The sequence below is a fragment of the Mesorhizobium sp. ArgA1 genome (assembly GCF_053714375.1).
Genome location: NZ_JBSKBQ010000001.1, coordinates 1 through 56,475 on the forward strand (window position 1 = coordinate 1; position 56,475 = coordinate 56,475).

At 63.0% G+C, this 56,475-nt stretch carries 50 protein-coding genes and 1 pseudogene (1 of these 51 only partly in view); 16 read left to right on the top strand and 35 right to left on the bottom strand.

Annotated features, from left to right (window positions below; all coding sequences use genetic code 11):
• Positions 1-377: 377 nt before the first annotated feature.
• Positions 378-724: pseudogene (locus ACWGTI_RS00005) on the top strand (aminotransferase class IV); the annotation flags it as partial.
• Positions 725-871: 147 nt separating this feature from the next.
• Complete coding sequence (locus ACWGTI_RS00010) at positions 872-1,714, top strand: SDR family oxidoreductase (protein ID WP_454585215.1); 843 nt, start codon at positions 872-874, stop codon at positions 1,712-1,714.
• A 121-nt stretch (positions 1,715-1,835) separates the two neighbouring features.
• On the opposite strand, the gene ACWGTI_RS00015 is transcribed toward ACWGTI_RS00010, so the two are convergent.
• A complete protein-coding gene (locus tag ACWGTI_RS00015; RefSeq protein WP_454585216.1) occupies positions 1,836-2,474 on the bottom strand; it encodes an MOSC domain-containing protein in 639 nt (212 codons plus the stop codon).
• Entirely contained in the window at positions 2,428-3,099 is a 672-nt protein-coding gene (locus ACWGTI_RS00020) for a TetR/AcrR family transcriptional regulator (RefSeq protein ID WP_454585217.1), read from the bottom strand. The genes ACWGTI_RS00015 and ACWGTI_RS00020 overlap by 47 nt, the downstream gene beginning before the upstream one ends.
• Before the next feature lie 112 nt (positions 3,100-3,211).
• On the opposite strand from ACWGTI_RS00020, the gene ACWGTI_RS00025 reads away from it, so the two are divergent.
• The 3 genes from ACWGTI_RS00025 (at position 3,212) to ACWGTI_RS00035 (ending at position 4,735) form a co-directional block, all read left to right on the top strand.
• Entirely contained in the window at positions 3,212-3,634 is a 423-nt protein-coding gene (locus ACWGTI_RS00025) for a hypothetical protein (protein ID WP_454585218.1), read from the top strand.
• Between the two features lie 32 nt (positions 3,635-3,666).
• Entirely contained in the window at positions 3,667-4,059 is a 393-nt protein-coding gene (locus tag ACWGTI_RS00030; protein ID WP_454585219.1) for a VOC family protein, read from the top strand.
• A 109-nt stretch (positions 4,060-4,168) separates the two neighbouring features.
• Entirely contained in the window at positions 4,169-4,735 is a 567-nt protein-coding gene (locus tag ACWGTI_RS00035) for a methyltransferase family protein (RefSeq protein ID WP_454585220.1), read from the top strand.
• On the opposite strand, the gene ACWGTI_RS00040 is transcribed toward ACWGTI_RS00035, so the two are convergent.
• The 5 genes from ACWGTI_RS00040 to ACWGTI_RS00060 all read right to left on the bottom strand — a co-directional run bounded on the left by ACWGTI_RS00040 (position 4,736) and on the right by ACWGTI_RS00060 (position 10,393).
• Positions 4,736-5,857: a beta-ketoacyl-ACP synthase III gene (locus ACWGTI_RS00040; RefSeq protein ID WP_454586447.1), complete on the bottom strand. Its 1,122-nt coding sequence runs from the start codon at positions 5,855-5,857 to the stop codon at positions 4,736-4,738.
• Positions 5,858-5,985: 128 nt separating this feature from the next.
• Entirely contained in the window at positions 5,986-6,756 is a 771-nt protein-coding gene (gene tam / locus ACWGTI_RS00045; protein WP_454585221.1) for a trans-aconitate 2-methyltransferase, read from the bottom strand.
• Positions 6,757-6,802: 46 nt separating this feature from the next.
• Positions 6,803-8,452: an energy-dependent translational throttle protein EttA gene (gene ettA / locus ACWGTI_RS00050; RefSeq protein WP_454585222.1), complete on the bottom strand. Its 1,650-nt coding sequence runs from the start codon at positions 8,450-8,452 to the stop codon at positions 6,803-6,805.
• Between the two features lie 251 nt (positions 8,453-8,703).
• A complete protein-coding gene (locus tag ACWGTI_RS00055) occupies positions 8,704-9,321 on the bottom strand; it encodes a hypothetical protein (RefSeq protein WP_454585223.1) in 618 nt (205 codons plus the stop codon).
• Between the two features lie 64 nt (positions 9,322-9,385).
• Complete coding sequence (locus ACWGTI_RS00060; protein ID WP_454585224.1) at positions 9,386-10,393, bottom strand: ribonuclease T2 family protein; 1,008 nt, start codon at positions 10,391-10,393, stop codon at positions 9,386-9,388.
• Positions 10,394-10,564: 171 nt separating this feature from the next.
• Here ACWGTI_RS00060 and ACWGTI_RS00065 point away from each other — a divergent pair, with 171 nt between their 5' ends.
• From ACWGTI_RS00065 to ACWGTI_RS00075, 3 genes are all read left to right on the top strand, one after another.
• Complete coding sequence (locus ACWGTI_RS00065; protein WP_454585225.1) at positions 10,565-11,497, top strand: alpha/beta fold hydrolase; 933 nt, start codon at positions 10,565-10,567, stop codon at positions 11,495-11,497.
• Positions 11,498-11,578: 81 nt separating this feature from the next.
• Positions 11,579-12,754: a CaiB/BaiF CoA transferase family protein gene (locus tag ACWGTI_RS00070; RefSeq protein ID WP_454585226.1), complete on the top strand. Its 1,176-nt coding sequence runs from the start codon at positions 11,579-11,581 to the stop codon at positions 12,752-12,754.
• A complete protein-coding gene (locus ACWGTI_RS00075) occupies positions 12,751-14,400 on the top strand; it encodes a thiamine pyrophosphate-binding protein (protein WP_454585227.1) in 1,650 nt (549 codons plus the stop codon). Before ACWGTI_RS00070 ends, ACWGTI_RS00075 begins: the two co-directional genes overlap by 4 nt.
• Before the next feature lie 44 nt (positions 14,401-14,444).
• Here the strand turns inward: ACWGTI_RS00075 and ACWGTI_RS00080 are convergent, their stop codons facing one another.
• Positions 14,445-14,882 (bottom strand): CHRD domain-containing protein, encoded by a 438-nt coding sequence (locus ACWGTI_RS00080; RefSeq protein ID WP_454585228.1) that lies wholly within the window; start codon positions 14,880-14,882, stop codon positions 14,445-14,447.
• Positions 14,883-15,047: 165 nt separating this feature from the next.
• Complete coding sequence (locus ACWGTI_RS00085; protein WP_454585229.1) at positions 15,048-16,331, bottom strand: cystathionine gamma-synthase family protein; 1,284 nt, start codon at positions 16,329-16,331, stop codon at positions 15,048-15,050.
• 123 nt (positions 16,332-16,454) lie between these two features.
• On the opposite strand from ACWGTI_RS00085, the gene ACWGTI_RS00090 reads away from it, so the two are divergent.
• A complete protein-coding gene (locus ACWGTI_RS00090) occupies positions 16,455-16,913 on the top strand; it encodes an Lrp/AsnC family transcriptional regulator (protein ID WP_454585230.1) in 459 nt (152 codons plus the stop codon).
• Positions 16,914-16,960: 47 nt separating this feature from the next.
• On the opposite strand, the gene ACWGTI_RS00095 is transcribed toward ACWGTI_RS00090, so the two are convergent.
• The 4 genes from ACWGTI_RS00095 to ACWGTI_RS00110 are packed head-to-tail and all read right to left on the bottom strand — an operon-like array spanning position 16,961 to position 20,805.
• Positions 16,961-17,932, bottom strand: a complete 972-nt coding sequence (locus ACWGTI_RS00095) for an ABC transporter substrate-binding protein (protein ID WP_454574846.1) — start codon at positions 17,930-17,932, stop codon at positions 16,961-16,963.
• Positions 17,933-17,970: 38 nt separating this feature from the next.
• Positions 17,971-19,125 carry an ABC transporter permease gene (locus ACWGTI_RS00100; protein ID WP_454585231.1) on the bottom strand — a complete coding sequence of 385 codons (1,155 nt, stop codon included), beginning with the start codon at positions 19,123-19,125 and terminating at the stop codon, positions 17,971-17,973.
• Complete coding sequence (locus ACWGTI_RS00105; protein ID WP_454585232.1) at positions 19,122-20,000, bottom strand: ABC transporter permease; 879 nt, start codon at positions 19,998-20,000, stop codon at positions 19,122-19,124. The genes ACWGTI_RS00100 and ACWGTI_RS00105 overlap by 4 nt, the downstream gene beginning before the upstream one ends.
• 13 nt (positions 20,001-20,013) lie before the next feature.
• A complete protein-coding gene (locus ACWGTI_RS00110) occupies positions 20,014-20,805 on the bottom strand; it encodes an ABC transporter ATP-binding protein (protein ID WP_454585233.1) in 792 nt (263 codons plus the stop codon).
• A 116-nt stretch (positions 20,806-20,921) separates the two neighbouring features.
• Between ACWGTI_RS00110 and ACWGTI_RS00115 the strand changes: the two genes are divergently transcribed.
• A complete protein-coding gene (locus tag ACWGTI_RS00115; RefSeq protein WP_454585234.1) occupies positions 20,922-21,326 on the top strand; it encodes a cupin domain-containing protein in 405 nt (134 codons plus the stop codon).
• A 23-nt stretch (positions 21,327-21,349) separates the two neighbouring features.
• On the opposite strand, the gene ACWGTI_RS00120 is transcribed toward ACWGTI_RS00115, so the two are convergent.
• The 6 genes from ACWGTI_RS00120 to ACWGTI_RS00145 all read right to left on the bottom strand — a co-directional run bounded on the left by ACWGTI_RS00120 (position 21,350) and on the right by ACWGTI_RS00145 (position 26,698).
• Positions 21,350-21,724: a hypothetical protein gene (locus ACWGTI_RS00120; RefSeq protein ID WP_454585235.1), complete on the bottom strand. Its 375-nt coding sequence runs from the start codon at positions 21,722-21,724 to the stop codon at positions 21,350-21,352.
• A gap of 22 nt (positions 21,725-21,746) precedes the next feature.
• Entirely contained in the window at positions 21,747-22,085 is a 339-nt protein-coding gene (locus tag ACWGTI_RS00125; protein WP_454585236.1) for a hypothetical protein, read from the bottom strand.
• Positions 22,086-22,120: 35 nt separating this feature from the next.
• On the bottom strand, positions 22,121-23,572 hold the full coding sequence (hydA, locus tag ACWGTI_RS00130) for a dihydropyrimidinase (protein WP_454585237.1): 1,452 nt from the start codon (positions 23,570-23,572) through the stop codon (positions 22,121-22,123).
• A gap of 36 nt (positions 23,573-23,608) precedes the next feature.
• The gene (locus ACWGTI_RS00135; RefSeq protein ID WP_454585238.1) at positions 23,609-24,049 is read right to left on the bottom strand and encodes a contact-dependent growth inhibition system immunity protein; all 441 of its coding nucleotides are present in this window, start codon (positions 24,047-24,049) and stop codon (positions 23,609-23,611) included.
• Positions 24,046-25,296, bottom strand: a complete 1,251-nt coding sequence (locus ACWGTI_RS00140; RefSeq protein ID WP_454585239.1) for a Zn-dependent hydrolase — start codon at positions 25,294-25,296, stop codon at positions 24,046-24,048. Before ACWGTI_RS00140 ends, ACWGTI_RS00135 begins: the two co-directional genes overlap by 4 nt.
• Before the next feature lie 73 nt (positions 25,297-25,369).
• On the bottom strand, positions 25,370-26,698 hold the full coding sequence (locus ACWGTI_RS00145) for an aminotransferase class III-fold pyridoxal phosphate-dependent enzyme (RefSeq protein WP_454585240.1): 1,329 nt from the start codon (positions 26,696-26,698) through the stop codon (positions 25,370-25,372).
• Between the two features lie 241 nt (positions 26,699-26,939).
• On the opposite strand from ACWGTI_RS00145, the gene ACWGTI_RS00150 reads away from it, so the two are divergent.
• Positions 26,940-27,581, top strand: a complete 642-nt coding sequence (locus ACWGTI_RS00150) for a TetR family transcriptional regulator C-terminal domain-containing protein (protein WP_454585241.1) — start codon at positions 26,940-26,942, stop codon at positions 27,579-27,581.
• Between the two features lie 12 nt (positions 27,582-27,593).
• Here ACWGTI_RS00150 and ACWGTI_RS00155 read toward each other — a convergent pair whose 3' ends face one another.
• Positions 27,594-28,466: a helix-turn-helix transcriptional regulator gene (locus ACWGTI_RS00155; protein ID WP_454586448.1), complete on the bottom strand. Its 873-nt coding sequence runs from the start codon at positions 28,464-28,466 to the stop codon at positions 27,594-27,596.
• Positions 28,467-28,569: 103 nt separating this feature from the next.
• Between ACWGTI_RS00155 and ACWGTI_RS00160 the strand changes: the two genes are divergently transcribed.
• Positions 28,570-29,409, top strand: a complete 840-nt coding sequence (locus ACWGTI_RS00160; RefSeq protein WP_454585242.1) for an SDR family oxidoreductase — start codon at positions 28,570-28,572, stop codon at positions 29,407-29,409.
• Positions 29,406-30,128: an SDR family oxidoreductase gene (locus ACWGTI_RS00165; RefSeq protein ID WP_454585243.1), complete on the top strand. Its 723-nt coding sequence runs from the start codon at positions 29,406-29,408 to the stop codon at positions 30,126-30,128. The genes ACWGTI_RS00160 and ACWGTI_RS00165 overlap by 4 nt, the downstream gene beginning before the upstream one ends.
• A gap of 45 nt (positions 30,129-30,173) precedes the next feature.
• Here ACWGTI_RS00165 and ACWGTI_RS00170 read toward each other — a convergent pair whose 3' ends face one another.
• The 6 genes from ACWGTI_RS00170 to ACWGTI_RS00195 all read right to left on the bottom strand — a co-directional run bounded on the left by ACWGTI_RS00170 (position 30,174) and on the right by ACWGTI_RS00195 (position 35,871).
• The gene (locus tag ACWGTI_RS00170) at positions 30,174-30,632 is read right to left on the bottom strand and encodes a carboxymuconolactone decarboxylase family protein (RefSeq protein ID WP_454585244.1); all 459 of its coding nucleotides are present in this window, start codon (positions 30,630-30,632) and stop codon (positions 30,174-30,176) included.
• Between the two features lie 45 nt (positions 30,633-30,677).
• On the bottom strand, positions 30,678-31,181 hold the full coding sequence (locus ACWGTI_RS00175) for an RrF2 family transcriptional regulator (protein WP_454585245.1): 504 nt from the start codon (positions 31,179-31,181) through the stop codon (positions 30,678-30,680).
• A gap of 313 nt (positions 31,182-31,494) precedes the next feature.
• The gene (gene preA / locus ACWGTI_RS00180) at positions 31,495-32,808 is read right to left on the bottom strand and encodes an NAD-dependent dihydropyrimidine dehydrogenase subunit PreA (protein WP_454585246.1); all 1,314 of its coding nucleotides are present in this window, start codon (positions 32,806-32,808) and stop codon (positions 31,495-31,497) included.
• Between the two features lie 12 nt (positions 32,809-32,820).
• Positions 32,821-33,663 (bottom strand): class I SAM-dependent methyltransferase, encoded by an 843-nt coding sequence (locus tag ACWGTI_RS00185; RefSeq protein ID WP_454585247.1) that lies wholly within the window; start codon positions 33,661-33,663, stop codon positions 32,821-32,823.
• A 5-nt stretch (positions 33,664-33,668) separates the two neighbouring features.
• The gene (locus ACWGTI_RS00190) at positions 33,669-35,024 is read right to left on the bottom strand and encodes an NAD(P)-dependent oxidoreductase (RefSeq protein ID WP_454585248.1); all 1,356 of its coding nucleotides are present in this window, start codon (positions 35,022-35,024) and stop codon (positions 33,669-33,671) included.
• Between the two features lie 130 nt (positions 35,025-35,154).
• On the bottom strand, positions 35,155-35,871 hold the full coding sequence (locus ACWGTI_RS00195) for a gamma-glutamylcyclotransferase (RefSeq protein ID WP_454585249.1): 717 nt from the start codon (positions 35,869-35,871) through the stop codon (positions 35,155-35,157).
• A gap of 194 nt (positions 35,872-36,065) precedes the next feature.
• Between ACWGTI_RS00195 and ACWGTI_RS00200 the strand changes: the two genes are divergently transcribed.
• Positions 36,066-36,842 carry a VOC family protein gene (locus ACWGTI_RS00200; protein ID WP_454585250.1) on the top strand — a complete coding sequence of 259 codons (777 nt, stop codon included), beginning with the start codon at positions 36,066-36,068 and terminating at the stop codon, positions 36,840-36,842.
• A 63-nt stretch (positions 36,843-36,905) separates the two neighbouring features.
• Here the strand turns inward: ACWGTI_RS00200 and ACWGTI_RS00205 are convergent, their stop codons facing one another.
• Positions 36,906-37,394, bottom strand: coding sequence for a hypothetical protein (locus ACWGTI_RS00205; RefSeq protein ID WP_454585251.1), 489 nt, complete (start codon positions 37,392-37,394; stop codon positions 36,906-36,908).
• 196 nt (positions 37,395-37,590) lie between these two features.
• Here ACWGTI_RS00205 and ACWGTI_RS00210 point away from each other — a divergent pair, with 196 nt between their 5' ends.
• On the top strand, positions 37,591-37,983 hold the full coding sequence (locus ACWGTI_RS00210) for a DoxX family protein (protein WP_454585252.1): 393 nt from the start codon (positions 37,591-37,593) through the stop codon (positions 37,981-37,983).
• Between the two features lie 25 nt (positions 37,984-38,008).
• On the opposite strand, the gene ACWGTI_RS00215 is transcribed toward ACWGTI_RS00210, so the two are convergent.
• Both ACWGTI_RS00215 and ACWGTI_RS00220 read right to left on the bottom strand, forming a co-directional pair.
• Positions 38,009-40,435, bottom strand: coding sequence for a GcvT family protein (locus ACWGTI_RS00215; RefSeq protein WP_454585253.1), 2,427 nt, complete (start codon positions 40,433-40,435; stop codon positions 38,009-38,011).
• Positions 40,436-40,492: 57 nt separating this feature from the next.
• Positions 40,493-42,031 carry a trimethylamine methyltransferase family protein gene (locus ACWGTI_RS00220; RefSeq protein WP_454585254.1) on the bottom strand — a complete coding sequence of 513 codons (1,539 nt, stop codon included), beginning with the start codon at positions 42,029-42,031 and terminating at the stop codon, positions 40,493-40,495.
• A gap of 219 nt (positions 42,032-42,250) precedes the next feature.
• Between ACWGTI_RS00220 and ACWGTI_RS00225 the strand changes: the two genes are divergently transcribed.
• The gene (locus tag ACWGTI_RS00225) at positions 42,251-42,841 is read left to right on the top strand and encodes a transglycosylase SLT domain-containing protein (protein WP_454585255.1); all 591 of its coding nucleotides are present in this window, start codon (positions 42,251-42,253) and stop codon (positions 42,839-42,841) included.
• Positions 42,842-42,854: 13 nt separating this feature from the next.
• Here the strand turns inward: ACWGTI_RS00225 and ACWGTI_RS00230 are convergent, their stop codons facing one another.
• From ACWGTI_RS00230 to ACWGTI_RS00255, 6 genes are all read right to left on the bottom strand, one after another.
• Positions 42,855-45,176: a dipeptide ABC transporter ATP-binding protein gene (locus tag ACWGTI_RS00230; protein ID WP_454585256.1), complete on the bottom strand. Its 2,322-nt coding sequence runs from the start codon at positions 45,174-45,176 to the stop codon at positions 42,855-42,857.
• A 97-nt stretch (positions 45,177-45,273) separates the two neighbouring features.
• Positions 45,274-46,431: an ABC transporter permease gene (locus tag ACWGTI_RS00235; protein WP_454585257.1), complete on the bottom strand. Its 1,158-nt coding sequence runs from the start codon at positions 46,429-46,431 to the stop codon at positions 45,274-45,276.
• A 12-nt stretch (positions 46,432-46,443) separates the two neighbouring features.
• Entirely contained in the window at positions 46,444-47,478 is a 1,035-nt protein-coding gene (locus ACWGTI_RS00240) for an ABC transporter permease (protein ID WP_454585258.1), read from the bottom strand.
• Positions 47,479-47,703: 225 nt separating this feature from the next.
• A complete protein-coding gene (locus ACWGTI_RS00245; protein WP_454585259.1) occupies positions 47,704-49,362 on the bottom strand; it encodes an ABC transporter substrate-binding protein in 1,659 nt (552 codons plus the stop codon).
• A gap of 255 nt (positions 49,363-49,617) precedes the next feature.
• A complete protein-coding gene (locus tag ACWGTI_RS00250; RefSeq protein WP_454585260.1) occupies positions 49,618-55,665 on the bottom strand; it encodes a translocation/assembly module TamB domain-containing protein in 6,048 nt (2,015 codons plus the stop codon).
• 2 nt (positions 55,666-55,667) lie between these two features.
• On the bottom strand, positions 55,668-56,475 hold the final stretch of the coding sequence (locus ACWGTI_RS00255) for an autotransporter assembly complex protein TamA (protein WP_454585261.1). 1,121 nt of this gene lie beyond the right edge of the window; 808 of the gene's 1,929 nt are visible here — the last part of the coding sequence; the start codon falls outside the window, past its right edge; it ends in the stop codon at positions 55,668-55,670.

Here is a 56,475-nt window from a genome sequence, read left to right on the forward strand (position 1 = left end):
GTTCCGTCGTTCGCGATGAAGTGGCGGACCCTCACCCACCCCCAACCATATCTTCTCTATGCAATTGCGGTGCCAAAATAACTGACCCCATTTGGGTCACCAAAGGCCGCCGGTCGAAGAAGCCTGCCGCTCCATTCACGGCAGCGGCAGGCGCAGTTGGCCCGGGGCGTTGGAGACCCGGCGCAGAACCAACCTTTAGAGTCCGCTGTTGTTCCAGCCTGTTCCGCGCTTCAGACCTTTGCGCCATGGTTAACGACCTTTGGCTGGCCGCTCTGTAAGTCGCATCACAGTGCCTCGGGATTCGACAGTCCGCCTACAGATACAGCACTATTACAGCCCGTGTGGGGATAAGGGGAGATTACAAAATGTCATTTCCAGACGGCAATGTCGCCGAAGGCCCCGGCTTCAACGTGTTCTGCGTCAAGGCTGGCCAACTGTCGACGCCGGCCATCGGCGTTCTGCCCGGCATCACCCGGCGAACCGTGTTCGATCTTTGCGCCGAAGCCGGCCTTGCCGCCGCCCCGGCTGATGTCAGCGTCGCCGCGCTGAAGGGAGCCGATGAAGTCTTCATCACCTCCACAGCCGGCGGCATCATGCCGGTGACGGTGATCGACGGCGCTCCTGTCGCCGACGGTAAGATAGGCGCGATCACCAGTCGGCTGATGGCGCGCTACGGCAAAAGCATGACGACCCGGCCTGGGCGATCCCGGTGCGCTATCCCTGACCAACCGAGCCTGTTGCTTAACCGGCAGCCTCAAAAAGAATCTCCCTCGCCTCTGGAAAATCGCGGGATGCACCGTATATGGCACAAACGGAGAAGCCTCCGTTTCCATCCCCAATTCACGGCCCGCATGGGCAAGGATTCAACATCATGACATCAAAGGTTTGGTTCATCACCGGATCGTCGAAGGGTTTTGGCCGCGTCTGGGCCGAGGCAGCGCTCGCTCGTGGCGACCGTGTCGCCGCGACCGCGCGTGACGCCGGCACCCTCGCCGATCTCGTCGCCGAATATGGCGACAACATCGCCGCAATAAAGCTCGACGTCACCGACAAGAAGGCCGTCAATGCAGCAATCGCCGAGGCGCACAAGCGTTTTGGCCGGCTCGACGTCGTCATCAACAATGCCGGCTATGGCCATTTCGGCGCCATCGAGGAAGTCAGTGAACAGGAAGCCCGCGACCAGATCGAGACCAATGTCTTCGGCGCGCTCTGGGTCACCCAGGCCGCGTTGCCGATCATGCGGTCGCAGCGCTCGGGCCACATAATCCAGATCTCGTCGATCGGCGGCGTCAACGCTTTTGCCTCGCTCGGCCTCTACCACGCCTCGAAATGGGCGCTCGAAGCCTTCAGCCAGTCGCTTAGCCTGGAAGTTGCCGAGTTCGGCATCCACGTCACGCTGGTCGAGCCGGGCGGCTTCTCCACCGACTGGTCCGGCGCCTCGGCCAAGGTCTCCAAGCCGATCGAGGCCTACGCACCTGCCCGTGCCGCAATGGCCGAGCGCCGAAGCCGCGCCGTGGCCGGTGACCCCGAGGCCACCGGACCGGCGATGCTCGAAATCGTCGATGCCGCGGAGCCGCCGCTGCGCGTGTTCTTCGGCGACGGCGGCCTGCCAATGATCAAGCAGGAATACGCCAACCGCATCGCGCTTTGGGAAAAGTGGGACCACGTTTCGGTCGAAGCGCAGGGCGCGAAGAAGAACCGCAAGGCAGCTTGAACGCGTCTAGCGCAATTCCAGGAAAAGTGTGTAACGGTTTTCCGTCCGGAATTGCGCAAAACCAAAGAATTTAGATCGGGCTGCGTCGCCTTGGCGGCGCAGCTCCTGCCCTCAGCGATACTTAGGCCCGATAAATCCACTGCTCGGGCACGCGCACCGAAATCTCGTCCCCTGTAGTAATACATCCCGGTTTCTCGACCCAGGCAACCAGGCCGCGCAGCCGCTTCGCCGCCTTGGGGAAGGCCAGCGCGCCGGCCTCGCGATCGGCCATCCCGGCATTTTCGGCAATCGAACGTCCGGCAAGGCGGCACGGTCCGTTCTGCGCATCGACCTTGATCGTCACCCCATCCCTGAAGAACAACAGCGTGCCTGACGGCAGCATCGACAGATGCGGCACGCCTTCCATCAGCAGATTGGCGCCGATCCATTCCGGCTTGATTTCGGCGAGGCCCATCCGTTCGGCGACGATGGCGAGTTCGTCCGCCGCCACGATCGATATCTGCCTTTCGTTGCGCATTTCGGTGCCACGCAGATACCAGGGTTCGCGCCCGCCGGAACGGCGCGTGGCGCCGGCGTGGAAGTCGCCGTCGATACCGTCGAAACCGAGCCGCAACTCTTCCACCAGGCGCGTCTGGAAATGATCTGACGGCGCGACGTAGAGCGCCGCCACTTTGGCGGAAAGCTTCTTGGCAGGAATGATTTCGACCGGCCTCTCAGCCTCGGGGAAGAGATCCGGCGTGGCGTTCTGTCTCTGAATCATGCCCGTGGTTTTGCCTCTCGAGCGGCAAGGCCGCAAGAGCGGTCTCGGCCAAAGCGCGCAGCTCTTCCACCGAAGCGCCGTCCCGCGCCTGGATCGACATGCCGTTCATGGTGCCGGCCAGGTATTTGGCGAAACCCTCGACGGAAATTCCTTCCGGCAAGTCACCTTTTGCCTTGCCCTGCGCCAGCCGTCCCGCGATCGCCGCTTCGCTCGCCTTGCGATAGGTCTTGAGCTCATCGGCAATGGCCTGCGCCTGCGGCGAGGCTGCCAGCGCGCCGCTGACGAACAGGCAGCCGCCGGGCTTGCCTGGCCTGGAATAGGCCTCCGCCGCCCCGAGCAGCAACCGCCGGATCGCCTCCCCCGTCGAAACCGGGGCGCTCAGCGCTTCCAGCGCAAAGCCGATCTCGGTCTGGTGGTAGCGCTCAAGCGCCTTGCGGAACAAAGTCTCCTTGTCGGTGAAGGCGTTGTAGATCTGCGGCGGCGTCAGCCCCATCGCCGCGCGCAGCATGGTGAGCGACGTCGCCTCATAGCCATGCTCCCAGAACAGATGCATCGCCGCATCCAGTGCCCGGTCGGGGTCGAAGGCGCGTGGCCGACCGCCGCGCGGCTTTTCCAAATTATCCATAGCGATCGGTACGAAACCTATTGACTCAGCTTCTCCGCATAACGTAACAATCGATACGAAACATGGCAAGCAGCAACTGCAGCGCCATGCGATACCAGGAGAGGAGAGAAAAATGCCCATCACCGTGACCGCGCCGCAAGGCGTACTGACACCGGCGGGAGAGCGCGAAATCCTGCCGCGTCTCAGCGCCGCCCTCATCGAAGCCTCAGGCACCACCGGCAATGCGTTCTTCGCTGAGATTGTCGGTGGCACGGTCCACATCCTTCCGCCGCACCACATCTACGCCGGCGGCGCCAATCGACCTGTCGTCATGGTCGAGTTGAAACTGCCCAACATCGGGCTTTCGTCTGTCGATGCCCGCAAGGCCTTCATTGCCGCTGCCGCCGCTGCAGTTGCCGAGCTCTGCGTGCCCGGTCACAGGCCCGAAAACACCTGGATCAACATCGTCAACGCGCCCGACGGCGGCTGGGGTATCGGCGACAGGCAGTATACGGGTGAATCCCTCATCGCTGCCGCTACTGCGGCGGCGCAGTGATACGGCAAACGCCATCGAACACGAACGAACCGATGCGGCTCTCCCCTTCGCTGTTCTTCACCACCAATTGCGAACCGGCACTGGCCTTCTACGAACAATGCGGTCTTGGCCGGGCAACCATCCTGCTGCGCTGGGGTGGCAACAGCATGCCGGTGCGCACCGAAGCCATGCGCGGAAAGGTGCTGCACGCGCGCTTCGAAGGTCCGGGCGCGCTGTTTCACGCCTCCGACAATGATGATGCGGAGCCGATGAAAGGCTCCGCTTTAATGCTGGAGTTCGACGACCCGGCCAAAATGCGCGAGCTTTTCGACCGCATGGCCGCCGGCGGCCGGATCACCGTGCCTTTGGCGCGGCAATATTGGGGAACCAGTTTCGGCATGCTGGTCGACGCCTTTGGCGTGCAGTGGATGTTTTCCGGCCAATGAGCGCGGATCACGATCTTCTTACCTGAAAAAGGGAACCAGTTGCGCATTGCGCCGCAATGCCGCCGTGCTGCACCGGCTTCATGATGAAACAAGTCTGTGGAGATCTCCCATGCGTCCCGGGACGGCAATCACATTGCTCTGGCTGATCTGGGTCGTGTCCTGGTTTCTAGCCGCCTTCTGGTCCGACCCGGCGCAAAAGCGCGCCGGCATCCAGGCGGAGCTGCGCTATCGCGCTTTGTGGTTGCTCGGCGCGGTGCTGTTGTTCATTCCCGCGCATGGCTATGCCGGCCGGCTGAGGTTCTGGTTTCCGACCCTTGCCGAAGCGTGGATCTGCGCGGGGCTCATCGCCATTGGCCTTTTGTTCGCCTGGTGGGCGCGGCTTCATCTCGGCCGTCTCTGGTCGGCTTCGGTGACGGCCAAGGCCGAACATCGTGTCGTCGATACCGGCCCCTACGGAATGGTCCGCCATCCAATCTATACCGGACTGCTCTTGGCGATCCTGGCCACCATGGCGGCCAAAGGCACGGTCTGGGGCATCGCCGGCGCGGCCTTTCTCACCATCGGCATCGTCGTCAAGGCAAGGCTTGAGGAGCGCTTTCTGCGCGGCGAACTGGGTAGCGCCTATGACGATTATACTCGACGGGTGCCGATGCTGGTACCGTTCGCGCCAGCTTGATTACAACATCCGCAACAGCGCGCCACCAATCGAATACCCGGCGCCAAACGCGCACAGCACGCCGAAATCGCCAGGCTTCATGTCAGCGTGGTTTTCCGACAGCGCGATGATGGCGCCGGCGCCGGCGGTGTTGCCGAGCCGCTCCAGCACCATTGGCGCACGGTCGTGGTCGACCTCATGCCCGAAAGCCAGCTTCAGGATCATGGCGTTCATCCGCGCATTGGCCTGATGCAGCCAGAAGCGCCGGACGGCTTGCGGCGTCAGCCCGTGCTCGGCCAGGAACTCGACAATGAATTTGTGGCCGGCGACGGTGACTTCCTTGAACACCTTGTTGCCGACCTGTTTGATCAGATTGCCCTCGAGGTTGATCATGTAGGGATCGTCCTGGGCGGTGCGGGTGTGGTAGCCCAGATTGGTGCGGATATTGTTCGACATCTGCGTCCATGTGCGCGTGTCCAGCACCTCGAAGCGCCCCGGCCGCTTCTCGCCCTTGGCCAAACCCTCGACCACCATTGCCACGGACGCGTCGCCGAAGATGAAATGCGTCTGCCGGTCGCGGAAATTGAGATGACCGGTGATGATCTCCGGGGTAACTACCAGCACCCGCTTGTGCGCGCCCGTGCGCACCAGATTGACCGCGATGTGCAGAGCGGCGGCCGCCGACGAACAACCAAGGCCCATGTCGAAACCGGCGCCCTTGGTGCCCAGCGCCTCCTGCATTTCGATGGCGATTGCCGGATAGGGCCGCTGCTGGTGCGAGGCCGAGCAGATCACCATGTCGATGTCGGACGGCTTCAGGCCGGCATGGTCGAGCGCCTTTTTCGCCGAGGCGACGCCGAACTCGGCCTGCAGCGACAGCGCATCGTCGGGCCGCGCCGGGATGCGCGGCGCCATCCGGGTCGGATCGAGAATGCCTTCCCGCTCGATGACATGACGGGTCTGGACGCCCGAGGCGTGCACGATGAAGGCGCTGTCGGATTTCTGCAGCAGCGGCTCGCCCGAAACCTCGCGTCGCGCATTCTCAGCATCGACCCAGGCATTGAAGCTGGCGACCAGTTCTTCATTGGTGATCTTGGCTTCAGGGATTTCAACGCCGATGCCGCTGATGATGACGCGATGCATATCCAGTCCGTCCATGCGCAGGCGTTGTCGTTCTCATGTGGGCGACGAAAAGGCTTGGCGCAACACTTTTCTCACCCGGCCGGTTTACGCCGGCTTAAGCCATGGCATTGGCGGCGTTCGCCAAAGTATTAACTGGCCCGCTTGGCGACGATGAAGATGCGGGGGAAGCGCAGCAGCACCTTGCCGTTCGCGGTCTTCGGATAGGCCTGTTTTATCTTGGCGGTGTAGCTGCCGAGGAAAATCTTGCGCTCGTCCGTGTCCAGCGGATCGAGAAAGGGCTTCAACCCGGTCGACTTCACCCATTCGACGATCGCCTCGGCGTCATCAAGCGGATGATTGTAGGCCGTATGCCAGATATCCACCCGGTCGGAGAGCGGCGACAACAGATCATAGTAGAACGATGCTGGCGGCAATGGTCCGCGCGCAGCCCCCGCCATCTTGGCAGTGAACGGCATCTCGGCCGCGGTCTTGCGCATCAGCTGATGCGAGGGTTCAAGCAGATTGTCGGGCATCTGGACAGCCAGCGCGCCGCCGGGCGCGAGAAAGCCCATCAGCCGCTGGAAGACAGCCGGATGGGTGGGCAGCCACTGGAACACCGCATTGGCGAAGATGACGTTGACCGGCTCGGCCGGCTGCCATGTCGAGGCATCCGCAAGGTCGAAGTTGACGCTGGGCAGGCGCGCCCGCGCCTTTTCGATCATGTCGGGCGAAGTGTCGAAGCCACTGACCTCGGCATCCGGCCAGCGCTCGACCAGCAACTCGGTCGAGTTGCCCGGCCCGCAGCCGATGTCGACCACCCGGCGCGGGAAATCCACCGGCACCTGCGCGACGAGATCACGCGCCGGGCGCGTGCGCTCATCCTCGAACTTCAGATATTGGGCGGCGGACCAATCAGCCATTTGAGCTCCTCATATCGCTTTGAGAACCCGCCGCCCGCTGTATCCCTTACCGCGTCAGACGCTTGTGGGTCATGCGGTGAGGCGCCGCTGCTTCCGCACCCAGGCGCCGCAGCTTGTCCTTCTCATATTCCTCGAAATTGCCTTCGAACCATTCGACATGCGCGTCGCCCTCGAAGGCCAGCATGTGGGTGGCCATGCGGTCGAGGAACATGCGGTCGTGGCTGATGATGACAGCGCAGCCGGCATAGGCTTCGAGCGCGTCTTCCAGCGCGCCCAGCGTTTCGGTGTCGAGGTCGTTGGTCGGTTCGTCGAGCAGCAGCACATTGCCGCCACCCTTCAGCATCTTGGCCAAATGCACGCGGTTGCGCTGGCCGCCCGACAGATTGCCGACCTTCTGCTGCTGGTCGCCGCCACGGAAGTTGAAGGACGAGCAATAGGCGCGGCTGTTGACCTCGTGCTTGCCGAGCTTGATGATCTCAGCGCCGCCTGAAATCTCTTCCCACACCGTCTTGTTCCCATCGAGCGCGTCGCGGCTCTGGTCGACATAGCCGAGTTTGACCGTCTCGCCGATGCGCACCGTTCCCGCATCCGGCTTTTCCTGGCCGGTAAAGGTCTTGAACAGCGTCGTCTTGCCGGCGCCGTTCGGGCCGATGACGCCGACAATGCCGCCGGGCGGCAGCCTGAACGACAGGTTCTCGATCAGAAGCTCGTCGCCAAAGCCCTTGTTGAGCCCCTCGACCTCGATGACGACATTGCCGAGACGCTCGCTCGACGGGATGACGATCTGCGTGTCGGTCGGCTTGCGGTTCTGCGACTGCTCGACCAATTCCTCGTACGCTTTGATACGCGCCTTGGACTTGGTCTGGCGTGCCTTGGGCGAGGACTGGATCCACTCGCGCTCACGCCAGATCGACTTCTGGCGGGCGTCGTCCTCGCGGCCTTCCTGGATCAGGCGCTTGGCCTTGGCGTCGAGATATTTGGTGTAGTTGCCCTCGTAAGGAATGCCGCGGCCGCGATCGAGTTCGAGGATCCAGCCGGTGACATTGTCGAGGAAGTAGCGGTCGTGGGTGATGATCAGCACCGAGCCAGGATAGTCGCGAAGGTGCTTTTCCAGCCACGCCGTCGTCTCGGCGTCGAGATGGTTGGTCGGTTCGTCGAGCAGTAGAAGGTCGGGCTGGCGCAGCAGCAGCTGGCAAAGCGCGACGCGGCGGCGCTCGCCGCCCGACAGGTTGGTCACTTCGGAATCGCCTGGCGGGCACTGCAGCGCGTCCATCGCCATCTCGACCTGCTGTTCGAGATCCCACAGGTTCAACCGGTCCATCTCATCCTGGAGCTTGCCGGACTCGTCCGCCGTCTCGTCGGAATAGTTCATCATCAGTTCGTTGTAGCGCTCGATGATGGCGGTCTTCCGGGCGACGCCTTCCATGACGTTTTCCATCACGGTCTTGTTCGGGTCGAGATGCGGCTCCTGCGCGAGATAGCCGACAGTAGCACCCTCGGCCAGCCAGGCCTCGCCCTGGAACTCCTTGTCGAGCCCGGCCATGATGCGCAGGATGGTCGACTTACCCGAGCCGTTAGGCCCGAGAATGCCGATCTTGGCATCCGGATAGAATGACAGATGAACGTTATCGAGCACCTTCTTGGTGCCATAGGCCTTGGACAGGCCGGACATGTGATAGATGAACTGGCGAGCCACGCGCGCTTTCCCTGACAGTTGACCGAAAATGTCGGATTGAATGGAGGTTGGGCGCTATGTAGGCGATGCCGGGCCGAACGGCAATCGCTTTTGCCATTTCAAGCCGGGCGTACACCGCACGTTAAGTTTTCCGCCGGTCGCAGGGCGCGCTGAAATCGCCGGTTAACTCTTCAGCGTCAAAACAGGATCGATCGCAGGCCGCGCGGACACTCACACCGCGGACGCGGCATAAGCGGCTGAAGCACTGGCGCCTATTGGCTCCGCTTGCGCTGCTGCAACGCGCCGACCGCAACCGAAACGCCCATCACTGCGATCGCCAGCCATTTCAGCGTGGTGATGATCGGACCGGCATCGATATCGTACGCGATGAACAGCAGGATGCCCGGCACCAGCAGGCCGCACATGACCAGCATGATGCGGTTGACCTGCCAGGACACTTTCGCCGCCAGCGCATCGTCGCCGGCCTCGGTGACAAGGCCGGCGCGCATGTCCTTGGAGGCCATGAGCGCGCTGGACAGGCGCATTGAGATTGGCAGGCCAAGTCCGATGATGAGGAAAGCGCATGCCGCCAGCAGAGCTGAGAATTTCAGCGCGCTGGTCTCGGCCGGCACTGGAAACAAGAGGGTTGCCAGCGGCAGGAAGACACAGACGATGCCGAGCGCGGCGATGGCGATGAAGATCGCGGCATTGACCCAGGTGAACAGTTGGTAGCGGCCTGCCCCGATCGGCGCGGCGAGCACGCGCATGCGCGCCCACTCGGCATCGGTATAGGAAAAGCCCGGCCATTCCATGCGGCCGTCCTGAATTGCGATCATTCCCCTGGCCCAGAAAGCCAGCCGCGCCAGTGCGCCCGATGTCATGCCGCTCATCGCCACCCCCGCGAATGAAATGCGTCCTTATCACCGCGTCGCTGCGAGGCGACAGACGGAAATCCTACTGGAACCCGGCCGCATCGACCGAGCCCTTCGGGCAGCCGGCCTTGGTCGTCGGCGCCGAGGCGAGCATCAGATTGCCCAGCGAACTGTCGGGGCCGATCGGGCCGGTCAGGCCGAGCGTGAGCTCGCCGATCAGCCGCCTGCCGCTTGACGGATCGACCAGGCAGGACACGCGCACCCGCGCGCCGGCCCCGGCGCCGAAGGCGCTGTCGAAGGCGTTGCGGATCTGGTCCGAGGTCAGCTGCTTGCCCACATTCTTGGTGAAAAGCTCGCGCACCGGCGAGGCATTCACCGCCCGCATCAGGTTCAACGCCTCGGCAAAATACTCCTGCTGGCTCTTGCCGTAGCAGGTGCCGTGCTTGATCCACTCATGCCGTTCGAGCTTCGACGCCGTGCCCGGCATCACCTGGTCGAGCTCGGCGCGCGTGTTGGCATCGAGATCGACCGGCGGCAGGTCTGCCCAATGAGCCGGATTGTCATTGGCCTTGTCGCTCGCCGGCACCTGGCAATAGAAATTGCCGTTCGGCTGCGGCCACAGACCGTGCAAGGTGAAATGCGACGCGTCGAAACCGCCCGCCGTCTGCGCCTGGCATTCGGGCTTGCTCGACTTGGTTTCGCAGAAGGCCGGCTGCCAGCTCAGCGCAAAGACATATTCAGGCTTTCCCGAAGCCGCAGGTTTGCCCTGATCGGCTGGTGCGGCCGGCTGGGCCGACGCGCTGCCGCCGGTGACATGGCCACAGCTGATCTTGACCCAGCGACGCTCCGGATCGGCGCCGGGAACGCGGATGAGGTAATGCGTCGGCGTATCCTTGTTGCCGGCCAGGAGGTCGTAGCTCTGTCCGGCCGTTGTCGAAACATTGCCCGGGTTCTTGCCGCTCTTGATCGCCTGCGTTGCCGGACATGCGGCATCGGCTACGAAGGAGCCGCTCATCTTCACGTCGGCTCGCGCCATGCCCGCGCCGGCCAGCGCAACAAACACCGCAGCCACTATTGCCGATATCCGCATTCCAGCACTCCTAGCGTGTCATAGCGCAAGCTAGAAACGTGCGACATGTCAGAATTACGATTTCTTTCGCCGGCCGCAAAAAACAATGTCCACAAGGTGCGGCTTGGCGCTTCCCGACCTCCCCTTGACGTCGCTCCCGCCGTCGCCCAACAGTCGCTGAGGGAGCGAGACATGGCATTTGACAAGCGGACGACGCTGGCCTCACCGACCGGGGCGGCGCTCAACCTTTACGTGAAGCACGCCGCGGGCAGCCCGCGCGCGGTCGTCCAGATCAACCACGGCCTGGCCGAGCATGCCGCGCGCTATGCCCGCTTCGCCGATTACCTGTCGCCGAGAGGCTTTCATGTCTACGTCCACGACCATCGCGGCCACGGCGCGACCAAGGCGCCCGATGCCCCGCTGGGCAGGTTCGCCGGCACAGGCGGCCCTGCCAAGGTGATCGCAGATATCGACGCAGTGCACGATTTGATCGCAAAGGAGCAGCCCGGCCTGCCGGTCATCCTGTTCGGCCATTCGATGGGCGCATCGGTGGCGCTCAATTACCTCCTGGCGCACTCGCCACGGGTGCACGCCGCCGCGATCTGGAACGGCAATTTCTCGCAAGGTCTGCTTGGTCAGCTTGCGCTAGCCATCCTGGCTTATGAGCGATTCAGGCTAGGCTCCGACGTCCCCTCGCGCATCTTGCCCCGGCTGACCTTCCAGGCCTGGGGCAAGGCGGTGCCCAACCACAAGACGCTGTTCGACTGGCTGTCGCGCGACGAAGCGGAAGTGGCCAAATACATCGCCGATCCGCTATGCGGCTGGGACGCCTCGATCTCGATGTGGCGCGATGTCGTGGAGATGGCGCAGAACGGCGGCAAGGATTCCGGCTTTGCCGGCATAAGGCGCGATCTTCCTGTCAGCATCGTCGGCGGCGAGAAGGACCCCGCTTCCGACTATGGCAAGGGCATTGACCATCTCGCCAAACGCATGCGTGCAATGGACTTTTCGAATCTGGTTTCAAAGGTTTACGCCGACACACGCCACGAAAGCCTGAACGAAGTGAACCGCGACCTCATTATGGACGATTTCGCCGCCTGGGCCGACGGCATCCTGAAGGGATGAAAGCTTGGCCCAGCGCAAGGCCCGTGACAGCGGCATCCCGGATTGATAGAGGCTGCGGTTCCGACCCGTTTCTGGTGATTTATGGCTGAACCTCCGCTGAAAGGCGTCCGCGTCGTCGAACTTGCCCGCATCTTGGCCGGCCCATGGGCAGGACAATTGCTGGCCGATCTCGGCGCCGATGTCATCAAGGTCGAGAGCCCCGATGGCGGCGACGACACCCGCAAATGGGGCCCGCCCTTCGTCATGAGTCATGACGGCGAAAACCTGTCGGCCGCCTATTACCATTCCTGCAATCGCGGCAAGCGTTCCATCGCGGTTGATTTCTCGACGCCCGAAGGAGCGGAGACAGTGCGCCGGCTGGTCGCCACGGCCGACGTACTGATCGAAAACTTCAAGCTCGGCGGCCTGAAGAAGTATGGCCTTGACTTCGAGAGCCTGAAGGCGATCAACCCGCGCCTTGTCTATTGCTCGATCACCGGCTTCGGTCAGGACGGGCCCTATGCGCCACGCGCGGGCTATGATTTCATCATCCAGGCCATGGCCGGCATGATGTCGATCACCGGCGAGGCCGGACGCGAGCCGCAAAAGGCCGGCGTTGCCATCTCGGACATTTTCACCGGCCTCTATTCGGTGATCGCCATCCAGGCAGCGCTTCGCCATGCCGAAAAGACCGGCGAAGGCCAGCATATCGACATGGCGCTGTTCGACACCCAGATCTCGGCGCTCGGCAACCAGAACCTCAACTACCTCGTCTCCGGCAAGTCGCCGGTGCAGATGGGCAATGCGCATATGAACATCGCCCCTTATGAGGTCGTGCCGGTCAGGGACGGCCACATCATCCTGGCGGTCGGCAATGACGGCCAGTTCGGCAAATTCTGTGCCGCTGTTGGTCTCGACCATCTCCCAGCGAATCCCGATTTCGCCACCAACCCGGCCCGTGTCGCCAACCGGGCGAAATTGCGCGAGCATATGATCGAAACGTTGAAGAACTGGGATCGCGATCCGCTGCTGGCGAAGCTCGAAGCGGCAAGCGTGCCGGCGAGCCCGATCAACAATATCGGCCAGATGTTTGCCGATCCGCAGACCATCGCGCGCGGCATGCGCCTCGACCTTGACGACGGCCACGGCAATCGTCTGCCGTCGGTGCGCGCGCCGATGGTGATGTCCGGCACGCCGCTGGTCTATGAGCGCCCCTCGCCGCGCCTTGGCGAACACACCGAAGAAATCCTTGCCGAACTGGAGAGATCAGCGAAATGAAGACCGGCGGACAACTGATCGTCGACGCGCTGGAAGCGAACGGCACCGATCGCATCTTTTGCGTGCCGGGCGAATCCTATCTCGCGGTGCTTGACGCGCTGCATGACTCGCCGATCCGTACCATCGTCTGCCGCCAGGAAGGCGGTGCTGCGATGATGGCCGATTGCCAGGGGCGGCTGACCGGCAAGCCCGGCATCTGTTTCGTCACCCGCGGCCCCGGCGCCACCAACGCATCGGCCGGCATTCACATCGCTATGCAGGATTCGGTCCCCGTGATCCTGTTCATCGGTCAGGTCGCCAGCCACGCCAAGGAGCGCGAGGCGTTCCAGGAGGTGGATTACAAGCGGTTCTTCGGCGACATCGCCAAATGGGTGGTCGAGATCGATGATGCCGCGCGCATCCCCGAATTCGTCACCCGAGCCTTTGCGGTGGCAACCTCAGGCCGTCCCGGTCCCGTCGTCATCTCGCTGCCCGAGGACATGCTGACCAGCGTCGTCGAAGCGCCCGCGGCCTTGCCGCACACACCTGTCGAAACCCGCCCCGGCGAAGCCGAACTCGACGCGCTGGAGAAACTGCTCGGCAAAGCCAGGCGTCCTTTCGTCATCCTGGGCGGCACTCGCTGGGACGAGGAAGCAGTGGCACGCATGCGTGCGATCGCCGAAGCCTGGTCGCTGCCGGTCGGCTGTTCCTTCCGCCGCCAGATGCTGTTCGATCATCTCCACCCGAACTATGCCGGCGATGTCGGCATCGGCATCAACCCGAAGCTGGCGACGGCGATCGGGCAGGCCGACCTGATGCTGCTGATCGGCGGCCGCATGGGCGAGATGCCCTCTTCCGACTACACGCTGCTGAAGAGCCCCTATCCCGACCAGACGCTGGTGCATGTCCATGCCGATGCCGGTGAACTCGGCCGCGTCTACCGGCCGACGCTGGCAATCAATGCTTCACCATCTGCCTTCGTCGAAGCCTTTGCCAAGCGCAAGCCGGCCTCCGCGCCAGCCTGGGCCGATGAGACAGCCAAGTTGCACGCGGCCTATCTCGACTGGTCGACGCCGCCGGAAAGCGGCCCTGGCCCGGTCCAGATGGGACCGATCATGAATTACCTGGAAAAGATGCTGCCCGACGACGCCATTCTGACCAACGGCGCCGGCAACTACGCCACCTGGGTCCATCGCTTCCACCGCTTCCGCCGCTTTGCCACGCAAGGCGCGCCGACCTCCGGCTCGATGGGCTACGGCACCCCGGCCGCGGTCGCGGCCAAGACTCTCTATCCGGACCGCACCGTGATCGCCTTTGCCGGAGACGGCTGCTTCCTGATGAACGGCCAGGAATTTGCGACCGCCGTCCAGTATGACCTGCCGATCATCGTCATCGTCGTCAACAACGGCATTTACGGCACCATAAGGATGCATCAGGAGCGCGACTATCCCGGCCGCGTCGTCGCCACAGATCTGAAGAACCCCGACTTTGCCGCCCTTGCCCGCGCCTATGGCGGCCATGGCGAGACCGTGGAGAAGACGACCGATTTCGCGCCCGCCTTCGAACGCGCGCGGGCCAGCGGCAAGCCGGCGATCGTCGAGATCAGGCTCGACCCCGAGGCGATCACGCCGACAAGGACGATGACGCAGATCCGCGACAAGGCCTGACGAAAAAGGGGCGGCCGACCGCCCCTTTTGTCGGCCTGGTTACGCTACTTCACAGCTTCGATCTGGCCGCGGATTTCGCCGTCCTTGTTGGCGGCGGTGTGGACGTTAACGTAGTATTTGCCGGCCTCCAGATGGGCAGCCTGCGCGTCGGTCAACGACTCCGAACCCTTGATCGGGCTCTTGAGCTTCTTGAACGGGATCACAGGCCCGGCATTTTCGCCCATCGCGGCCGGGCCGTGAATGTGGGCGGCCGTCGCAGGCCCGCTGAGGTCGGAATATTTGACGTTCCAGCTGAGCTTCTTCTTGGCGGTGTCGAAGGTGAATGTTGCGGTCCCCTTGCCCTTGGTGGTGACAGGTGGGTTCTGCTGACCGCCATCGAGAGTCGCCTTGTACTTCACAACATCGGCCATGGCCGGCGATGCGAGCAGGAAGGCGGTCGAAACGGCGAGCGCCGAAAGCATCGGCAACGATAGGATGCGCATGAAGAACCTCCGTTGATTGCAGCATCCCGTACGGCTCCCCGGCGCACGGATGCTTCCCTGCAACGGCTGAACGAGGCAATGTATCCCGGCACACGCAGATGTTACCGGCCGGATGAAAAGGGGACGGTCCACCCGCCTCCTTTTGACTTTCCGTTAAGCCAACAATCAGGCGCCGGCCAGCGCCTGCGTCAGGTCGGCGATCAAATCGTCCGGGTGCTCGACGCCGATGGACAGCCTGACCGTGGTCTCCAGCACGCCGATGCGTTGGCGCACGTCGAAGGGGATGCCGGAATGGGTCATCGCCGCCGGGTGGCTGGCGAGTGATTCCGTGCCGCCGAGGCTCACCGCCAGTTTAAAGATCTGCAGCCCGTTGAGAAAGGCAAAGGCCGCCTTTTCTCCACCTTTGATGTCGAAGGAGAAGGTCGAGCCGGCGCCGCTGCACTGTGCCTTGTAGGCGCGGCCGGCGGCTGTGTCCTGGCCGACGAACGGCAGGTAATGCACCTTCTCGACCTTGGCATGATCACGCAGGAATTCGGCGACCAGGCGAGCATTGTCGTTGGCGCGCTCCATGCGGATCGACAGCGTCTCCAGCGAGCGGCCGAGCATCCAGCAGGAATGCGGGTCGAGCTGCGTGCCGATGGCGCCCCGCAGCGCCTTGATCGGCTTGGTCACCGCCTTGCTGCCCATGGCTGCACCGGCGATCAGGTCGGAATGGCCGCCGACATATTTGGTCAGCGAATAGACCGAGACATCAGCGCCATGCTCGATCGGCCGCTGGAACACCGGGCCGAGCAGCGTGTTGTCGCAGATGATGATCGGCGTCGACCCTTGGCTAGAGCCTATTTCGTCGGCGATCTTCCTGATCAGCGCGATGTCGACCAGGCTGTTGGTCGGATTTGACGGGGTTTCGATAAGGATAACCGAGACGCGCCCCTTCGCTACGGCAGCATCGGCAGCCGCCCGCATCGCCTTCTCGTCGACGCCATCGGCAAAGCCGACAGCGCCGATGCCGAAGCCGGACAGCGTGCGCGTCAAAAGCGTCTCGGTGCCGCCGTAAAGCGGCTGCGAATGCAAGATGACATCGCCCGGACGGGCATAGGCAAGCAGCGTGGTGGCGATCGCCGACATGCCCGACGAAAACAGGATGCAGGCGTCGGTTCCCTCATAGACCGCCAGCCGGTCCTCGACGATCTCTGAGTTGGGATGGTTGAAGCGCGAATAGACCAGACCGGACGCCCTGCCGCTCGGCGGCTCCTTGCGGCCGGAGGTGTAGTCGAAGAAATCGCGCCCCTCTTCCGCCGACTTGAACACGAAGGTCGAGGTCAGGAACACCGGCGGCTTGACGGCGCCTTCCGACAGCTGCGGATCGAAGCCATAGCTCAGCATCAGCGTCTCGGGATGGAGCTTGTGGTTGCCGATGTGGGTTTTCGATGGGCGCGGCGCGGTCATGGTTTTTCCTGCGTTCTGGAGGAGCCTCGCGGGGCAATTTATGCGATCCCCATCGCGCAGTCCTTGCTATTTTCGGCTTCACATGAATGCATGTGAGCAACAAATTGCCGAGAGACGATAAAAGTGCAGCAGAAGATAGCCGATGATTTTGACCTTAAAATCCTGCGCGAACTGCAGGCCGACGCCCGCATCACCAACAACGAGCTTGCCGAACGCATCGGCCTGTCGCCTTCGCCTTGCCTGAGGCGGGTGCGGCGGCTGGAGGAAGCCGGCATTATCAGAGGGTACACGACACTGGTCGATCCGGCCGCCTTCGGCTGGAACATGGTCGCCATCGCCACCGTCCGGCTCAGCCGCCAGAACGAGGACGAGATCGTCATGTTCGAGGACGCTATCCGCGGCTGGGAAGAGGTGCTGGAATGCCACCTCGTCACCGGGTCGCGCGACTATGTGCTGAAGGTGGTGACCGGCAGCCTCGAACAGTACGAGCGCTTCATCAAGGAAAAGATCGCGCGGCTGAAATGCGTCGCCTCGATCGAAACCAGCTTCGTCATGAACACCATAAAGGAACGGCGCCTTTGACACTTGGTCGAAGGCGCCGCTCTCGAGTTCGAAATTATCGAACCAGGCTATTTGATCGCCTTGTCGGTGATCGCCGTTGTGTAGGCGCCTTCCGGCGCCTTGGTGATGATCTTCTGGTCGAGCAGCGCCTTGGCGGTGCGCTCATAGGTCGCCGGATCGAGCTTGCCGTCGGCATTGTCGATCAGCTTGGCGACTTCGCTCATCATCCGCTTCTGGTGGTTCTCGTCCTGGCCGCCGGCGTCCATGACGATGCCTGCGGCCTCGTCATTGTTGTCGACGGCGTATTTCCAGCCCTTCATCGAGGCGCGCACGAAACGCACCATCTTGTCTTCGAAGGCCGGGTCCTTGAGCTTATCTTCCGAGGCATAGAGCCCGTCCTCGAGCAGGTCGTTGCCCATCGCCGAGTAGTTGAACACGGTCAGCTGTTCCGGCTTGTAGCCGGCGTCGATCAGCTGCCAGTACTCGTTGTAGGTCATGACCGAAATGCAGTCGGCCTGCTTCTGGATCAGCGGCTGCACGTCGAAGCTCTGCTTCAGAACGGTGACGCCGTCCGGCCCCCCCTCGGTCTTCAGGCCAAGCTTGTTCATCCAGGCGTAGAACGGATATTCGTTGCCGAAAAACCAGACGCCGAGCGTATGGCCCTTGAAGTCGGCTTCGGTCTTGATCGGGCCATCCTTCGGGCAGACCAACTCCATACCCGCCTTCTTGAACGGCTGGGCAATGTTGACCAGCGGCACGCCCTTTTCGCGGGCGGCCAGCGCGCCGCCCATCCAGTCGACGATGACATCGGCACCGCCGCCGGCAATCACCTGCTCCGGTGCAATGTCGGGACCGCCCGGCTTGATGTCGACGTCGAGGCCTTCGGCCTCATAGAAACCCTTGGCCTTGGCGACATAATAGCCGGCAAACTGGGCCTGCGTGACCCATTTCAGCTGCAACGTCACCTTGTCGGCGGCCATGGCCTGGAACGCGGCCAGCGACATCGCGCCGGCGAGAACAGGAATGATCAGTCTTTTCATGTTTTTACCCTCTGAAGTTAACACCCAAACCCACCGCCCTATCCACCACGGACAGAGGGATGCCAAAACGTGACAGCTCTCTCGATGAGAGCGACCACGCCATAAAAGACCGAACCCGCCAGTGCTGCAACTGCGATTTCGGCCCAGACCATGTCGATGTTCATCCGCCCGACCTCGGTCGAGATGCGGAAGCCCATGCCGACGACCGGAGTGCCGAAGAATTCGGCGACGATGGCGCCGATCAGCGCCAGTGTCGAATTGATCTTCAGCGCGTTGAAGATGAAGGGCGCCGCTGCCGGCAGCCTGAGCTTCAACAGCGTCGGCCAATAGCCTGACGCATAGGTGCGCATCAGGTCGCGCTCCATATGGCCCGAGGCGGCAAGGCCGGCGACCGTGTTCACCAGCATCGGGAAGAAGGTCATGATGATGACCACCGCCGCCTTGGACGGCCAGTCGAAGCCGAACCACATCACCATGATCGGCGCCACGCCGATGATCGGCAGCGCCGAGACCATGTTGCCGATCGGCAAAAGCCCGCGGCGCAGGAACGGCACGCGATCGGCCGCAATCGCTACCAGAAAACCCGCGCCGCTGCCGACGACATAGCCGAAGATCACCGCCTTGAAGATGGTCTGGCGGACATCGGCGCCGAGCACCGGCAGTGAACTGGCGATGCGCGCGCCGATGGCACTTGGCGGCGGCAAAAGGATGAAGGGGATGCCGGCCCCGCGCGTCACCGCTTCCCAGATGATCAGGATCCAGGCACCGAAGATCGCCGGGATGATCAGGCGCAGCGCCATTCGGGCCCCTTTTGCCATCGGGCGCAGCCCCGACAGCACCGCCACGCAGCGCCAGGCAAGCAGCCAGGCAGCCGTGAGCAGCAGGAAATACGGCGCCAATGCCGTGCCTTCGAAACCGGTAATGCCCGAGATCAGCATCCAGGCGACGAGATGGGCGCCGACAAACAGCACCACGGCCTCCGCCAGCGACGAAATCCTGAGCATCGAGATCAGCCCCGCCAGCAACGCCAGGCCGATCATCGGGGTTTTTATTCCGAAATAAGGGTAGTCGAAGCTGGCCATTGGATTTGCAAGGGCTGCCGCTTCCGGCTTCGACATCGCGCCGAGTGCCAGAGCGACAAGACACAGGAGAATGGCCAGCATCGCTTGCCAGGATGGCTTCAGCAAGTTCATGCCGGCCTCCCGCCCATTGCGCGGTCGACGAGGCGCCCGGCTATGCCGACCACCATGACCAGTAGCGCCGCCACCACCGAGCCGGCAACCAGCGCGGACCATATGTCGATGGACTGGCTGTAATAGGCGCCGGCGAGCAGTTTGGCGCCGATACCGGCGACGGCACCGGTCGGCAGCTCGCCGACAATGGCGCCCACCAGGCTCGCCGCCACCGCCACCTTCATCGAGGTGAACAGGAACGGCACCGAGGCCGGCACGCGGAGCTTCCAGAAGGTCTGCGAGACACTGGCATTGTAGGTATGCATCAGGTCAAGATGCATAAGTTCGGGCGAGCGCAGGCCTTTCACCATGCCCACCGTCACGGGGAAGAACGACAGATAGGTCGAGATCATCGCCTTCGGGATCAGGCCGCTGATGCCGATTGCCCCCAGCACGACGATGATCATCGGCGCCACCGCCAGGATCGGGATGGTCTGCGAGGCGATGATCCACGGCATCAGGCTGCGGTCGAGCGTCGCCACATGGACGATGCCAACCGCAATGATGATGCCTAACGCGGTGCCGAAGGCAAAGCCGAGCAGCGTCGACGACAGCGTCACCCAGGCGTTGTAGACGAGGCTGCGGGTCGAGGTGATGGGCCGCAGAAACGTGTTCTCGAAGAAATTGACCGCCACCTGGTGCGGCGCCGGCAGCGTCGGCTTCGGTTGCGACAGCGTCTTGCCGATGAATTCGACGGTGCCGGGGGTTTCGTTGGCACGGGTGTCGAGATCGCGCTGGAAAGGCGCGTTGAGGATGGCGGCGAAGATGTACCAGAGCACGATCAATCCAGCGAGGATCGATGTCACCGGAACAAGCTTGTCGCGGAAGCTGTCCATCTAGCGCACCGCCTCAATCTTCATAGCTGTGCCCCGCGTGCAGACCATCGCGGACGCGCGCTGCGATCGCCAGGAATTCCGGCGTCTCGCGGATGTGAAGCGGCCGCTCTCTGGGCAGCGTCGATTCGATGACATCGGTGACGCGGCCCGGGCGTGGCGACATGACGACGATGCGCGTCGAAAGATAAACGGCCTCGGGAATGGAGTGGGTGACGAAGCAGATGGTCTTGTTGGTGCGTCCCCACAATTCCAGCAATTGCTTATTGAGGTGATCGCGCACGATCTCGTCCAGCGCTCCGAACGGCTCGTCCATCAAAAGCAGGTCGGCGTCGAAGGCGAGAGCGCGAGCGATCGAGGCGCGCTGCTGCATGCCGCCGGAAAGCTGCCAGGGGTATTTCTTCTCGAATCCCGAGAGGTTGACGAGTTCCATCGTGCGCTTGATGCGCTCGGCCTGCTCGGCCTTGGAGAGGCCGATGATCTCCAGCGGCAGCGCCACATTGCGCTCGATGGTGCGCCACGGGAAAAGGGCGGCTGCTTGGAAGACATAGCCATAGGCGCGTTTCTCGCGCGCCTGTTCCGGCGTCATGCCGTTGACCGAGATGGTGCCCGAAGTCGGCTTCTCCAGATCGGCGATGACGCGCAGCAAGGTGGTCTTGCCGCAGCCGGACGGGCCGATGAAGGAGACGAATTCACCCTTGCCGATGGTGAGGTCGACATTGGAGAGCGCCTGTACTGGACCGTCATTGGTCTGGAAGGTGAGGCCGAGTTTGCTTGCCGAAACAACGGCTGGCGAGGTTCCCGTCATTGGCTGCAGCCTGCCTCTCGCAGCCTCTGGCGCGCAGGATGAAATGCCGTTGCATTTGCGTTGATGTTGTTTTCCACTCGTCCAATCCCAATCAATCGACGCCCGGAGCCTTGCCGATGTCGCCCAAACCCACCTGTCACCTTATCCGTCCTCAAAGCACTTATGAAGGCAAGCAGGGATTGACCTATTTCGCCGGCATCGCCGCCGAGTCGGTCGGTTCTTCCGGAATCTGCATGCATGTGCTCACCATGCCGCCCGGCGCCCGCGCCAAGGCGCATCTGCATGAAAGCCATGAGACGGCGATCTATGTGCTCTCCGGCGAGGTCCACACCTGGTATGGCGACCGCCTCGAACACCACATCGTCGTCAAGGCCGGCGACCTCTTCTACATCCCTGCCGGCGTGCCGCATCTGCCGGCCAACCTGAGCAACGCACCCTCTTCGGCCGTCATCGCCCGCACCGATCCCAACGAACAGGAAAGCGTCGTCCTGCTGCCGGAACTGGATGCGCTGGTCGCCTAATCCGAAGGGGTAGGCACTCGCCGTCATTTGCACCGCGAGACTTCGCCCATCACATTGCCGTCCTCGTCTGTGATCGTCAGCGTCTTTGCGTTCTTGGCGCTGCGCTTGATGGTGAACTTGGTCGGCTCCTGTCCGTCTTCGCCTTCTGCCTCACATGTTGCCGTCGCCACCAGCGAACCGTCGGCCTGCACCTGCTTCTGCGTGAACGTGCTGGCACTGGCGGCGGTGACCAATGCCTCGTCGGTCAAAAGCAGCATCTGATCGGCGGCGACTTCCTGGCCGTTTCGGTTGATGCAGCCATATTTGTCACCATAGGGCTTCGACAGGTCGATGCCCGCCGCCGAAGCCTGACCGGCCAGAACGACAAGCATCGCAACAGACAGACCAAAACCACCCATGCTCATTCCCCCACACCCAACGTCACGAACACGGTTGCAACGGCCCCATTTCTTCAAGGCCCGGAATGGTCACGAAGAAACCATCCTCGCCCTTGTTGGTGACCATAATGGTTTCAGCCGTCGTCCCCGCCTCACCTTCGGCGGAACAGGTCGCACCAAGCGATTGCGTACCCGAAGCCGACGTCAATTGCTGCGCGAACCGGCAGCCGCTGCCATAGGTCTCGATGCCCTCCGCGGTCAGCACGATATAGTCGTCGCGGTCCTGATAACCGGCCTTTGCAAAGGCACAGCCGGCGTCGTTGCCCCAGGAGCCGAGCAGCCTGTCGGCCGCGGTTGCGGGACCGGCGATGACGATCGCCACGACCAGTGAGATGAGCGCTGCGGAGCTCCGCAACCTCAAACCCCTGTCGCCGGAATGCCGGTGCGTTCCACCTTGCGCGGCGCGGTAATGTCCTTCCAAGTCGACAGCGCCCGATTGACGGCCGCATTCGGCTCGCGGGCGACGAACTCGCCATGGCCGGGCCTAGCCTTGATCTCCGCTTCCTCGATCAACAATTCGCCACGCGAAAACACGAAGCGTGGCGTTCCGGTCACCTCGAACCCTTCGAAAACATTGTAGTCGATGACTGACTGCTGCTTCTTGGCAGTGATCTTCTTCTTGCGCTTCGGGTCCCACACCACGATGTCGGCATCGGCGCCTTCGACGATGGCGCCCTTCTTCGGATACATGTTGAGGATCTTGGCGATGTTGGTCGAGGTCACCGCGACGAACTCGTTCATCGTCAGCCGTCCAGTGTTGACGCCTCTCGTCCACAGCACCGGCATACGATCTTCGAGCCCGCCGGTGCCGTTCGGAATCTTGGTGAAATCGCCGACGCCGTTACGCTTCTGCTTGGTGGTGAAGGCGCAGTGGTCGGTCGCCACCACCTGCAGCGATCCCGCCTGCAGGCCGGCCCACAGCGAATCCTGATGCAACTTGTTGCGGAAGGGCGGGCTCATCACGCGGCGCGCCGCATGGTCCCAGTCCTTGTCGAAATACTCGCTCTCGTCCAGCGTCAGATGCTGGATCAGCGGCTCGCCGAACACGCGCATGCCCTTTTGCCGCGCCCGGCGGATGGCCTCGTGGCTCTGCTCGCACGAGACATGCACCACATAGAGCGGTACGCCGGCCATGTCGGCGATCATGATGGCGCGGTTGGTCGCCTCGCCCTCCACTTCCGGCGGACGCGAATAGGCGTGGCCCTCGGGGCCGTTGTTGCCGGCGGCGAGCAGCTTTTGCGAAAGCGCTGCAACCACATCGCCGTTCTCGGCATGGACCAGCGGCAGTGCGCCGAGATCGGCGCAGCGCTGGAACGACGCATACATCTCGTCGTCGTCGACCATCAGCGCGCCCTTGTAGGCCATGAAATGCTTGAACGAGGTGATGCCCTTGTCGACGACCGTGGCCATCTCGTCGAACACCTGCTTGCCCCACCAGGTGATCGCCATGTGGAAAGAATAGTCGCAGGACGCCCCCGAGGTCTTGTTGTCCCACATCTGCAAGGCTTCGAGCAGCGATTGCTGCGGCGCCGGCAGGCAGAAATCAACCACCATCGTCGTGCCGCCCGAAAGTGCGGCGCGCGTGCCGGACTCGAAATCGTCGGCCGAATACGTGCCCATGAACGGCATTTCGAGATGGGTGTGCGGATCGATGCCGCCCGGCATGATGTAGCAGCCGGTGGCGTCGAACTCATGGTCGCCATGCAGGTTGGAGCCGATGGCGACGATCTTGCCATGCTGCACCAGCACATCGGCCTTCCACGTGCGGTCGGCGGTGACAATGGTGCCATTTCGGATGACTTTGGTCATTTTTCTTGCTTCCCCTGTAAATTTGCGCTGGTAGGCCTAGGCTTTCTTCGACCTCGCGTCCTGACTGTTCCAAGCCTCCCACGCGGACTCAAATTGTGGCCGGTGCTTCCCAATGTCCGAAACGGTTTGGTCAAGCGACCGCAAGATCCCGTCAAGCTCCACCCACAAATGCTGGTTCTCCATCCAGAACTCCTGCGGAATCTTGAGGCAGCTCATGAGCAGATCGCCGTCGTAGAACGTCACCCCTATCAGCGGGTTTTCAATCAGGATGGAAATTGCTTTCGGAACCACATATTCCAGTCCGAACCCCTGGCTGACCAGAAGCCTCACCTGCTCCCTGGTGAGATCCCGCAACGGCGTTGCCAAGGCAATGCTGGCCCGTTCGACTAGAGATGTTGGATATGGCGGCTGATCCGCCTTCCAGCCCAACAAGACGTTGAGCGTCCGGTCCTCGTCGAGATTGCGTCGCGGTTTCACGCCACGATCCCCGCAGTTTCCACCACCGCGTGGAACAGCACGTCGGCGCCGGCGCCGGCCCATTCCTTGGTGATTTCCTCGGCCTCGTTGTGTGACAACCCGTCGACGCAGGGGCACATCACCATGGCGGTCGGCGCGACGCGGTTAATCCAGCAGGCGTCATGGCCGGCGCCCGAGACGATGTTGCGATGCGTGTAGCCGAGGCGTTCGGCGGCATCGCGGATTGCCTTGACGCAGTTCTTGTCGAAGGTGACCGGATCGAAATGGCCGACTTGCTCGATCTGATACTTGATATCGAGCGCATCGCAGATCGTGTCGATGCCTTCGCGGATGCGGGCATCCATGGCGTCGAGGACTTCCTTTTCCGGCGAACGGATGTCGATGGTGAAGACGGTGCGACCGGCGATGATGTTGCGCGAGTTCGGGTAGGCCTCCATGTGGCCGACAGCGCCGACGGCATCGGGCTGGTAGTCCATGGCGATCTCGTGCACCAGTTCGATCACCCGGGCCATGCCGAGCCCGGCATTGCGGCGCTTGGGCATCGGCGTCGAGCCGGTATGCGCTTCCTTGCCGGTCAGCGTCACCTGCAGCCATTTCAGCCCCTGGCCATGGGTGACGACACCGATGTCGATGCCCTCGTCCTCGAGGATCGGACCCTGTTCGATGTGCAACTCGAAGAAGGCGTGAATCTTGCGCTCGCCGACCTTCTCCGTGCCCTTCCAGCCGATGCGCTCCAGTTCTTCGCCGAATTTCTTCCCGTTCTTGTCCGTGTGCTCGTAGACTTCGGCCTGGTCGAGCACGCCCGCAAACACGCCGGACGCCATCATCGCCGGAGCAAAGCGCGCGCCTTCCTCGTTCGTCCAGTTGGTGACCACGATCGGATGTTTGGTCTTGATGCCGAGATCGTTGAGCGAGCGCACGACTTCCAGGCCGCCGAGAACACCGAGCACGCCGTCATACTTGCCGCCGGTCGGCTGCGTATCGAGGTGGCTGCCGACATAGACCGGCGGCAGGCTGGGATCGGCGCCTTCCCTGCGGGCAAACATGGTGCCCATTTCATCGAGGCCCATTTCGAGCCCGGCGGCCTCGCACCAGCGCTTGAACAGATGCCGGCCCTCGCCGTCCTCGTCGGTCACGGTCTGGCGATTGTTGCCGCCGGCAATGCCGGGGCCGATCTTCGCCATCTCCATGATGGAATCCCACAAACGGTCTGAATTGATTCGCAGATTCTCGCCGGGTGCGGCCATGCACAGTCCTTCCATTTCATGTTCTGGGCGGGTGGCGGTTCCCATCGCCACCCGTCCAGACAAAAAAGCCAGCTTAGTCTATCGCCCTCAGCACTTCACGCACATGGTCGATCAATTCGTTGATCTGGCCCTTGGTGATGATCAGCGGCGGCGACAGCGCGATGATGTCGCCGGTGGTGCGGATCAGGGCGCCGCGCTCGAACGCCTTGACGAAGGCCGAGAAGGCCCGCTTGGTCGGGCTGCCGGGGATCGGCGCCAGTTCGATCGCGCCGATCAGGCCGATGTTCCTGATGTCGATGACATGCGGCTCGCCCTTCAGCGAATGCAACGCATCTTCCCAGTAAGGCGCGAGTTCCTCGCCACGGGTGAGCAGGCCTTCTTCCTTGTAGGTGTCGAGCGTGCCGAGCGCCGCCGCACACGCGATCGGATTGCCCGAATAGGTGTAGCCGTGGAAGAACTCGATCATGTGCTCGGGGCCGGTCATGAAGGCGTCGTGGATTTCCTTCTTGACGAACACCGCACCCATCGGGATGACGCCGTTGGAAACGCCCTTGGCGGTGGTCATGATGTCGGGTGTGACGCCGAAATAGTCGGCGGCGAACGGCGCACCGAGGCGGCCGAACCCGGTGATGACCTCGTCGAAGATCAGCAGGATGCCGTGCTTGGTGCAGATTTCGCGCAGCTTCTGCAGATAGCCCTTCGGCGGCAGGATGACGCCGGTTGAACCGGCGACCGGCTCGACGATGACGGCGGCGATTGTCGAGGCGTCATGCAGCGTAACGATGCGCTCCAGCTCGTTGGCAAGCTCCGCGCCATATTCCGGCACGCCTTTGGAGAAGGCGTTCTTCTCCGGCAGATGCGTATGCGGCATATGGTCGACGCCGCCGAGCAGCGTGCCGAACATCTTGCGGTTGCTGACGATGCCGCCCACCGAAATGCCGCCGAAATTGACGCCGTGATAGCCGCGCTCGCGGCCGATCAGGCGGGTGCGCGCGCCCTCGCCCCGCACGCGGTGATAGGCGATGGCCATCTTCAGCGCTGTATCGACCGATTCCGAACCGGAATTGGTGAAGAAGACATGGTCCATGCCCTTGGGCGCGATATCGACCAGGCGGTTGGCCAGCTCGAACACGATCGGGTGGCCCATCTGGAAGGCCGGCGCATAGTCGAGCTCGGCCGCCTGGTGCTGGATCGCCTCGGTGATCTTGGGACGGCAATGGCCGGCATTGACGCACCACAGGCCGGCGGTGCCGTCGAGCACCTTGCGGCCATCGCTGGTCGTGTAGTGCATGTCCTTGGCGGACACGAACATGCGTGGCGCCTGTTTGAACTGCCGGTTTGCCGTGAACGGCATCCAGAATGCGCTGAGATCGTTCGGCGTGACTTTCAGCCGGTTGGACATGACCAAGACTTCCCCTTGTAACCTGTTTCGGTGCGCTAACGCTTGGTCGTTCCAACACTTGGTCTTTGCGACGTTTTCATGCTACGCAAATTTTGACCGATTGGACAAACGTTAGCACCGCCCTGTCGGCGGTCAAGGGATTACTAGCGGAAATGCGGCCTCCGAAGTGCGCTCCACGGCTCAGGGAAAAACTGGTCCAGAGAATTGGTCCAGATGACCCGCGCGACCAGGGCTTGGCCTTATGACCGACGCCATCGAAGGCTCCGCCCCCCGCCGCACCCGCATCCAGCAGGAAAAGCGCGAACTGATCCTGGAAGCGGCGCTCGAGGTCTTCTCCACCAACGGCTTTCGCGGCTCGACCATCGACCAGATCGCCGAAGCCGCGGGGATGTCGAAGCCGAACCTGCTCTATTATTTCCGCCGCAAGGAAGACATTCACGAGACGCTGATGGAGCGGCTGCTGGCGACCTGGCTGGCGCCGCTGCGCGAACTCGACGACATCGGCGATCCCTTGACCGAGCTGCGGAGCTACATTCGGCGCAAGCTTGAAATGGCGCGCGATTTTCCCAGGGAGAGCCGGCTGTTCGCCAACGAGATCCTGCAAGGCGCGCCGCGCATCATGCCACTTTTGGAAGGCGAGCTGAAAACGCTGGTTGACGAGAAGGCCAATGTCATCAAGGGCTGGATGCGCGCCGGCAAGATCGCCCGCACCGATCCCTGGCACCTGATCTTCTCGATCTGGGCGACGACGCAGCATTACGCCGATTTCGACGTCCAGGTCCGTGCCGTGCTCGGCCCCGACCGCGGCGGCGACGGCCGCTTCGAGGACGCGGCGCGCTTTCTCGAACAGCTGTTTATCGACGGATTGAAGCCGAAGGGCTAAGGCGCTAGCAGCTCAGGCGCTGCGCAGTTCCTGCGGCTGCGCCTTCAGCAGGTCTTCCAGCTTCGCAACTGAATTCTGCTCGGCGAGCGGCGTGTAGACGATCAGTTTCATGTCCGAGCCGTCGTCGATCGACAGGCTCATATGCTCGAACGCCATGGAGCCTGCGATCGGATGGCGCAGATACTTCTTGCCGGACAGACGATGCACCACGTCGCGTTGCGGCCACCATTCCCGGAATTCCGGGCTTGAGCGCATCATCAGCGCGATCAGCCGCTCGAAATCCGGATCGCCGGTATATTTCGCGCTTTCGGCTCGAAACGCGGCAAGGGTTGCACGCGCCACCCGTTCCCAGTCGACCAGCAGGTGGCGCCGGTGCGGATCGGTGAAAACACCATGGATGATGTTGCGGGCATCGCCCTCCAGCAGGCCGTAATCGCCAAAGATGGCGACGGCTCCTGCATTCCAGGCCAGCACATCCCAGCGCGGCCCGACAATATAGGCCGGCTGCAGGACCAGGCTCTGCAGCATGTGCAGCAAAGGGCCTTCGACCTTGACCGGGGTAATGTGCCGCCGCTCCGGCTGCTGGCGGCCGGCCAGCGTGAACAAATGCCGCTTCTCGGCGGCGTCGAGCCGCAAGGCCTCGCTAAGCGCCGTCAGCACCTCCACGGACGGTCGCACATCCCTGCCCTGTTCCAGCCAGGTGTACCAGGTGGTGCCGACGCCGGCGATCATCGCCACCTCTTCGCGTCTCAGGCCGGGCGTGCGTCGCCTGGCGCCGGCAGCAATGCCTGTGGCCGAAGGCGAAAGCCTTTCGCGGCGCGAACGCAGGAAGGCACCGAGCTCGCGCCGGCGGCTGTCTTCAGGCGAAGGTGCGGAAGCATCCATGAGGCTCAATATAGCAGTATCGATACCAGGATAAAGTTTGAACTGTTTGCGGCGCGCAAAGCGCCCCATCTTGGCATCCAGAGCGAAAATGGAGGCTCCCAATATGGACGTGAAAGACAAGACAATCCTCATCACCGGCTCGACCGACGGCGTCGGCCGCGTCGTCGCGCAAAGGCTGGGCGGAGCCGGCGCCCGCGTGCTGGTGCATGGCCGCGACGCGGCGCGCGGCAAGGCAACCGTCGCCGAAATCGAAGCCGCCGGCGGCAAGGCCGAGTTTCTCGCCGCCGACCTCGCTTCGCTGGCCGAGGTTCACCGCCTTGCCGAAGCCGTGCGTGCCAGCACCGAGCGGCTCGATATCCTCATCAACAATGCCGGCATCGGCACCGCCGGCGCCAAGCGGCAGCTCAGCGCCGATGGGTTCGAACTGCGCTTTGCCGTCAACTATCTCGCCGGCTTCGTGCTGACATCGGAACTGTTGCCGTTGCTCGAGGCGAGTTCGCCGGCGCGCATCGTCAATGTCGCCTCGGCCGGCCAGCAGGCGCTCGATTTCAGCGATGTCATGCTGAGCCATGGCTATGACGGCGTGCGCGCCTATTGCCAGAGCAAGCTGGCGCAGATCCTGTTCACCATCGATCTGGCAGATCAGTTGAAAGGCAGCGGCGTCACCGTCAACGCCCTGCATCCGGCGAGTTACATGAATACCACCATGGTCCGAGAGGCCGGCGTGACACCTTGGAGTTCGGTCGAGACCGGTGCCGAGGCCATTCTCAACCTTGCGACATCGCCCGCGCTGGAGGGCCGCAGCGGCCTCTATTTCGACGGCCAAAAAGAATCCCGCGCCGACGGGCAAGCCTATGACGCGAAGGCACGGCAGCAACTGCGAGCTCTAAGCCTCGACCTCGTCGGACAGGCCTCGCCAACATCGAAGGAACAGCATTCATGACCAGTAAGATCGAACACACCGTCATCATCGGCGGCTCATCCGGCATCGGGCTGGCGACGGCGCGCAAGCTGCTTGGTCCGGGCATGAAGGTGACCATCACCGGACGAAACCAGGACAAGCTGAACAGCGCCTGGAAGAGCCTTGGCGGCGCCGTCGGCAAGGCGGCCTTCGATGCTTCGAAGCCGGACGAAGTCCGCCAATTCTTTGGCGAGCTCGGACCCTTCGATCACCTCGTCCTGGCAGCCAGTGGCGGCAAAGGACTTGGCCCATTCGAAACTCTTGACCTTGCCGACATCGCCGGCGGTGTGGACGAGAAAGTCCGGCCGCAATTATCCTGCTTGCAGGCAGCCCTGCCGACGCTCGACAGAACGGGATCGGTCACCTTCATATCGGCGGTGTCGGCACAATTGTCGGCACCCGGCGTCGCCGGCATCGCCGCCGTCAACGGCATGCTGCTGACCGTGGTGCCGATCCTTGCCGTCGAGCTGAAGCCGCTGCGCGTCAACGTCGTGGCGCCCGGCGTCATCGACACGCCATGGTGGGATTTTCTGCCCAACGACCAGCGGCAGGCGATATTCCGCGAATATGCCGGCAAGACCCCTGTCGGCAGGATCGGCCACGCCGAAGATGTCGCCGGCGCAATCGCCTTCCTTGTCTCCAACGGTTTCATGACCGGCCAGGTGCTGACCTGCGACGGGGGCCTGCGCTACGCAGCCTGAACAATGAGGGCGCGCGGACCTTTCATCCGCGCGCAGCGCGTCCGATCAGGCTGCTTTGGCAGCCGGCATCGGGTGAATGGCGTGGAAGGGGATGCAGAGCCGGTTCCAGGTGTTGATCATGCCGATCGCAACGGACAGCTTGACCAGTTCCTCTTCCGAGAAATGCGCGAGCGTGCGGGCATAGAGTTCGTCAGACACGTCATTGTTGGCGATCAGGGTCGTGGCCTCGGTCCAGGCAAAGGCGGCACGTTCGCGCTCGGAAAACAGCGGCGATTCCTTCCAGGCCGAAACCAGATAGAGCCGTGTCTCGGTCTCGCCGTCGCCGCGCGCCTCGCGGCTGTGCATCTCGACGCAGTATGAGCAGCCATTGATCTGCGACGCCCTGAGCTTGACCAGATGCAGCAGGCCCACCTCAAGCCCGCATTCGTCGACCGCCTTGTTGAGCGCCGACACCGCCTTCATGATCTCGGGCGCCTTGGCGAAGAATTGCAGTCTCTGTTTCATCATCTTTCCTTTCACATCTGTCTGGTGGGTTGGATTTCGCTTGGTCTAAGCGGATTTCTGCGGCCGCTGATGGCGCGCTACAAAGGCACAGCTGACGGCAATCGAACGCGGATCGCCTTCGGCTTCATAATCAGCCACGATGTCGGACAACCGGGTTTCCGCCAGAGCCGCGCGATAGGCGCGCTCGGCCTTCAGCATCGCGGCATTGATGCCGCAGGGCTTCACATAGGCCGAAGCATCGATCTTGACCGGACCGCGCTGGCGGATCTCGCCGCAGCGGAAAGCAGGCTCACGGCCTTCGATGGCCAGCACAATGTCGAGCAGCGTGATGCGCTCGGCCGGCCGCGCCAGCCGGTAGCCGCCCGACGGCCCCGGCACCGATTCCAGGATGCGTGCCGCCGTGAGCTGGTTGAGATTCTTCAAGAGATAGCTCGGCGACAGCCCGAAGCACTCCGCGAGCGCCGCGCCCGGCATCGTGCTGTTGCCGTCGACGCTGGCCAGCGTCGCCGCGCAGTGGATAGCCGCCTCAACGCCCTCGCCCAGTTTCATCGTGCCATCTCCAATTCATGGATTTCTTTTATCGTGGATATTTTTTATCTGCAATAGGAAAATACAGAAATTCGCGAGTTCGCGATGGCTTTACAGGACTTGGGTTCCTCGCCCCCGTGAAGCGGGGGAGAGGTGGCCCGGCGAAGCCGGGACGGAGAGGGGGACGCCCTCTGCGAAGTCAGAATCTATTAGGGATGCGCGCGAACAGGGTAGAAGGCGAAACCGTGGGCAACTCTCAGTCGTCCGAAGGCCCCTCTCCGTCCCGGCTTCGCCGGGCCACCTCTCCCCACTTCGTGGGGCGAGGAACCCAAGCTTATTCCGCGGCCACCTTCGCCATCGGGTTGTTGGGATGCGTCGTCCAGTTGGCGTAGACCGGCGATACCGGCTTGCCGGTGCGCTGGTCCATCACGCCGGCGGCCAGCGGTTCCATGGTGATGCAGTTCTCCACCGGGCAGACATTGACGCACAGATTGCAGCCGACGCATTCGGCCTCGATGACCTCAAAGTGCCTGACGCCGTCGACCATGTTGGTGATGGCCTGGTGCGAAGTGTCCTCGCAGGCGATGTGGCAGCGGCCGCATTTGATGCAGGCGTCCTGGTCGATATGCGCCTTGGCGACATAGTTGAGGTTGAGATACTGCCAGTCGGTGACGTTGGGCGTGGCGCGGCCGATAATGTCGTCGAGCGAAACATGGCCCTTCTCGTCCATCCAGTTTTCCAGGCCGGCAATCATCTCCTGCACGATCTTGAAGCCGTAAGTCATCGCCGCGGTGCACACCTGCACATTGCCGGCGCCGAGCGCCATGAATTCGGCCGCGTCGCGCCAGGTGGTGATGCCGCCAATGCCGGAGATCGGCAGGCCTTGGGTTTCGGCATCGCGTGCAATCTCGGCCACCATGTTCATGGCGATCGGCTTCACCGCCGGGCCGCAATAGCCGCCATGCGAACCCTTGCCGTCGATGGTCGGCTGCGGCGCGAAACTGTCGAGATCGACGCCGGTGATCGAGTTGATGGTGTTGATCAGCGATACCGCGTCGGTACCGCCGGCAAGGGCGGCGCGTGCCGGCTTGCGCACATCGGTGATATTGGGCGTCAGCTTGGTGATGACAGGCATGCGGGTGTTCTGCTTGCACCAGCGCACCACCATTTCGATATATTCCGGCACCTGGCCGACCGCCGCGCCCATGCCGCGTTCGGACATGCCGTGCGGGCAGCCGAAATTGAGCTCGATGCCATCGGCTTCGGTCTCCTCGACCACCGGCAGGATCGCCTTCCAGGCGTCCTCGACGCAAGGCACCATCAGCGAGACGACGATGGCGCGGTCGGGCCAATCCTTCTTGACCTGCTTGATCTCGCGCAGATTGACCTGCAGGTCGCGGTCGGTGATGAGCTCGATATTGTTGAGGCCGAGCAGGCGGCGGTCCGCGCCCCAGATCGCGCCGTAGCGCGGGCCGTTGACGTTGACCACCGGCGGGCCTTCCTCGCCCAGCGTCTTCCAGACCACACCGCCCCAGCCCGCCTTGAAGGCGCGGATGACATTGTAGGCCTTGTCGGTCGGCGGCGCCGAGGCCAGCCAGAACGGATTGGGCGATTTGATGCCGACGAAATTGTTGCGGATGTCAGCCATGACAGGTCCCTTTCAACCGAGACGAAGGAGTAATTCGACGGGTGCAAGAATGCCGCCTTCAAGCGCGGCGGTGAGATTGGCGATCTTGGTCCGCGCGTTCTCGCCCATGATAAGATTGACGCCGGGCGGCGGTTTTTTGCCTTCCGCCTGCGCCGCAGCCATGCGCGCTCGTATCGTGGCGAAGAATTCGATGGCAAAGGCGCCGCGTGGGCGCTCGGCGGCTACGGAGAACCCTGCAGCCGCGGCAGCCGAGCGATAGTCGTCGGGCGTGGCGACGAACGACATGCTTTCATCCGATGCCCATGGCAGCGGATAGGTCAGCGTGCCCGACTTCAGCCGCATCACATCGTAGACGGCAAAGACGCCGCCCGGCTTGAGCACACGCGCCACCTCGCTCATCAGCTTTTTCTTGTCGGGCAGATTCATGCCGACATGCAGGATCATGGCCGTGTCAAAGCTTTTGTTGCTGAACGGCATGTCCAGCGCGCTGCCCTGCACGAACCGGACTTTGTCGGCCATTCCCACCCGCTTCGACAGGCTGGTCGCGATGTCGACATAGCTTTGCGTCAGATCAATGCCGGTGACATCGGCGCCGGCATTGTTGGCGGCAAAGCGGGCTGGGCCACCCACGCCGGAACCAATGTCGAGCAACCTGGCCCCCGGCTTCAACCCCATCTGGCCGATGAGTTCCCGGGTGGCAGCGATACCGCCAATGTGGAATTCGTCGACCGCTTCGAGATCGCCGGCGCGCAGATCGGCAATGTCCACGCCGGTATCGGCGAGCACGGCAAGAATGTGCTGCTCAAGACCCGATACGTCGTAGTGACGGGCGATGCCCGATTCCACCGAGGCCATGATCTCTATCCCTGCGTCAGACTCCTGTTGATGCTCTCAGCCGCATCGCGGCCTTGTGCCACGGCCGAAACCGTCAGGTCGTCACCGCCAAAGATGCAATCACCGCCGGCCCAGACATTGGCGAGCGAGGTGCGCCCTTCGGCGTCGACCTTGATGCGGCCGGCTTCCAGTTCGATCGCAGCGCCGCTGCCGTTGAGGGCGGCCGGCACAAAGCTCTGGCCGATCGCCTTGAACACCTGGTCGGCGACGAGCGTCAGCCGCTCGCCGGTACCGGCGAGCTTGTCGCCGTTCATGGCCGTGTATTCGAGCTCGATGCCCGACACTTTGCCGGCCTCAGTGATGACCCGCTTCGGCTGCAGCCAGTGGCGGATGGTGACGCCATTGGCGGCGGCCAGATCCTGCTCGAACTCAGAAGCGTTCATGTGCTCCTGGCCACGCCGGTAGCAGATCGTCACTTCCTCCGCGCCCAGAAGCTTCGACTGAACCGCCGCGTCGATGGCCGTCATGCCGCCGCCGATAACAACGACGCGCCGGCCGACCGGCAGGCTGGAGAGATCACTGGCCTGACGCAGTTCGGCGATGAACTCGACCGCATTGGTGACGCCGTCGGCATCCTCGCCATCAGCACGCAGCGCATTGACGCCGCCAAGCCCCATGCCGAGGAAGACGGCATCGTAATTCCGGATCAGGTCCGACAGCTGGTAGTCGCGCCCGAGCGCCTTGCCGTTCTGGATGTCGATGCCGCCGACAGCGGTGACGTAGTCGACCTCGGCCTGGGCAAAATTGTCGATGCTCTTGTAGGCGGCGATGCCGTATTCGTTGAGGCCGCCGGCCTTCGGGCGGGCTTCGAGAATGGTCACCTCGTGGCCGTGGCGGGCAAGCCGGTGGGCGGCGGCAAGGCCGGCCGGTCCTGCGCCGACGACGGCGACCGACTTGCCGGTCGATGCCGCGCGCGGATAAAATTGCTTGTGCTCGGCCATGGCGATATCGGTGGCGTAGCGCTGCAGGCGGCCGATCTGCACCGGCTTGCCTTCCGCCACCTCGCGCACACAGACCTCTTCGCACAGCGTCTCGGTCGGGCAGACGCGGGCGCACATGCCGCCCAGAATGTTCTGGTCGAAGATCGTCTTGGCCGAACCGATCGGGTTGCCGGTCGAGATCTGGCGGATGAACAGCGGAATGTCGATCGAGGTCGGGCATGCGTTCATGCACGGCGCGTCGTAGCAGAAATAGCAGCGGTCGGATTCGACCAGCGCCTCGTGATGATCGAGCGGCGGATGCAGGTCGGAAAAATTCTCAGCATACTGGTCGGCCGGGAGCCGTCCGCCGGCAATACCGTCCTTGAACTGGCCTTCTGGCATCGTCAGTTCCCCATGTTTTCGTTTTGGGGGAAGGCTAGCACGTTTTATTTTTTTATCAATTGGTCAATTTTCGCCGCAAGCCTCTGAAAACCTTCAATAGTAACATGATTTTTTTACTCATGTTATGCCTCTATGGCGCGGCCGAAAAGCCGGAGCCTGGAGCGCCACCATGGATGGACCTGATCTCATCGGCGACCAATTGCTGCAGCCGCCACAGATTGCGGTCGCGAATGCCGAATTCCTCGAGGTGACTGACGGTGTTGTAGAGATATTCCGCACCCGAGCCGACATGCCCGCAGGCCCTCGCCAGTACCCGCGCCACCGTGTCCAGCGGCTGCCCGAGCGACGTCCCCCTGCCCCTCACCCCGACCCAGAAGCCGAGCGCCCGCACCACCCCTTGCGCCGTGCGCACCGGAACCCACCGGACCGAGCTGACACTCTCATGGTCGTCGATCTCGCGCCGCAACAGTCTTTCGATCTGCTGCGGCTTGTCGCCTTCAGGCAGACGGTAGATGACGCCATCGCATCGGCCACCGCGTTCGAGCGCCATCATCAGCCCCGGCTGCGCGACGCTGCCGCGCCAGCGCACCATGTCGAGGCAAAACGAGCGATGCCAGCCGAACGCCGTGGCGCGCTGGCGCTCAACGGATTCGAAAGCCGGCTTCCAGATCAGCGAGCCATAGGCGAACACCCACAGCGGCCCCGCATCGGCTTCGTCGGAGAGCTGCAAGGCAAGCGTGCGGAAGTCCTCGTCGGTGAGCTGGGTCCAGCTGCCGTCGGGGCCGGGATCGACCTCCTCGCGATGGCACAGTGACACAAGCTCAGGCGTGAGTGACATACGGCGCATGAAACGACTACCCCTCGTTCGCCCAAGGAAAGTCGAAAACCGCCGCGCGTGCAAGCCGCCGGGTGGGGCGAAGTGCGGAACGATGTGTCAACGCAGCCGTTGAATTTTCTGCGGTTCGCTGTCGGGTGCGCGTCACTGAAATCGTCCTATGATGGATCGGACAATCATCGATGCATGAAGGTGAGGAGACCAAAATGCCAAAATCCCCAATGCCCTTCTTCTGGTACGAGCTGATGACCACCGACCTCGATGCGGCGCAAGCGTTCTACACAACCATCGTCGGCTGGCGGGCCGAGCCCTTCGACAAGGCGCCCGGCATGCCGCGCTACATCGTGGTGAACTCCGCCGAGCGTGGCGTCGGCGGGCTGATGACCATGCCCGAGGACGCCGCCAAAATGGGCATGAAGCCGGCCTGGCTCGGCTATATCCACACCAGGGATGCAGATGCCTCGACCAAGGCGCTGAAGGCCGCCGGCGGGGCCGTCCACCGCGAACCCGACGACATTCCCGGCGTCGGCCGTTTCTCCGTCGTCGCCGATCCGCAAGGCGCTGTCTTCATGTTCCTGCAGCCCAATGGGCCCGATCAGCCCGTCCTGCCGTCTACCACACCCGGCCATGTCGGCTGGCATGAGCTCTATGCAGCGGACCGGCAGAAGGCCTTCGATTTCTATTCCAGCCAGTTCGGCTGGTCCGATGCCGGCAGCATGGACATCGGCGAGATGGGCATCTATCAGACCTTCTCTGCCGGCCCTGAATCGGGCGGCGGCATCATGAACAAGCCGCAGCAGCTTCCGGTGCCGGTGTGGCTGTTCTATTTCAATGTCGACGCCATCGACGCCGCCGCCAAGCGCGTCACCGACAATGGCGGCAAGATCGTCATGGGTCCGATACCGGTGCCGACCGGCCAGTGGATCGCTCAGTTCACCGATCCGCAAGGCGCCTATTTCGCCCTCATTTCGCCGGAACGCTGATCCGGCTGACAGGCATGAACCGAACGGTTCTCATCGCGCCGCCCGGTGCGATGAGAGAGGACGTCACTCCGGCGCCAGCACCGCCACCTTGATGCTCTGGCCCTTGGCGCCACTGATCTGGATCGACGCCAGCCCCGCCGGCAGCTTGAAACGCACGCTCTTGCGGATGCCGGGGCAGGTTTTGACGCCACTAAAGCCTGCGGACTTGATTGCATGGTCGCCCTGGATGACGTCGATCCAGGCTTCGCCGGAGAGGCTTATCTGCAGCTCGCCTTCAGGCGGTACGGTCACACTTGCTGTCGCGCCGAACGTCCCTGTTGCGGGCGCGCGTTCCGGAGGCAAGGTGAAGGCGACCTCGTCCACCGCTTCCAGCGTGAAGTCGACCGCATGGCCGACCGTCAGGGCAGCGCCCGACTGCGCGGCTGGCGCTGCTGCAAACAGTGTCTGCTCTCGCGTAACTGGCCATTTGAAGGCATCGCAGCCGGCTTCCTGGGCCATGGCGACGCTGGTGCCTGCAAGGATTGTGAAGAGGCTGATGGCGAATGTTTTCATGATGCGAGAACCACTCGGTTGGAATACCGCCATCCTTACAACCTTAAGGATACAAATACAACCCATGCGCGAAAAATATTTATCCCAAAATTGAGAAACGTCACCATCACCGATTGTTGATGACAGGCCCTGGGAAGTGAATGGTCCGCGGTCGGACGATCATTTATGGGCGATCTGGGTGTAATTGGAGTTTTAGATGAAGCTTTTTGACGGTCTCGCCAGATTTCAGCCGCAGGCACTCGGAATTCTGCGCATCATCACGGCCCTGCAGTTCATCGAGCATGGCTCGCAGAAGCTGTTCAATTTCCCGGTCAGCGCCGAGCCTCACGCTCTTGATGGGCTGACGACGACGGCAGGCATTCTGGAATTCGCCGGCGGCATCCTGCTGGCGCTGGGGCTGTTAACCCGACCCGTTGCCTTCCTGCTGGCCGGCGAGATGGCCATCGCCTATTTCATGGCGCACTTCCCGCGCGACTTCTTCCCAGTCAACAATGGTGGCGACTTGGCGATCTCCTTCTGCTTCATCTTCCTTTATCTGGCGTTTGCCGGCGCCGGCGCTTTCGCGCTCGACAACCGCCGCAACGCCTGACAAGGGGCGGGATAGGGGTTTCCCTTCACCCCCTCATCCGCTCGAAATTCGCATCGAACAGCGGCGCGGCCTGCATGCGCGCCGCATGGCGTTTGCCCAAAAGTTCGATCTCGAAGCCGTCGCTCTCATCAGCGATCTCCTTCGGCACATAGCCCAGGGCGACGGATTTTTTCGGATAGTGCGCGTAGCCGCCTGACGTCACCCAGCCGCGCACCGCGCCGCCGAACCAGATCGGCTCGTCGCCGATGACATCGGCATCGTCTGCCTCGAGAATGAAGGTTCGCAGCCTGAGCTTGCCGCCATGCTTGCGCTCGGCAAGCGCGCCGGCCTTGCCGATGAAATCCGCCTCCTTGCCATAGGCGACGAAACGGTCGAGCCCGGCCTCCAGCGGCCCGTAGATCGGCCGGTATTCGCGCGCCCATGAGCCGTAATTTTTCTCCAGCCTAAGCGCATTGAGCGCGCGCGAGCCGAACAGGCCGATGCCGAATTCCTCGCCCGCCGCCGTCAGCGCCTGGAAGGCGGCGCGCTGATATTCCGGCGCCACCCAGATCTCGTAGCCGAGGTCGCCGGTGTAGCTGACGCGGCCAACCAGGCACGGCGCCATGCCGATATCCATTTTGGCGACGGCCATGAACGGAAACGCGCAATTGGAGACATCCACGCGGCTGACCTTCGCCAGCACCGCCCGCGCCTTAGGCCCGGCGATCGCCAGGCCGGTGAGTTTTTGCCCCAGCGCCGCGATCCGGACCGAGCCGTCCTTGGGTAGATGCGCCTCGAACCAGCGCATGTGATATTGCTCGGCGACACCCGAGCCGGCGATGAACCATTCGCCCTCGCCGATGTTGGCAAGGGTAAAATCGCCGATAAGCTTGCCGTCCTCCTTCAGCATCGGCGCCAGCGTCATCCGGCCAGGTTTCGGCAGCTTGCAGGCAAAGATACGATCGAGCCAAGCGGCTGCCCCCTCGCCGGTCACCTTGTATTTGGCGAAGTTCGAAATCTCAGCGAGGCCGACGCCTTCACGGACGGTCGCAACTTCCTTCGCGACATGGGTGAAGTCGCTCGAGCGCCGCCACGAAAACTCGTCCTTGACACCCTCAGGCGCATACCAGAGCGGCACCTCCAGCCCATAGGACACGCCCCATTGCGCGCCCTCGGCCGACAACAAATCGTAGATCGGCGTCGTCTTCAGCTGCCGTCCGGCGAGCAGTTCCTCATTGGGGAAGCGGATCGAGAAACGGCGCGAATAATTCTCGCGCACCTTGGCGTTCGTATAGGCCATCGTCGCCCAGTCGCCATAGCGCGCGACATCCATGGCCCAGATGTCGGCGCCGGGATCGCCTTCGATCATCCAGTTGGACAGCGCCAGTCCAACGCCGCCGCCCTGGCTGAAGCCGGCCATGACGCCGCAGGCGACCCAGAAACCCGGCAGCCCGCGCACCGGCCCGACCAGCGGATTGCCGTCGGGGGCGAAGGTGAAGGGTCCGTTGATGATCTGCTTGATGCCGGTCCTCTCGAAGGCCGGGAAATGCCGAAAGCCGACCTCGAGCGACGGCGCGATCCGGTCGATGTCGGGCTCCAGCAATTCATGGCCGAAATTCCACGGTGTGGAGAACTCGGACCAGACCTTGTTGGCCTTCTCGTAGGTGCCCATCAGCATGCCGCCGCGCTCCTGGCGCAGGTACAGCTCGCCGTCGAAATCGACGGCATGAATGATCTCGGTGCCGGTCTTGGCGTTCCACGCCGCGACCTCGGGCATGTCCTCGGTGATCAGGTACATGTGCTCCATGGCCAGCACCGGCAGTTCCAGCCCGACCATGCGGCCGACCTCGCGCGCCCACAGGCCACCGGCATTGACGACATGCTCGGCAACCACCTCGCCCTTGTTGGTGATGACGCGCCACATCCCGTCGGGCCGCCGCACAATGTCCTCCACCTTGGTGAAGCGCTCGACCTCGGCGCCGAGCTTGCGCGCGGCCTTGGCATAGGCGTGGGTCACACCCGAGGGATCGAGGTGGCCGTCCTCCTTGTTGCGGACGGCGCCGACGAATTGTTTGGGGTCGAGCAGCGGCATCAGTCCGGCCGCCTCATTGGCCGAGATTTCCTCGAGGTCGATGCCGAGATAACGCCCCTTGGCAACGACGCCGCGCAGCCAGTCGAGCCGCGCCTCGGTGGCCGCCAGAAGCACGCCGCCGGTCAGGTGCACCCCGGTCGCCTGACCCGAAAGCTCCTCGATCTCCTTGTAGAGCGAGATCGTGTATTTCTGCAGCTTGGCGACGTTGGGGTCGCCATTGATGGTGTGCATGCCGCCGGCCGCATGCCAGGTCGAGCCGGAAGTCAGCTCGTCGCGCTCCAGAAGCACGACGTCGGTCCAGCCATGGCGTGCCAGATGGAACAGAACCGAGCATCCGACGACGCCACCGCCAATGACCACCACCTTTGCATGCGATTTCATGGATTTTTCTCTGATATCAGTGAGTTGTATGGATGAGATGAATCAGGACGGGAAGCATCACGGCTCGCCCAGCCCGATCGCTTCCTTGCGCCTGGCCATGTACGCCTCCAGCGCCTCGCGCACGGCTATGTCCATCAACGGCTCGACATAGTCTTCCAGCGCCTTCTTCCACAGCCGCGTCGCGCGCGCCGTCGTGTCGAGGCCACCGGCTTCCTGCCATGCCTCGTAGTTCTGCCAGTTGGACAGGATCGGCTGGTAGAAGGCGGTGGCATAGCGTTCCAGTGTGTGCGGCTCGCCGAAGAAGTGGCCACCTGTGGGCACCGCGCCAAGCGCCTCGACCGCCAGCTCCGCCTCGTCGACGACGATCGGGCGCAGAAACTCCATCATGTGCTGGATCATCTCGACATCGATGATGAGCTTTTCGAACGACGCCGTCAGCCCGCCCTCCTGCCAGCCGGCGGCGTGGTAGACGAGATTGCCGTGGCCCAGCACCGTGCCCCACAGCGCCATCAACGTCTCATAGGCGCCTTGCGCGTCCGCCGCATTCGAGGCCGACCCCGGCGTCGTGCGGTAGGGCAGAGAATAGCGCCGCGCCAATTGCCCTGAGGCAATGTTGGCCTTGGTGTTCTCCGGCGTGCCGAAGGCCGGCGCGCCCGACTTCATGTCAACATTGGAGGTGAAGGCGCCGTACATCACCGGTGCGCCGGGGCGCACCAGCTGCGTCAGCACCACGCCGAACAGCGCCTCGGCATTCTGCTGCGCCAATGCGCCTGCCAGCGTCACCGGGCTCATCGCGCCCATCAGCGTGAACGGCGTCACCGCCACTGACTGGCCGAACTCGGCCATGGTCATCAAGCCTTCGGCCATCATCTCGTCGAAGCGGCGCGGCGAGTTGACCGAGATGATCGTGGCAATGCCGGGATCATCGCGCATCTCGTCCAGCGTCAGCCCCCGCGCGATCGCCATCATCTCGATGCCGTCCAGCGCCCGGCCCCGGCCGATCGCCGAGACATGGAAGGATTTGTCGGTCAGCGTCAGATTGGTGAAATAGGTGTCCATATGCCTGGTGTTGGCCGGCAGATCCACAGGCGCGCAGACCTGGTTGCCCAGCATGTGAATGCAGTTGAAATGCTGCGCCAGCCGGGTGAGATCGGCATAGTCGCGCAGATTGCCGGCACGGCGGCCACGCTCCATGTCGTGCACATTGGGCGGCCCGGCGACGAGGGTGAAATTGATCGTATTGCCGCCCAGATGAATGGCGTTTGCCGGATTGCGCGGGGTAAGCGTATAGCTCGCCCGCGTGGTCCTCAGCGCCTCGGCAACAAGGCCCCTGTCGATGCGGACATTCGCCGTCGCATGGTCGACCGTGGCGCCAGCTCTTTCGAACAGCGACAGCGCCCGCTGAGACATCACCTCGATGCCGAAATTCTCCAGAATGTGCATCGAAGCCTGGTGGATGGCCTCGATCTGGTCAGCCGACAGCATTGCCATCGGCGGATAGGGATTGGTCACCCGCCTCAGCGGCAGTTGCGGAATAGCCGACGGCCCCCTGTTGCTGGTTCGCTCTGCGCCGCGCTTGCGTCTTGGTTCGTTCATGCCTGGCATCAGAGCGCCGGCATCGGCGCGCGGCTGTCAGGAATCCGCCCTTCACGGGCGTGATTTTAGCCAAGGCGGCATTTTCGTATTTGAATGAAGACAAAAGCGACGCAAAAAGTCGGAATAGTGGCGCCAACTCGAGCCAGCGCAACCGAGCCGGCAGGACGTTAAGAAAGGCCGCAAGATTCCCTTTATGATTTCGGCCTATTCGTCTTCCCCATGCGTAGGTCGAGTTTTAGTAAAATTGTAGCGGTTGGTGTGCTCCTGGCTCTCTCGGCCTGCGCCACGCCGCCAAACCATATCAACAATGTCTGCGCCGTCTTCGACCAGAATGACGGCTGGTTCGACAACTGGCAGGCGGCGGCCGAGCGCGCCTCGCAGAAATACGGCATCCCGGTTCCGGTGCTGATGGCGACGGTGCGCAAGGAGTCCGGCTTCAAGAGCAACGCCAGGCCGCCACGCACCAAGCTGCTCGGCTTCATTCCGTGGAAGCATGTCTCCTCGGCCACCGGTTTTTCGCAGGCACTCGACGGCACCTGGTCGCAATATCAGAGCGAAACCGGCAGCTGGGGGGCGCGGCGGACAAAATTCGCCGATGCCGTCGATTTCGTCGGCTGGTATCATTCCAAGACCGCCGACACCTTCGGCGTCGCCCGCAACGACACCTACAATCTCTATCTCGCCTACTATCTCGGCTGGACCGCCTATGGCCGCGGCAATCGCGGCGACGCCGGTGTGCAGGGCTATGCGCGGGCGACCGAAAAGATGGCCCGCGACTATGATGCGCAGTTACGGCAATGCGAAAACTAGCACCCTTCCCGGTCTAGTGCCGCCTTGTCGTATCTTTCGGCTTTTTGAGGCCGGTTTCGGAAGCCTCGTCGACTACTTTGTTGCGACGGGCTCGCATCCCAGCCTGGCCCTGCTCCACGGCCTCGCCGATCTCGTCCGCTTCCGCGCTCGACGATTTGCCACGCGGCCGGTTGGGCGCTGTTCCTGTCGAACCCGGCCCGCTGCCATGCGGTGCGTCTTCCGGCACGCCCTCATGCGCGGCATGCTCCTTGTCGAACTTGATCACCTGATCCATCTTGGCCAGCACATCGTCAGACAGCCAGCACAGGCTCATATGGCCGTCGCCAAGATTCTTCACCGGCGGCACCTTGGTCTCGCACAGATTGTCCGGCACCAGCTTCTTGTAGCCGCAGCGCGTCTGGAACGGGCAGCCGGTCGGCGGATTCATCGCCGACGGAATGTCGCCCTCGAGCACGATGTGCTTCTTCACCACGCTGGTGTCGGCGATCGGGATCGCTGACAGCAACGCCTCGGTATAGGGATGGTAGGGAGGCGAGAAGATCTGGTCGGTCGTGCCTTGCTCGACGATGTAGCCGAGATACATGACGACGACGCGGTCGGCGATGTAGCGTACCACCGACAAATCGTGGCTGATGAACAGCATCGTCGTCTTGTTCTTGCGCTGGATGTCCATCAACAGTTCGGTCACCGCCGCCTGCACCGAGACGTCGAGCGCCGAAACCGGCTCGTCGGCCACCACCACCTTGGCATCGCCGGCAAAGGCGCGCGCCACACCGATGCGCTGCTTCTGTCCGCCCGACAGCTGGCGCGGCTTGCGGGTCTCGAAGGCTCTCGGCAGCTTCACCAGGTCGAGCAGCTCAAGCATCCGCTTGCGGCGTTCGGCCACCGTCTTGCCGACATTGAATTTTTCCAGCGTGCGGATGATCTGCGAGCCGACCGAGTGGCTGGGGTTCAGCGTATCGAACGGGTTCTGGAACACCATCTGGATCGACGACACCGTATCGACGCTGCGCTTCTCGATGCCGGTCGACTGGATCTCCTTGTTGCCGAGCGTCACGCTGCCGGAGCTCGCCGTCTCCAGCCCGAGCAACACCTTGGCCAGCGTCGACTTTCCGCAGCCGGATTCGCCGACGATGGCAACCGTCTCGGATTCACGCGCCTCGAACGAGATCGTCTCGTTGGCCTTGACGACACGGCCCTCGCTCGAGCCGAACACCTCGCTGCCGCCGACCTTGTAGTATTTCTTGAGGTCCTGGATCTTGAGCACCGGCGCACCGGGCTCGACCTTGTCATTGACCTTCTTGGCGCCGGGCGGCAGCGCCTCCCAGTCGATCTCGTTGAAGCGCACGCAGCGCGAGAAATGGCCTTCGTGGCCCGCCACCTCGATCATCGGGATTTCGGCGGCGTTGCAGACGCCCTCGACGAAATGGTGGCACCTCGGGCCGAAATTGCAGCCCTTGGGCCGCTCATGCGGCAACGGCAACTGGCCGGGAATGGCGATCAGCGGCCGCGAATTCTTGTCGGCGCCGGGCAGCGGGATCGAGCGGAACAGCCCTTGCGTATAGGGATGACGCATGCGGTCGAAGACGTCCTTGATCTTGCCGGTCTCGACCGCTTCGCCCGAATACATCACGGTGATGCGGTCGCAGGTTTCGAGGATCAGGCCGAGATTGTGCGACACGAAGATCATCGAGGTGCCGAACTTTTCGCCCAGCCCCCTGACCAGTTCGACGATGCCCGCCTCCACCGTCACGTCGAGCGCCGTGGTAGGCTCGTCGAGCAAAAGCAGCGCCGGCTTCGACAGCAGCGCCATGGCGATGACGATGCGCTGCTGCTGGCCACCGGAAAGCTGGTGCGGATAGGAGCGCATCATGCGCTCGGGATCCGGCAGCTTTACAGCGCGCACCATTTCGAGCGCCCTTTTGTACGCCTCCTCCTTCGACACCTTGTCGTGGATCAGCGGCACTTCCATCAATTGCTGGCCGACCTTCATCGCCGGATTGAGGCTGGCCATCGGCTCCTGGTAGATCATGGCGATCTTGTTGCCGCGAATGGCGCGCAGCTCTTCGTCGGAGAGCTCGCCCATGTCCTTGCCCTGGAACTTGATCTTGCCGCCGACGATCTTTCCGATGTTGGAGAGGTCGCGCATGATGCCGAGCGACACCGTCGACTTGCCGCAGCCGGATTCACCGACGATGCCCATCGCTTCGCCGGGCATTACCGTGCAGGAAAAATCCATGACGGCAGGAATCTCGCCCTTGCGGGTGAAAAAGGAGATCGACAGGTTCTCGATCTCGATGATCGGTTCTCCGGGATTTCGAACTGCCTCATTCATGGGTCGCTCCAATCCTTGGTTTTTTCTCTGAGCATGATCTTTTCCGAAAACCGGGTGCCATTTGTCGGGATCATGCTCTGCGGGCCGAGCCCGCAGATCAGTCTTTCATCGATTGCTCGCGCAGCGAGTCGGCGAGCAGGTTCAGCCCCAGCACGAACGACATCAGCGCGATCGTCGGCGGCAACGCCGGATGGATGAAGGAGCGCAGCAGGCGGCTGGCGTCCTTGATCGCGGTGCCCCAGTCCGGGCTCTCCGGCGCCAGGCCGAGACCGAAGTACCCCAGCGTGCCGAGCAGGATCGTGGTGTAGCCGATGCGCAGGCAGGCATCGACGATCAGCGGTCCGCGCGCATTGGGCAGGATCTCCCACAGCATGATGTACCAGGGTGATTCACCGCGCGTCTGCGCTGCCGCCACATAGTCGCGCGTCTTGATGTCCATCACCAGGCCGCGCACGATGCGGAACACGCCGGGGCTGGAGGCGAACACCACCGCCACGAAGATGTTGAGCTGGTTGGGATCGATGTGGATGACCCTGAACGGATCGGCATCGAAGACCAGGCCGGCATAGACCCACCCGCCGATGACCAGCGTCAGCCCCATGAGAATGTAGAGCCGGTCCGGCCGGTTCTTGTAGCGGGTCCAGAACAGCACGGAAAAGAAGATGATCGGAAACAGGAAGAACAACCCGGCCATCGCATAGGGGATAGGCGTGTCCATGATGCCCGGCGTCACCAAGAGATAGAACAGCAGGATCACCGGGAAGGCCAGAACCAGATTGGCCAGGAACGACAGAACGGTGTCGATCCTGCCGCCATAATAACCGGCTGGCAGGCCGAGCGTAATGCCGACCATCAGCGCGAACCCCGTCGCCGCCGGTGCGATGATCAGCACGATCTGGCTGCCATAGACCATGCGTGAGAAGACATCGCGGGCGAGCTTGTCGCCGCCGAAATAGTAGATGAGCTTCGATACCGGCTCGATCGCGCCCGGCAGTGCGTCCTTCATGATCGGCACCTGGGAGAGCGGATCGAAGGGCGCGACGGTCGCTGCGAAGATCGCCGTGAACAGCCAGAACAGGCAGATGCCGACACCGACAATGCCGACGCCGCTGTCGAACAGCTGGCCATAGAGGCCGAGGCGTTTCTTATAGGCGAAGCTCGCCCCCATCACCAGGGCAAGCCCCAGCCAGACCGGCCAGAAACGGGCAATCACGCCCAGTATGATACTGAAGGCACCGATATATTCGACCTGCATCCGCTCAGCCCCCTATTGCACTCTGATACGCGGATTGAGGAACGCGTAGCCGACATCCGAAATGAGCTGGGTGATGAGGACGATGAACACCGAGACCAGCGAACAGCCAAGCAGGAGATCGATGTCGTTGTTGCCCGCCGCCTCGACCAGCGTGTAGCCAAAGCCCTGATAGCGGAACATCACCTCGACGATGACGACGCCGGTGAGTAGCCAGGGAAACTGCAGCATGATGACCGTGAACGGCGCGATCAGCGCATTGCGTAGGGCGTGCTTGATAACGACGCTGCCGAAGGACAGTCCCTTCAGCCGGGCGGTGCGTATGTATTGCTGCGTCATCACCTCGACCATCGAGGCGCGGGTCATGCGGGCGATGTAACCGATGCCGTAGATCGCCAGCGTCATCACCGGCAGCGTGAAATTGTAGAAAGTGATGCCCTGGCTTGCCGAGGCGGCCGAACCGTTCAACCAGCCGAGCCACGAGGCGAAGATGACGGTGAAGATGACGCCCGACACATATTCAGGCGTAGCCGTCGACGCGATCGAGGCGACGGAAAGCGTCCGGTCCGTTCGCGAGCCCTCGCGCATGCCCGCAAGGATGCCGACCAGCAGCGAAATCGGCACCATCACCGCGAGCACACAGAGCATCAGGATGCCGGTGGCGCCGAGTGCCGGAAAAAGCTTGGAGGCGACGGATGCCTTGAACTTGGTCGAGCAGCCGAAATCGCCCTCGATGATGCCGGAGAATTTCGGCTCCAGCGGATCGTTGCAAAAGGAAAAGCGCTGCGCCGGCTTGCCTGTCGCGGGATCGGTCACCGGTTGCTTGGGCAGGATGCCCAGCCATTGGCCGTAGCGCACGAAGAAGTTCTGCCGATACCCGTGTTCGGCCAGCCAGCTTTCGAGCTGATCGGCGGATGTATGCATTTCGGTCTGGCTGATCGCCAGCTTCTTCAGATTGGGGTCGAGATTGATCAGGAAGAAGACGACCATCGTCAGGCACAGCATCGTCAATGCCATGGTGCCGAGACGCCGGATTACGAAAGAAAGCATGGCGGTCCCCTGCCCGTCTGGTTGGGGTTGGAGCCAGCGTGGACAACCAGCTTTGCCGTTACCGGCAGAGTTGGCCGTCAAACAGGCCCTCGGATGCGATCAACCCTGTTTTATTGCACGATCCCTCGCGAAGAGTCCGCAACTTTTTTGCTGCGCCGGCTCCAGGTTCTGGATCATGCGAGGAGTGATGGGGAGGGCGGCGAAGCGCCCTCCCGATCGGTCCGATCAAGCCTGGTCGAGCCAGATCTTGCCGTAGTCGCGTTCGTAGGTCGGATGCATCTTGTAGTTTTGCACCGCCTTGACCGAGTGGCTGTAGAGCTTGCGCCAGTAGGGCTGGATGATGATGCCGGAATCCTGCAGCGTCTGCTCGATGTCCTTCATCATTTCCTTGCGCTTGACAGCGTCGGCGACCGAAAGCGCGGCGTTGAGCTTGGTGTCCCAGTCGGGATTCGACCAGGCACACTCGTTCCAGGCTTCGCCGGTGCGGTAGGCCAAAGCCAGAACCTGGACGCCGAGCGGGCGCATGTTCCAGTTGGTCATCGACAGCGGATACTTCGTCCAATCGTTCCAGAACGTCGATCCCGGCAGCACCGTGCGCTTCACCTTGATGCCCGCGTCGCGTAGCTGCGCGGCGATGGCATCACCGGTGTTCTTGTGCCAGTCCTCGTCGACGGTGATCAGTTCATGCTCGAAGTCGGCCTGGCCGGCTTCCGCCATCAGCGCCTTGGCTTTGGCCGGATCGCGCGCGATCTTCGGCAGTTCGAAATATTCCGGATGGATCGCGCAGACATGGTGGTTTTCTGCGACGGTGCCGGCATTGCCGTAGCCAAGCTGCAGGACGACGGCGTTGTCGACGCCGAGCTGCAGGGCCTGACGGACCTTCTGGTTGTCGTAAGGCTTGTTGGTGACGTTGGTGCGGCAGACGATGGTCGCCGCGGTCACTACCTCGGACTTCACCAGATCCATCCCGTCGAGAATCGACACATAGTCGGCCGAGGTCTCGAAATTGGTGTGGACTTCGCCGGCTTCGAAGGCGCTGACCATGGCCGCTGGATCCGTGCCGTAGTCGATGAACTCGATGCCGTCCAGGAAGACCTCGCCGTCCCACCACTTGTTGTCTTCGCGACGCTTGTAGACCACCTTCTGGCCGACATCGTAGGACACCAGTTCGAATGGACCTGTGCCGATCGGGCAGGCTTTGAAGTCGCCGCCCTTCTCGTCGAAGCTTTTGTGGACGATGAGAGCAACATAGTCGCAAATGCCGGGAATGATCGAGATGTCGGGCTTTGTCAGCGAGAGCTTGACGGTCATGTCGTCGACTTTGGTCACCGCGCCTTCACGCAGCTTGCCGGTTTTATCGTCGAACAATGTGCCAAGACGGCCAGGCATGGAATTGCCTTCGGCGGCCTTCTCGCCCCAACGATTGAAATTGAACAACACGTCGTCGGCGGTAAATGCATCGCCGTTGTGCCAGGTTACGCCCTTGCGCACATGCAGCGTGTACTCAGTGGCGTCGTCGTTGACTTCCCAGCTCTCCAGAAGATAGGGGCGGAATGTGTATTCGGTGGTGTACTTGACCAGCGGCTCGAGCGCCTGGCGCTCGGCATTGGCGATTTCCGACCAGTCGGACTTGCGCGGATCCTTGGGATCCTTGATCCACTGGGCAACCTTCAGAATGCCACCTTTCTTGCCTTGAACCTCTTCGGCCTTGGCCGGCGTCGGCTCTACCAGGCCGAGCATGCCATAGGCCATCGCCGTGGACGCGCCAAAGACGCTGGCCAGAGCGAGGAATTCGCGGCGATCGACCTTGCCTGCCTTGGCCTCTTCGGCCATCGCCAGGATATGATCGGGAACGCGATCGCCATTACTCTTGTAAATTGTCATGACTTAACTCCCATTGTTGGCTTTCCGCCTTTTAACATTCCGCATCCAGGCCGCGATGTCAAAGACGGCATGGATTGGGAACATGTTGGCGAATGTGCAACTTTGAAAGGGGAGCGGTTCGCGCGATAACGACAGTCTTGGCGCAAATTTGCTACTGCCTGACGGATTCCTCAGGAATCTCGTTTCGTCGATGAAACGAGACATCGACTCAAGCTTGGCCAGTTCCACCGGTGGGCCCAGAGTCCGGCCGAAGGATCAATACTCCTTCTCGTAGAAAATGCCGCCCTTGGCTTCGCCGCCATCGTTGGCCTCGCCGCGCAGCTTGACGCCGCGCCCGACATTGAGGTCGATCGTCGCCTTGCCCGATCCCGGCTTGTCGCCCTTCTGGATCGTGACATAGGTGCGGTCGTTGAGGTATTTGCCCGCCGACACGGCGGTACCGCCCTGATCGTCCGTAGTCACATCCAGGTCGTCGACGCCGATTGCACTGCGCAGGTTTTCAAGCAGCGAGGTCGAGCCGCCGACGCCGGCCAGCTGCCCGGCAGCCTCAGCCAACTGGGCGATCTGCAGCGGCGACAGGTTCGACATAGAGCGGCCGAAGATCAGTTGCGCCAGCACTTCGTCCTCCGGCAGCGCAGGCACGGAGGAGAAGGTGAATTTCGGATTGGTCGCCTCGCCCGATACCACGATGGTCACCGTGGTGCTCGTCGTTGTCGAGGTCGCGGTCAAATTGAGATAGGGCACCAGCGAGCCGGAAAAACCGACCGTGCCCTCGGTGAAGGTCAGCCGCTTGCCGAGGATCGACAGCCGCCCGCGCTGCAGGGTGAAGGTGCCGACCGCTTGCGGCGAAGCCGCGGGGCCGGTCAGCCTCAGCGAACCGCCGAGTTCGGCGTCGACACCCCTGCCCTGGACGAAGATCTGGTTCGGCGCATTGACGGTGACATCGAGATTGAGGCCGCTGCCGCCACTGCCGGTGGCCGCTACCGGCCGCAAGGCCTTGTCCTGCGCCCGCACGCTGGCCGGCGCGTTCTTGTGCTTGACGCCGAGCGCCGCCAGCGATCCCGGCAGTTTTTCCGGAACGGTAATGACCGTCTTGGCCAAGTTGACGGTACCCGAAATCACCGGCGCCGAGGTCAGCGGCCCCTTGATGGTCAGGTCGCCGCCGAGATTGGCCGTGACCACGCGTCCATCGGTATAGCGGCCGTCGACCAGCTTGATCGACAGGTCGGCGGGGAAGCCTTGCGCCGGATTGATGCCGACCGTCCCTGAGGCCGACAGGCTGCCGCGTGTCGACAGCGTGCCGGTCAGGCGGTTGATCCTGGCGACGCCGTTGCCGATCGAAACATCGGCGGCAATGTCATTGACGGCAAGGCCCGAGCGCGCGTCGACGAGGCGGGCGCCTGAGGTGCTGACCGTGCCGCCGATCACGGGCGATGTCGCCGGGCCGCGCACCTGGACATTGACGTTGGCAGTGCCACTCAGCGACAGGCCTTGCGCGGCAAGCTTGGCGGCGAGGAACGAGAAAGGCACCTTGCCGTTGAAGTCGAGCACCAGCGCCGGCGTGCCCGCTGTGGTCACCGTGCCGCCACCCTTGAGCCCAAGCCCGGCGCCGTCGCTGATGTCCGCGTTGAAGGTGAGTTTCTTGCCAGCGAACGTTCCCGACGAGGAAATGTTCATACCGCCGAGGCCGGCACCGCGGGTCTGCGATGTCTGCACCCCGCCGGCGTCGATGTCGAAGGCAACGGCAGGATTGGCCGGCGCGCCGGTCACCTTGACTGTTCCGGAAATCGACCCGGCGGCCTGGAGGCCCGGCGAGAAACTGTTGGCCAGCGAAGCCGGCACCTTGGCCAGTGCGGCATTGATGTCGAGCGCCTGCCCGACCTTGCCGGTCACCGTCGCCGTGCCGCCGCCGAGATTGAGCACCAGCTTGTCCAGCGTCGTCGTGCCATTGGCGATGCTGACGGTCGAGGCCTGCGCGATAGCAGCCTTGATGCCTTGGACGGTTGCCTGGCCTGACGCAAGTTCAATGGTGGTGGTGCCGCCTGCCACCCTCACCCGGCCCGCAGCCTTCGCCGGAATGCCCTTGACGGTGGCGCCGCCGGAAAAGCCGGTCCAGTCGTCGTCGCGCTTGAGGTCGACATCGATGCCGCTGATAGCGGTGCCGCCGGAGATGACGCTGTCGGCGCGAATTTTGCCTGAGATGACCGGTGCGGCGAGATAGTTGGCAATCAGCGCATCGACCGACACCGTCTTCGCCTGGAGGTCGCCGCGCGTGATCGAAGCGGTCGAAGCCTTGACGGCGACGTTGGCACCGTCCGCGGTCTTGGAGAAGGCGATGGTGCCGCGCATATCGCCCTCGGCTTTTTCCAGCGCCAGCGCTGCCAGCGGTCCGATATCGGGCAGGTCGAGCGCGATGGTGCCGACCGGCACGAAGGCCTCGTCGAGCGCGAGATCGCCGGAAATCCTGTTCTTGCCGAGCGACAGCAGCAGGCCGTTGATGGCGCTCTTGCCGTCGGCGGTCGCCAGCACCGCACTGCCTTGCAGCGCCTGCCCCGCGACATTGCCGGTCAGTTGCACATTGGCCGCCGGATTGGCGGCATCGGCCTTGCCGGTGGCCGTCAGCTTCAGCCCGGTGATTTCGCGTTCCGCCACCAGCAGCCGGTCGCTGTTGACGGTCAGCGACAGGTCCGGCGCCCTCATCGGGCCCTGCGCATTGAGCGCGAAGCGAAGCGCGCCCTTGGCGTCCTTCGACAGCAGCGAGATGTCCGATAGCGCGCCCTTGATATCGGCGCTGAGCTTGTTGTCGGCGAGGCCGGCCTGGCCGTCGGCGGTCAGCGCGCCTGACACCAGTTTGACCGGATTGGCGCTGACATTGCCTTTGTCATCCCGCTTCAGCGTAGCGCTGAGCTGCGTCCGCTCGGCCAGCACGCTGCGCACTGCCGCCGGCAACGCCGATGACAGTGCATCGGCGTTGAGGTTGAGGTCGATAGCGCCGTCGGCGAAGGAGACGCGGCCATTGAAGGCGCTGACCAATGCATCGCCCTGTACCGAGCCATTGTCGATGGTGATTGCATCCGCCGCCAGGCTGCCGGCGACCTTGGCGGTGATCTTGCCGGCAATCAGCGGTGCGATGGTTGGATTGTCCAGACCGACCTTTTCCGCCGTCACCGTGCCCGAAATCGGGCCGGTTCGGCTTTTTACATCGAACGCATCGGAGTGCAGCGCCAGCGCGATGCCTTCAACCTTGGTGAAATTCGTCGCCACCGACGGCAACACCGCCGAGATGTCGAGCTTCGCCTGCGCGGCCTGCCCCGCCGCCTTCACCGACAGTGCTTGCACTTCAAGCTTGATAGGACTCTCGGTGCTGCCAAGCGTCAGCGGCAGGCTTGGGCCGGACGATGTCAGGTCGAGCACGAAATCGCTGGCACCGTTCGGGTTGAGGGTGCCGGCCGCCTTGCCGGAGATTTTTTCGCCACTGAGCGTCGCCTGGTCCAGCACCACGCCACCTGCCGTGGAATAACTGCCGGCCGCATCGAGGTCGAGCGGCCCGAGCCCCGCCTGGCGGGTCTGGCTGGTTTCGGCGCCGGCCAGTTTTGCCTTGAAGCGGATGTCGGGATTTGCCGATGGCCCGGTGATTTGCGCCGTGCCGTCGAGCGTGCCCGCCGCAGCGAGGCCTGGCGAGAAATCGTTGGCGAGCGCCGCCGGCAGCGCCGAGAAATTTGCCGCCAGATCGAGCGTCTGCCCTGCCGTGCCCGAAAGCGTCACTGAGCCGCCGCCCAGATCGACCACCAGTCTTTGAATGGTGGTGACGCCATCGGCGATCGTCAGGCTGGACGGCTCGGTGATCGCCGCCTTGATGCCGCGCACCGTCGCCTCGCCGGACGCGATCTCGACGCTGGTCGTGCCGCCGGCGATCTTCGCCCGCCCTGCAGCAGTCGCCGGGATGCCGGCGATGGTGGCGCCGCCGGTAAAATTGGTCCAGTCGCCGTCGCGCTTGAGGTCGACGCCGATGCCGCTGATCTCTGTTGTTCCAGAGGTCACGCTGTCGGCCTTGATCGTCCCGGAGATCGCCGGGCTGTTGAGATAGTTGGCGATCAGCGCGCTGACGGTGATTGCCTTGGCCGCCACATTGCCGCGCGATATCGACACGCTTGCCGCATTGATGGTGACGGTGGGCGCCTCGCCGTCCTTGGCGAAGACCACGGTGCCGCCGATATCGCCGGCCGCCGTCTGCCCGGCCAGCGATGCCAGCGGCGCGATGTCGGGAGCGGCGATCGTCAACGTGCCCAGCGGCAGGAAATGATCGTCGAGCGCGAGGTCGCCCGACACCTTGTTGTCGCCCAGCGCCACGCTGAGCCCATTGATCGAGCGCTTGCCATCGCTGGTCACCAGCGCTGCCTTGATGGCAAGCGGCTGCTCCTCGACCGAGCCGGTCAGCGACACATCTGCGGCCGGGCTGACAATGTCCGCCTTGCCCGATGCGGTCAGCTTGATGTCCTTGACCGTACGCCCCGACGCCGTCAGGCTTGGGCTGTCAGCCGAAACCGAAAAGTCCGGCGCGTTGCGCGCGCCGCTCGCCGTCAGTGCGAAATCGACGCCACCGGCTACCGGCACGCCAACCAGCGGCGACAGCACCGAGACGTCTCCGAGCTTGCCCTTGATATCGGCCTGGATGTCGCTGCCTTGCGCGCTTGCGGTACCGCTGGCGCTGAGCGAACCGGAGGTGAGTTCGATCGAATTGGCGGCAAACGAGCCCTGCGGATCGCGGGTGGCGGTCGCCGAGAACTTCACCCGCTCGCCAAGCAGCGAACTGATCTGCGGCGGCAGCGCCGTCGACACCGCATCGGCATTCATCTTCAGCGTCATGGCGAGGTCGGCCAGCGTCACCTTGGCCGTCAGCCCGGCATTGAGCGCATCTGAGCGCAGCGTGCCTTCATCGAGCGAGATTTCATCCTTGCTGATCGTACCGGCAAGAGAGGCGGTCAGCTTGCCGGTGATCAGCGGCGCCAGCGTCGCCACGTCGGTCTTCAGGCCGGCCGCCGCCAGCGACACGCTGACCGGGCCGCTGCGGTTCTCGATGTCAAAGCCATCGGAATGGATCTGCGCATCGAGATTGTTCACCTGAGAGCCGCCCGCCACCACCGAAACGAGTGAAGCGCTGGCGTCGACCATCGGCGCCTTGCCATCGCCGAAGGCGCGCGCGGTGACATTGTTGATGGCCACCATGATCGGCTGCGCCGGGCTGCCGACATTGACGGTGACCGGCTCACCCTTGGAAGCGAGTTCCACCGAAAGGTCGCTGGCGCCCTTCGGATCGACCATGCCTGAGGCGGTGCCGTGGACAGCGTCGCTCTCGATCGCGGCGCGCTCGATGTCGACGCCGCCGGCCGTGGTCGCGGTCCCGGCGAGGTCGAAGCTGGTCTTGCCGGCAAACAGCGACTTGAACCGTTCCGGCAGAAAGCCTTCGAACGAACCATCGCCCTTGGCCTCTATCCGGTTACCCTTGTCGGTCAGCTGATGACGGCCGGTGAGTTGGGTGACGATCTGGCCATCGACCATGAAAGTGCCGACGCCGCTCCAGTTGGCCAGCGGCCCGGTGCCGGAGACAACAATGTTGACCGGCGGCGCGCCGGGCAGCTTGAGCAGATTGGCGATGATGCCGTCCGCAGGTTCGGATGCCTTGAGATCGAGGTCGAGTTTGTTGTCGGCAGGCGCGAAATGGATGTTGGCGTCGACATTGCCTTGCTTGCCGTCATGGCGGGTAACGTTGAGCACCGTCTCGATCGCCAGCGGCGAGGCATCGACCTTGGCCGATCCCTTGGCGGCGAGCTCGGCAATGCCGCTGCCGGCAAGTTGTTGGCCGAGAGCGATCTGCGGCAGATCGATCGCTCTGATATCGAGCGAAACCGGCAGGCCGGCCGACCCGGTCTTGCTGGGCTCGGTGCTCGCCACCGGCAGCCGCGCCAGTTCGATGCGCTCGGCGGCGATCCGGTCAGCGCTGAAATTCTTCGACAGCAATGCCAAGGGCGACCAGTCGACGGCCACCTTTCGCGCCACCAACCAGGCGCCTTCACGGTCTTCCAGAACGACATGATCCACCGTCAGCGCGCCGGACCAGATGCCGTCAATGCCGCTGACCGTGACCTTGCTGTCCCCCGATGAGGCCATAGTCGAAATGATGCCGGCGAGGTTTTCACGACCGCGCTCGGTCTTGGTCAGCACGACGAGCGCGCCTATGGCCGCCGCCAGCACGATCAGCAGCGTGTAAAGAAAGAGGCGAAGGATGCGTTTGACTATCTTCATCGTCAGAACGCCTGTCCGATGCCGGCATAAATGCCGAAACGCGGGTCGCCACGATCGCGGTTGAGCGGCAGGGCGGCATCGATGCGCAGCGGCCCGAACGGGGTAATATAGCGCAGACCGACGCCGGCGCCGACCTTCACGTCGGAAAAGTCCGGCGTCGATTTGGTCGACACGGTGCCGGCATCAACGAACGGGACGACGCCGATCGTATCGGTGATCGCGATGCGCATCTCGACCGATGTCTCGAAGAAGGAAAGCCCGCCGATCGGCTGATTATCGATATCCTTGGGGCCGATCCCCTGATAGGCGTAGCCGCGCACCGAGCCGCCGCCGCCGGAATAGAAGCGCCGGTCGGCCGGAACATGTTCGAGGCTGGTGCCGACGATCGAACCCAGGGCGACGCGTTCGGCAAGCACGAATTTCGACGCCGTGTCGAGCGACTGATAGGCCGACCCCTCGCCCTTCAGCTTGAGGAAGGCGGCGCCGCTCATAATGTCGTAGCTCGGCTCGGCATAGGCCAGCACCCTGAAGCCGCTGGTCGGATTGAGCCGGTTGTCGCGGTTGTCATAGACATATTGCAGCGGAATGCTGGCGATCAGGTATTTGTGCTTGCCGAAAGCGTCGGTGATCCTGGAATAGTCGAGCGCGATTTCAGCCGAAACCGTCTGCTTCTTGTCGATCTCATAGGACAGGCCGGTGCTGCCCTTGACGGAGAAATGGTCGTAGGCGTCGGGATGTTCGAGCACTGTCTTGAGGCTGGCGATGAATTTTGAGGCCGGCCCGACGACACCCGGCTTTTCGAACATGATG

Excerpts from the sequence above, each read along its gene's own strand:
- ACWGTI_RS00010 (WP_454585215.1), top strand. The coding sequence starts at position 872 with ATGACATCAAAGGTTTGGTTCATCACCGGATCGTCGAAGGGTTTTGGC.
- ACWGTI_RS00015 (WP_454585216.1), bottom strand. The coding sequence starts at position 2,474 with ATGATTCAGAGACAGAACGCCACGCCGGATCTCTTCCCCGAGGCTGAG.
- ACWGTI_RS00020 (WP_454585217.1), bottom strand. The coding sequence starts at position 3,099 with ATGGATAATTTGGAAAAGCCGCGCGGCGGTCGGCCACGCGCCTTCGAC.
- ACWGTI_RS00025 (WP_454585218.1), top strand. The coding sequence starts at position 3,212 with ATGCCCATCACCGTGACCGCGCCGCAAGGCGTACTGACACCGGCGGGA.
- ACWGTI_RS00030 (WP_454585219.1), top strand. The coding sequence starts at position 3,667 with ATGCGGCTCTCCCCTTCGCTGTTCTTCACCACCAATTGCGAACCGGCA.
- ACWGTI_RS00035 (WP_454585220.1), top strand. The coding sequence starts at position 4,169 with ATGCGTCCCGGGACGGCAATCACATTGCTCTGGCTGATCTGGGTCGTG.
- ACWGTI_RS00040 (WP_454586447.1), bottom strand. The coding sequence starts at position 5,857 with ATGCATCGCGTCATCATCAGCGGCATCGGCGTTGAAATCCCTGAAGCC.
- tam (WP_454585221.1), bottom strand. The coding sequence starts at position 6,756 with ATGGCTGATTGGTCCGCCGCCCAATATCTGAAGTTCGAGGATGAGCGC.
- ACWGTI_RS00055 (WP_454585223.1), bottom strand. The coding sequence starts at position 9,321 with ATGAGCGGCATGACATCGGGCGCACTGGCGCGGCTGGCTTTCTGGGCC.
- ACWGTI_RS00060 (WP_454585224.1), bottom strand. The coding sequence starts at position 10,393 with ATGCGGATATCGGCAATAGTGGCTGCGGTGTTTGTTGCGCTGGCCGGC.
- ACWGTI_RS00065 (WP_454585225.1), top strand. The coding sequence starts at position 10,565 with ATGGCATTTGACAAGCGGACGACGCTGGCCTCACCGACCGGGGCGGCG.
- ACWGTI_RS00070 (WP_454585226.1), top strand. The coding sequence starts at position 11,579 with ATGGCTGAACCTCCGCTGAAAGGCGTCCGCGTCGTCGAACTTGCCCGC.
- ACWGTI_RS00075 (WP_454585227.1), top strand. The coding sequence starts at position 12,751 with ATGAAGACCGGCGGACAACTGATCGTCGACGCGCTGGAAGCGAACGGC.
- ACWGTI_RS00080 (WP_454585228.1), bottom strand. The coding sequence starts at position 14,882 with ATGCGCATCCTATCGTTGCCGATGCTTTCGGCGCTCGCCGTTTCGACC.
- ACWGTI_RS00085 (WP_454585229.1), bottom strand. The coding sequence starts at position 16,331 with ATGACCGCGCCGCGCCCATCGAAAACCCACATCGGCAACCACAAGCTC.
- ACWGTI_RS00095 (WP_454574846.1), bottom strand. The coding sequence starts at position 17,932 with ATGAAAAGACTGATCATTCCTGTTCTCGCCGGCGCGATGTCGCTGGCC.
- ACWGTI_RS00100 (WP_454585231.1), bottom strand. The coding sequence starts at position 19,125 with ATGAACTTGCTGAAGCCATCCTGGCAAGCGATGCTGGCCATTCTCCTG.
- ACWGTI_RS00105 (WP_454585232.1), bottom strand. The coding sequence starts at position 20,000 with ATGGACAGCTTCCGCGACAAGCTTGTTCCGGTGACATCGATCCTCGCT.
- ACWGTI_RS00110 (WP_454585233.1), bottom strand. The coding sequence starts at position 20,805 with ATGACGGGAACCTCGCCAGCCGTTGTTTCGGCAAGCAAACTCGGCCTC.
- ACWGTI_RS00115 (WP_454585234.1), top strand. The coding sequence starts at position 20,922 with ATGTCGCCCAAACCCACCTGTCACCTTATCCGTCCTCAAAGCACTTAT.
- ACWGTI_RS00120 (WP_454585235.1), bottom strand. The coding sequence starts at position 21,724 with ATGGGTGGTTTTGGTCTGTCTGTTGCGATGCTTGTCGTTCTGGCCGGT.
- hydA (WP_454585237.1), bottom strand. The coding sequence starts at position 23,572 with ATGACCAAAGTCATCCGAAATGGCACCATTGTCACCGCCGACCGCACG.
- ACWGTI_RS00140 (WP_454585239.1), bottom strand. The coding sequence starts at position 25,296 with ATGGCCGCACCCGGCGAGAATCTGCGAATCAATTCAGACCGTTTGTGG.
- ACWGTI_RS00145 (WP_454585240.1), bottom strand. The coding sequence starts at position 26,698 with ATGTCCAACCGGCTGAAAGTCACGCCGAACGATCTCAGCGCATTCTGG.
- ACWGTI_RS00150 (WP_454585241.1), top strand. The coding sequence starts at position 26,940 with ATGACCGACGCCATCGAAGGCTCCGCCCCCCGCCGCACCCGCATCCAG.
- ACWGTI_RS00155 (WP_454586448.1), bottom strand. The coding sequence starts at position 28,466 with ATGGATGCTTCCGCACCTTCGCCTGAAGACAGCCGCCGGCGCGAGCTC.
- ACWGTI_RS00160 (WP_454585242.1), top strand. The coding sequence starts at position 28,570 with ATGGACGTGAAAGACAAGACAATCCTCATCACCGGCTCGACCGACGGC.
- ACWGTI_RS00165 (WP_454585243.1), top strand. The coding sequence starts at position 29,406 with ATGACCAGTAAGATCGAACACACCGTCATCATCGGCGGCTCATCCGGC.
- ACWGTI_RS00170 (WP_454585244.1), bottom strand. The coding sequence starts at position 30,632 with ATGAAACAGAGACTGCAATTCTTCGCCAAGGCGCCCGAGATCATGAAG.
- ACWGTI_RS00175 (WP_454585245.1), bottom strand. The coding sequence starts at position 31,181 with ATGAAACTGGGCGAGGGCGTTGAGGCGGCTATCCACTGCGCGGCGACG.
- preA (WP_454585246.1), bottom strand. The coding sequence starts at position 32,808 with ATGGCTGACATCCGCAACAATTTCGTCGGCATCAAATCGCCCAATCCG.
- ACWGTI_RS00185 (WP_454585247.1), bottom strand. The coding sequence starts at position 33,663 with ATGGCCTCGGTGGAATCGGGCATCGCCCGTCACTACGACGTATCGGGT.
- ACWGTI_RS00190 (WP_454585248.1), bottom strand. The coding sequence starts at position 35,024 with ATGCCAGAAGGCCAGTTCAAGGACGGTATTGCCGGCGGACGGCTCCCG.
- ACWGTI_RS00195 (WP_454585249.1), bottom strand. The coding sequence starts at position 35,871 with ATGCGCCGTATGTCACTCACGCCTGAGCTTGTGTCACTGTGCCATCGC.
- ACWGTI_RS00200 (WP_454585250.1), top strand. The coding sequence starts at position 36,066 with ATGCCAAAATCCCCAATGCCCTTCTTCTGGTACGAGCTGATGACCACC.
- ACWGTI_RS00205 (WP_454585251.1), bottom strand. The coding sequence starts at position 37,394 with ATGAAAACATTCGCCATCAGCCTCTTCACAATCCTTGCAGGCACCAGC.
- ACWGTI_RS00210 (WP_454585252.1), top strand. The coding sequence starts at position 37,591 with ATGAAGCTTTTTGACGGTCTCGCCAGATTTCAGCCGCAGGCACTCGGA.
- ACWGTI_RS00215 (WP_454585253.1), bottom strand. The coding sequence starts at position 40,435 with ATGAAATCGCATGCAAAGGTGGTGGTCATTGGCGGTGGCGTCGTCGGA.
- ACWGTI_RS00220 (WP_454585254.1), bottom strand. The coding sequence starts at position 42,031 with ATGAACGAACCAAGACGCAAGCGCGGCGCAGAGCGAACCAGCAACAGG.
- ACWGTI_RS00225 (WP_454585255.1), top strand. The coding sequence starts at position 42,251 with ATGCGTAGGTCGAGTTTTAGTAAAATTGTAGCGGTTGGTGTGCTCCTG.
- ACWGTI_RS00230 (WP_454585256.1), bottom strand. The coding sequence starts at position 45,176 with ATGAATGAGGCAGTTCGAAATCCCGGAGAACCGATCATCGAGATCGAG.
- ACWGTI_RS00235 (WP_454585257.1), bottom strand. The coding sequence starts at position 46,431 with ATGCAGGTCGAATATATCGGTGCCTTCAGTATCATACTGGGCGTGATT.
- ACWGTI_RS00240 (WP_454585258.1), bottom strand. The coding sequence starts at position 47,478 with ATGCTTTCTTTCGTAATCCGGCGTCTCGGCACCATGGCATTGACGATG.
- ACWGTI_RS00245 (WP_454585259.1), bottom strand. The coding sequence starts at position 49,362 with ATGACAATTTACAAGAGTAATGGCGATCGCGTTCCCGATCATATCCTG.
- ACWGTI_RS00250 (WP_454585260.1), bottom strand. The coding sequence starts at position 55,665 with ATGAAGATAGTCAAACGCATCCTTCGCCTCTTTCTTTACACGCTGCTG.